The organism is Longicatena caecimuris, assembly GCF_004341945.1.
Classification (GTDB): domain Bacteria; phylum Bacillota_I; class Bacilli_A; order Erysipelotrichales; family Erysipelotrichaceae; genus Longicatena; species Longicatena caecimuris.
Genome location: NZ_SMBP01000004.1, coordinates 1 through 57,671, shown reverse-complemented (window position 1 = coordinate 57,671; position 57,671 = coordinate 1). Strand labels below are relative to the sequence as shown.

At 36.1% G+C, this 57,671-nt stretch carries 48 protein-coding genes, 1 other RNA gene, 1 riboswitch and 1 other annotated feature (1 of these 51 running past the window's edge); of the genes, 37 read left to right on the top strand and 12 right to left on the bottom strand.

Annotation, left to right across the window (positions count from 1 at the left end; all coding sequences use genetic code 11):
• On the top strand, positions 1-684 hold the end of the coding sequence (locus EDD61_RS03530) for an ATP-binding cassette domain-containing protein (protein WP_132224031.1). 1,014 nt of this gene lie to the left of the window's left edge; only the last 684 of its 1,698 coding nucleotides appear in the window; its start codon lies beyond the left edge, outside the window; its stop codon occupies positions 682-684.
• Positions 685-733: 49 nt separating this feature from the next.
• On the opposite strand, the gene EDD61_RS03525 is transcribed toward EDD61_RS03530, so the two are convergent.
• A complete protein-coding gene (locus tag EDD61_RS03525; RefSeq protein ID WP_132224029.1) occupies positions 734-991 on the bottom strand; it encodes a zinc ribbon domain-containing protein in 258 nt (85 codons plus the stop codon).
• Positions 992-1,206: 215 nt separating this feature from the next.
• On the opposite strand from EDD61_RS03525, the gene yaaA reads away from it, so the two are divergent.
• From yaaA to EDD61_RS03470, 11 genes are all read left to right on the top strand, one after another.
• On the top strand, positions 1,207-1,410 hold the full coding sequence (gene yaaA, locus EDD61_RS03520; RefSeq protein ID WP_008690234.1) for a S4 domain-containing protein YaaA: 204 nt from the start codon (positions 1,207-1,209) through the stop codon (positions 1,408-1,410).
• Positions 1,407-2,507, top strand: coding sequence for a DNA replication/repair protein RecF (gene recF / locus EDD61_RS03515; RefSeq protein WP_008690232.1), 1,101 nt, complete (start codon positions 1,407-1,409; stop codon positions 2,505-2,507). The genes yaaA and recF overlap by 4 nt, the downstream gene beginning before the upstream one ends.
• A gap of 10 nt (positions 2,508-2,517) precedes the next feature.
• Positions 2,518-4,464 (top strand): DNA topoisomerase (ATP-hydrolyzing) subunit B, encoded by a 1,947-nt coding sequence (gene gyrB / locus EDD61_RS03510; protein WP_008690230.1) that lies wholly within the window; start codon positions 2,518-2,520, stop codon positions 4,462-4,464.
• An 18-nt stretch (positions 4,465-4,482) separates the two neighbouring features.
• Positions 4,483-7,017: a DNA gyrase subunit A gene (gyrA, locus tag EDD61_RS03505; protein WP_008690229.1), complete on the top strand. Its 2,535-nt coding sequence runs from the start codon at positions 4,483-4,485 to the stop codon at positions 7,015-7,017.
• 10 nt (positions 7,018-7,027) lie between these two features.
• Positions 7,028-7,238 (top strand) — a binding site (T-box leader).
• Between the two features lie 39 nt (positions 7,239-7,277).
• Positions 7,278-8,564 carry a serine--tRNA ligase gene (gene serS, locus EDD61_RS03500; protein WP_008690228.1) on the top strand — a complete coding sequence of 429 codons (1,287 nt, stop codon included), beginning with the start codon at positions 7,278-7,280 and terminating at the stop codon, positions 8,562-8,564.
• A 699-nt stretch (positions 8,565-9,263) separates the two neighbouring features.
• Positions 9,264-9,359: signal recognition particle sRNA small type (gene ffs, locus EDD61_RS03495), an RNA gene on the top strand.
• Positions 9,360-9,379: 20 nt separating this feature from the next.
• The gene (tadA, locus tag EDD61_RS03490; protein WP_132224027.1) at positions 9,380-9,853 is read left to right on the top strand and encodes a tRNA adenosine(34) deaminase TadA; all 474 of its coding nucleotides are present in this window, start codon (positions 9,380-9,382) and stop codon (positions 9,851-9,853) included.
• A 77-nt stretch (positions 9,854-9,930) separates the two neighbouring features.
• Positions 9,931-11,736, top strand: a complete 1,806-nt coding sequence (gene dnaX / locus EDD61_RS03485; RefSeq protein WP_008690226.1) for a DNA polymerase III subunit gamma/tau — start codon at positions 9,931-9,933, stop codon at positions 11,734-11,736.
• A 5-nt stretch (positions 11,737-11,741) separates the two neighbouring features.
• Positions 11,742-12,050: a YbaB/EbfC family nucleoid-associated protein gene (locus EDD61_RS03480; RefSeq protein ID WP_008690225.1), complete on the top strand. Its 309-nt coding sequence runs from the start codon at positions 11,742-11,744 to the stop codon at positions 12,048-12,050.
• Entirely contained in the window at positions 12,050-12,640 is a 591-nt protein-coding gene (gene recR / locus EDD61_RS03475; RefSeq protein ID WP_008690224.1) for a recombination mediator RecR, read from the top strand. Before EDD61_RS03480 ends, recR begins: the two co-directional genes overlap by 1 nt.
• An 85-nt stretch (positions 12,641-12,725) precedes the next feature.
• Positions 12,726-13,667: a hypothetical protein gene (locus EDD61_RS03470; protein WP_008977945.1), complete on the top strand. Its 942-nt coding sequence runs from the start codon at positions 12,726-12,728 to the stop codon at positions 13,665-13,667.
• Between the two features lie 201 nt (positions 13,668-13,868).
• Here EDD61_RS03470 and EDD61_RS03465 read toward each other — a convergent pair whose 3' ends face one another.
• Positions 13,869-14,414 (bottom strand): CYTH domain-containing protein, encoded by a 546-nt coding sequence (locus tag EDD61_RS03465; RefSeq protein ID WP_132224025.1) that lies wholly within the window; start codon positions 14,412-14,414, stop codon positions 13,869-13,871.
• 58 nt (positions 14,415-14,472) lie between these two features.
• On the opposite strand from EDD61_RS03465, the gene EDD61_RS03460 reads away from it, so the two are divergent.
• Positions 14,473-15,246, top strand: a complete 774-nt coding sequence (locus tag EDD61_RS03460; protein WP_008690220.1) for an NAD kinase — start codon at positions 14,473-14,475, stop codon at positions 15,244-15,246.
• A 50-nt stretch (positions 15,247-15,296) separates the two neighbouring features.
• Positions 15,297-16,193 carry a YwqG family protein gene (locus tag EDD61_RS03455; protein WP_132224023.1) on the top strand — a complete coding sequence of 299 codons (897 nt, stop codon included), beginning with the start codon at positions 15,297-15,299 and terminating at the stop codon, positions 16,191-16,193.
• 64 nt (positions 16,194-16,257) lie between these two features.
• On the opposite strand, the gene EDD61_RS03450 is transcribed toward EDD61_RS03455, so the two are convergent.
• Positions 16,258-17,466: an FtsW/RodA/SpoVE family cell cycle protein gene (locus EDD61_RS03450; protein ID WP_008690215.1), complete on the bottom strand. Its 1,209-nt coding sequence runs from the start codon at positions 17,464-17,466 to the stop codon at positions 16,258-16,260.
• A 216-nt stretch (positions 17,467-17,682) separates the two neighbouring features.
• Here EDD61_RS03450 and mutS point away from each other — a divergent pair, with 216 nt between their 5' ends.
• From mutS to EDD61_RS03425, 5 genes are all read left to right on the top strand, one after another.
• The gene (gene mutS, locus EDD61_RS03445; RefSeq protein ID WP_119957547.1) at positions 17,683-20,214 is read left to right on the top strand and encodes a DNA mismatch repair protein MutS; all 2,532 of its coding nucleotides are present in this window, start codon (positions 17,683-17,685) and stop codon (positions 20,212-20,214) included.
• A 38-nt stretch (positions 20,215-20,252) separates the two neighbouring features.
• Entirely contained in the window at positions 20,253-22,319 is a 2,067-nt protein-coding gene (mutL, locus tag EDD61_RS03440) for a DNA mismatch repair endonuclease MutL (RefSeq protein WP_132224021.1), read from the top strand.
• A gap of 2 nt (positions 22,320-22,321) precedes the next feature.
• Entirely contained in the window at positions 22,322-23,233 is a 912-nt protein-coding gene (gene miaA, locus EDD61_RS03435) for a tRNA (adenosine(37)-N6)-dimethylallyltransferase MiaA (protein WP_008690207.1), read from the top strand.
• Entirely contained in the window at positions 23,218-23,952 is a 735-nt protein-coding gene (locus EDD61_RS03430) for a tRNA threonylcarbamoyladenosine dehydratase (RefSeq protein WP_132224019.1), read from the top strand. Before miaA ends, EDD61_RS03430 begins: the two co-directional genes overlap by 16 nt.
• A 111-nt stretch (positions 23,953-24,063) precedes the next feature.
• Positions 24,064-24,771 carry a DUF5131 family protein gene (locus EDD61_RS03425; RefSeq protein ID WP_132224017.1) on the top strand — a complete coding sequence of 236 codons (708 nt, stop codon included), beginning with the start codon at positions 24,064-24,066 and terminating at the stop codon, positions 24,769-24,771.
• Positions 24,772-25,007: 236 nt separating this feature from the next.
• On the opposite strand, the gene EDD61_RS03420 is transcribed toward EDD61_RS03425, so the two are convergent.
• A complete protein-coding gene (locus EDD61_RS03420; RefSeq protein ID WP_008690201.1) occupies positions 25,008-25,658 on the bottom strand; it encodes a YggS family pyridoxal phosphate-dependent enzyme in 651 nt (216 codons plus the stop codon).
• Between the two features lie 386 nt (positions 25,659-26,044).
• Here EDD61_RS03420 and tmk point away from each other — a divergent pair, with 386 nt between their 5' ends.
• From tmk to EDD61_RS03375, 9 genes are all read left to right on the top strand, one after another.
• The gene (gene tmk / locus EDD61_RS03415) at positions 26,045-26,680 is read left to right on the top strand and encodes a dTMP kinase (protein WP_008977892.1); all 636 of its coding nucleotides are present in this window, start codon (positions 26,045-26,047) and stop codon (positions 26,678-26,680) included.
• A complete protein-coding gene (locus EDD61_RS03410) occupies positions 26,673-27,650 on the top strand; it encodes a DNA polymerase III subunit delta (RefSeq protein WP_008690879.1) in 978 nt (325 codons plus the stop codon). The genes tmk and EDD61_RS03410 overlap by 8 nt, the downstream gene beginning before the upstream one ends.
• Positions 27,647-28,633, top strand: coding sequence for a regulatory iron-sulfur-containing complex subunit RicT (gene ricT, locus EDD61_RS03405; RefSeq protein ID WP_008690880.1), 987 nt, complete (start codon positions 27,647-27,649; stop codon positions 28,631-28,633). The genes EDD61_RS03410 and ricT overlap by 4 nt, the downstream gene beginning before the upstream one ends.
• A 9-nt stretch (positions 28,634-28,642) precedes the next feature.
• Positions 28,643-29,500 carry a 16S rRNA (cytidine(1402)-2'-O)-methyltransferase gene (rsmI, locus tag EDD61_RS03400; RefSeq protein WP_008690881.1) on the top strand — a complete coding sequence of 286 codons (858 nt, stop codon included), beginning with the start codon at positions 28,643-28,645 and terminating at the stop codon, positions 29,498-29,500.
• A 278-nt stretch (positions 29,501-29,778) separates the two neighbouring features.
• A complete protein-coding gene (locus EDD61_RS03395; RefSeq protein ID WP_132224015.1) occupies positions 29,779-30,477 on the top strand; it encodes a GNAT family N-acetyltransferase in 699 nt (232 codons plus the stop codon).
• A 107-nt stretch (positions 30,478-30,584) separates the two neighbouring features.
• Complete coding sequence (locus tag EDD61_RS03390; protein ID WP_008690884.1) at positions 30,585-31,265, top strand: response regulator transcription factor; 681 nt, start codon at positions 30,585-30,587, stop codon at positions 31,263-31,265.
• The gene (locus EDD61_RS03385) at positions 31,249-32,808 is read left to right on the top strand and encodes a HAMP domain-containing sensor histidine kinase (RefSeq protein WP_132224013.1); all 1,560 of its coding nucleotides are present in this window, start codon (positions 31,249-31,251) and stop codon (positions 32,806-32,808) included. Before EDD61_RS03390 ends, EDD61_RS03385 begins: the two co-directional genes overlap by 17 nt.
• 232 nt (positions 32,809-33,040) lie before the next feature.
• Positions 33,041-33,484, top strand: a complete 444-nt coding sequence (locus tag EDD61_RS03380; RefSeq protein ID WP_008690886.1) for a MarR family winged helix-turn-helix transcriptional regulator — start codon at positions 33,041-33,043, stop codon at positions 33,482-33,484.
• Positions 33,478-34,248, top strand: a complete 771-nt coding sequence (locus EDD61_RS03375; protein ID WP_132224011.1) for a sulfite exporter TauE/SafE family protein — start codon at positions 33,478-33,480, stop codon at positions 34,246-34,248. The genes EDD61_RS03380 and EDD61_RS03375 overlap by 7 nt, the downstream gene beginning before the upstream one ends.
• Positions 34,249-34,379: 131 nt before the next feature.
• Here the strand turns inward: EDD61_RS03375 and EDD61_RS03370 are convergent, their stop codons facing one another.
• On the bottom strand, positions 34,380-36,152 hold the full coding sequence (locus EDD61_RS03370; RefSeq protein WP_008690914.1) for an ABC transporter ATP-binding protein: 1,773 nt from the start codon (positions 36,150-36,152) through the stop codon (positions 34,380-34,382).
• A gap of 163 nt (positions 36,153-36,315) precedes the next feature.
• On the opposite strand from EDD61_RS03370, the gene EDD61_RS03365 reads away from it, so the two are divergent.
• Positions 36,316-36,987, top strand: coding sequence for a hypothetical protein (locus tag EDD61_RS03365; RefSeq protein ID WP_132224009.1), 672 nt, complete (start codon positions 36,316-36,318; stop codon positions 36,985-36,987).
• Positions 36,988-37,037: 50 nt separating this feature from the next.
• Positions 37,038-37,601, top strand: a complete 564-nt coding sequence (locus EDD61_RS03360) for a hypothetical protein (RefSeq protein ID WP_132224007.1) — start codon at positions 37,038-37,040, stop codon at positions 37,599-37,601.
• A 158-nt stretch (positions 37,602-37,759) separates the two neighbouring features.
• On the opposite strand, the gene EDD61_RS03355 is transcribed toward EDD61_RS03360, so the two are convergent.
• The 6 genes from EDD61_RS03355 to aroB all read right to left on the bottom strand — a co-directional run bounded on the left by EDD61_RS03355 (position 37,760) and on the right by aroB (position 43,904).
• Positions 37,760-38,515, bottom strand: a complete 756-nt coding sequence (locus tag EDD61_RS03355; protein WP_132224005.1) for a TMEM164 family acyltransferase — start codon at positions 38,513-38,515, stop codon at positions 37,760-37,762.
• A 97-nt stretch (positions 38,516-38,612) separates the two neighbouring features.
• A complete protein-coding gene (locus EDD61_RS03350; RefSeq protein WP_132224003.1) occupies positions 38,613-39,461 on the bottom strand; it encodes a prephenate dehydrogenase in 849 nt (282 codons plus the stop codon).
• Complete coding sequence (gene aroA / locus EDD61_RS03345) at positions 39,458-40,723, bottom strand: 3-phosphoshikimate 1-carboxyvinyltransferase (RefSeq protein WP_132224001.1); 1,266 nt, start codon at positions 40,721-40,723, stop codon at positions 39,458-39,460. The genes EDD61_RS03350 and aroA overlap by 4 nt, the downstream gene beginning before the upstream one ends.
• The gene (aroF, locus tag EDD61_RS03340) at positions 40,723-41,739 is read right to left on the bottom strand and encodes a 3-deoxy-7-phosphoheptulonate synthase (protein ID WP_132223999.1); all 1,017 of its coding nucleotides are present in this window, start codon (positions 41,737-41,739) and stop codon (positions 40,723-40,725) included. The genes aroA and aroF overlap by 1 nt, the downstream gene beginning before the upstream one ends.
• Positions 41,740-41,797: 58 nt before the next feature.
• Entirely contained in the window at positions 41,798-42,898 is a 1,101-nt protein-coding gene (gene aroC / locus EDD61_RS03335; RefSeq protein WP_132223997.1) for a chorismate synthase, read from the bottom strand.
• Between the two features lie 4 nt (positions 42,899-42,902).
• Positions 42,903-43,904: a 3-dehydroquinate synthase gene (gene aroB / locus EDD61_RS03330; protein ID WP_008977877.1), complete on the bottom strand. Its 1,002-nt coding sequence runs from the start codon at positions 43,902-43,904 to the stop codon at positions 42,903-42,905.
• Between the two features lie 488 nt (positions 43,905-44,392).
• Between aroB and EDD61_RS03325 the strand changes: the two genes are divergently transcribed.
• The 5 genes from EDD61_RS03325 (at position 44,393) to EDD61_RS03305 (ending at position 51,282) form a co-directional block, all read left to right on the top strand.
• Positions 44,393-45,478, top strand: coding sequence for a chorismate mutase (locus EDD61_RS03325; protein WP_132223995.1), 1,086 nt, complete (start codon positions 44,393-44,395; stop codon positions 45,476-45,478).
• On the top strand, positions 45,475-46,710 hold the full coding sequence (locus EDD61_RS03320) for a pyridoxal phosphate-dependent aminotransferase (protein WP_132223993.1): 1,236 nt from the start codon (positions 45,475-45,477) through the stop codon (positions 46,708-46,710). Before EDD61_RS03325 ends, EDD61_RS03320 begins: the two co-directional genes overlap by 4 nt.
• Before the next feature lie 239 nt (positions 46,711-46,949).
• A complete protein-coding gene (gene licT / locus EDD61_RS03315) occupies positions 46,950-47,789 on the top strand; it encodes a BglG family transcription antiterminator LicT (RefSeq protein WP_132223991.1) in 840 nt (279 codons plus the stop codon).
• A gap of 115 nt (positions 47,790-47,904) precedes the next feature.
• Positions 47,905-49,800 (top strand): beta-glucoside-specific PTS transporter subunit IIABC, encoded by a 1,896-nt coding sequence (locus EDD61_RS03310; protein WP_132223989.1) that lies wholly within the window; start codon positions 47,905-47,907, stop codon positions 49,798-49,800.
• A 54-nt stretch (positions 49,801-49,854) separates the two neighbouring features.
• Positions 49,855-51,282 (top strand): 6-phospho-beta-glucosidase, encoded by a 1,428-nt coding sequence (locus tag EDD61_RS03305; RefSeq protein WP_132223986.1) that lies wholly within the window; start codon positions 49,855-49,857, stop codon positions 51,280-51,282.
• 111 nt (positions 51,283-51,393) lie between these two features.
• Here EDD61_RS03305 and EDD61_RS03300 read toward each other — a convergent pair whose 3' ends face one another.
• Complete coding sequence (locus EDD61_RS03300; RefSeq protein ID WP_132223983.1) at positions 51,394-52,722, bottom strand: MATE family efflux transporter; 1,329 nt, start codon at positions 52,720-52,722, stop codon at positions 51,394-51,396.
• A gap of 276 nt (positions 52,723-52,998) precedes the next feature.
• Positions 52,999-53,096, top strand: a riboswitch (SAM riboswitch).
• 65 nt (positions 53,097-53,161) lie between these two features.
• Here EDD61_RS03300 and metK point away from each other — a divergent pair.
• Both metK and EDD61_RS03290 read left to right on the top strand, forming a co-directional pair.
• Entirely contained in the window at positions 53,162-54,256 is a 1,095-nt protein-coding gene (gene metK, locus EDD61_RS03295) for a methionine adenosyltransferase (protein ID WP_008690929.1), read from the top strand.
• Positions 54,257-54,448: 192 nt separating this feature from the next.
• Positions 54,449-57,671: InlB B-repeat-containing protein (locus EDD61_RS03290; protein ID WP_165877191.1), on the top strand; the 3,223-nt coding region annotated here is incomplete at its 3' end.

The following is a 57,671-nucleotide window of genomic DNA, read 5'->3' as shown; positions in this document are numbered from 1 at the left end:
GTTTTTTATAGCAGTCGGCATCATAAAATCTTACAAGACATTAATTTAACATTTAAAACAGGTAAAAAATATTTATTGATTGGGGAGAGCGGAAGTGGGAAAAGCAGTATTTTAAAAATGCTGTTGCGCTATGATGCACCTGATAAAGGTAGTATAAAAATAAATGGAGAATATGAGGTATCACAAATAGCAAATGTATATGAAAATATGCATATTATTACGCAAGATCATTTTCTTTTTGAAGCCACGCTTTTACAAAATTTGACGCTTTATCAAACCGATATTCGTGAAGATGAAGTAATTACAATAATGAAAAAAGTAGGCTTATCACATCTCATCAAACGGCTTCATGATCAAATAATCGAAGATAAAGTTCATTTCAGTGGCGGGGAAAAACAAAGAATTGCGATTGCCAGAGCTTTGTTACATCCATCCAAGGTATTACTTGTAGATGAGGCTTGTTCCTCATTGGATGGCATCATGGGACACCAAATAGAAAGCTTATTGCTTACACTTGATGTTGCTATCTTGATTGAAGTGGCTCATCATGTGTATCCTGATTTGTTACCTTGTTATGATGAAATAATTTGGATGAAAAAAGGACAAATTTATAAGTTAGGCTCTTATGAATCTTTGTATAAAGATAAAGAATTTTGTCACTTTCTGAATTTAACAGAAGTATGAAAAAAAGCTGATCATCAACTTTTTTAAGTTTAAGAAAACAGCAATGCTTTTACTTTTTCCAACGTTTTAAAAGAGGCATATAGGAAGCAATCATATTTCTTATTTCAGTTTCACTTTTTTCAGGCATCTCTTCCATCATTGGTTTTACACAGAAATCAATCATTTCTTCCATCGTACAATCTGCTGTAAAGTTTCCTTCTTTCATACAATACATGCAGTATTTCTCGTTCTTTGAACCATCGGCATTACTTCCTAAAACATCTTCAGATAACGGCATGCCACAGCTCTGACAAATGGCTTGTTCCATCTTCATCATCCTTTCTTTGTACCCTCATTATAAACAAGGTATCTTGACATCATTCTGTCATATTTAAAATGTATTTTCGCTATTATTTTTACTAAATTTGCATATATAAAAATACTTATGGAACTTTCTGAAAAAAGATAGCAAACCTTATAAAAAACCAACAAAAAAGCCTTAAAATATGATATAATATATAAGAATGTGAGAGTGGTTTTAGAATGAATATCAAGTTAAGCAGCGAGTATGTTACTCTGGGCCAGTTGTTAAAGATGGCAGACTTTATTCAAAGCGGCGGAGAAGCTAAATTTGCCGTAAAAGAGCTTTCAATTTATGTAAATAAAGAGAAAGAAAATCGTCGTGGCAGAAAGCTTTATCCCGGTGATGTCATTAACATTGAAGGAACAATCATAACATTGTCATGAGAGTTTCTGAAATCAGACTGCATGATTTTCGCAATTATGAGGATTTACAAGCTGTTTTTTCTGATGGCATTCATGTGCTGGCAGGAAAGAATGCACAAGGCAAAACAAATTTGTTGGAAGCATTATTGTATCTTTCTACGACCAGATCACATCGGACAAATACAGATAAAGATTTGATCAGAGAAAAAAGCGAGGCTTTTTTTATTCGGGCTAAAATTGAAAAAGAGCATAAAAAAGAAGATATTCAAATTACGGTGAATGAAAAAGGTAAAAATCTCTTTATTTATCAAAATCCGGTAAATCGCGTAAGTGATTTTATCGGTGAATTTAATGCCGTAATGTTTTGTCCGGATGATATGTCATTATTTAATGCCTCTCCTCGCGTCAGAAGACGCTTTGTGGACATGGAATTAAGTAAGATAAGTAAAAAGTATGTGAGTACGCTTTATGTGGCTTTAAAGCTCTTAAAAGAGCGTAATGCATATTTGAAACAAGAACATGTAGATAAGGCTTATTTAGAAGTCTTGACCTCACAGTTGATTGAAGAAGAAGTTGTGATCATACAACAGCGACATTATTTTTTAAAGGAACTATTAGAAAAATGTCAAAAATTTTATAAAGAACTCTCACAGGATGATACGCTACTTAATATTTCCTATGACAGCTGTATTCCTTTTGATGAAGATAAAAATGTCATGAAAGAAGCTCTGCAAAAAAAATATGCAAAACATCTTGCTCGTGATATCTATCTAAAACAAACAATCATTGGTATTCATAAAGAAGATTTTACTTTTATGATCAATGACAAGGATTTAGCAACCTATGCATCACAAGGTCAAAAAAGAAGTGTCTTATTGGCTTTGAAAATAGGGATGGTTTATATGATACGTGATATCATACAAGAATTTCCAGTATTATTGCTGGATGATGTATTCAGCGAACTGGATGTGTATCGAAGAGAAAAACTGTTAACGTCGTTACCTGCCGAAGTGCAAATCTTCATTTCTACCACAGATACGACGGAAGCAGAAAAAATACGAAAACTGCGTAAGGTTACCTTATGGAAAGTAGCCAATGGAACATTACAGAGATGTTAGGAGGATGTCTATGGATGAAAATCAGATGAAAGAAATCGAAGAAATGGAAAACATCAAGGTTGATCATTCCTATACTGCGGATGATATACAGGTGTTAGAAGGTCTTGAGGCAGTACGAAAAAGACCTGGTATGTATATTGGTTCCACCAGTGAAAAGGGTCTTCACCATCTTGTATGGGAAATTGTGGATAACTCCATTGATGAGGCCTTAGCAGGCTTTGCGACAGATATTGATATTGCGATTGAAAAAGATAATATCATACGTGTTGAAGATAATGGTCGAGGTATGCCTACAGGCATCGTTGAAAAATCAGGAATTTCCGGTGTGGAAACGATATTTACCATTTTACATGCCGGCGGTAAATTCGGCGGTGGTGCGTATAAGGTATCCGGTGGTTTGCATGGTGTTGGTGCCAGCGTTGTTAATGCTTTGAGTGAATGGCTAGAAGTTACGGTATATCAAAATGGCAATATTTACTTCATGCGTTTTGAAAATGGCGGTAAAGCAGTTGAATCATTAAAGATTATCGGTAAGACAGATAAGCATGGTTCTATGGTACGCTTTAAAGCAGATCCAACGATTTTTACCGAAACGCAGGTTTATGATTTTGAAACATTGAATACCAGAATCCGTCAATTGGCCTTCTTAAATAAAAGTATTAAGTTGATCTTAACGGATGAACGTGAAGAAGAAAGAAAAGAAATCGTTTATAAATATGATGGCGGTATTCGTCAGTATGTAGAATATCTGAATCAGAATAAGAGTCCACTGCATGAAGAAGTTGTTTATGTAGAAGGTATTGAAGATGGTATCTTAGCAGAAATCGCTTTACAGTATAACGATGGCTATGTACCAAATATTTATTCTTTCTGTAACAACATTAATACAGCAGAAGGTGGAACACATGAGGATGGTTTCCGCTTAGCTTTAACCAGAATCGTCAATGCTTATGCCAGAGAAAATGGGATGATCAAAAAGGATGAAACCTTAGCCGGCGATGATGTGCGTGAAGGTTTAACGGCTATTATTTCCGTTAAACATCCAGATCCACAATATGAAGGACAGACGAAGACAAAGCTAGGTAATTCAGAAGTTCGTAAAATTGTTTCCAGTATTCTTGGTGAACAGCTGGAAAAATTCTTCTTAGAAAATCCGGATACAGCAAAAATCATCATTGATAAATGTATCTTAGCCAGTAAAGCACGTATGGCTGCGAAAAAAGCCAGAGAGCTGACAAGACGTAAGAGTGCATTGGAAATATCTTCACTTCCTGGTAAATTGGCGGATTGTTCCAGCCGTGATGCATCGGAATGTGAAATTTATATTGTCGAGGGTGATTCTGCCGGCGGTAGTGCAAAACAAGGACGAAATTCTAAATTTCAGGCCATCTTGCCACTGCGTGGTAAAATCTTAAACGTTGAAAAAGCGCGTTTACATAGAATCTTTGAAAATAATGAAATTCGCTCTATGATTACTGCCTTTGGCTGCGGTATCGGAGAAGAGATGGATATATCGAAATTGCGTTATCATAAGATTATTATCATGACCGATGCCGATGTCGATGGTGCACATATTTGTACACTGATGCTAACCTTCTTCTATCGTTTCTTACGTCCTATTATTGAAGGTGGATATGTATATATCGCCATGCCTCCATTATTTAAGATTCAAAAAGGACAGCGTATTGAATACGTATATGATGAATCTAGCCGTGATCGTGTCATTGCGGAAATGGGTGAAAATGTAAGTATTCAGCGATATAAAGGTTTAGGAGAAATGAATCCGGAACAGTTGTGGGAAACAACGATGGATCCAGCCTTCCGTACATTGAAGAAAGTCAATATCAATGATGCGATGGAAGCAGATAAAGTCTTTGAAATGCTGATGGGTGAAGAAGTTGGACCTAGACGTGAATTTATACAGGAAAATGCTGTATATGCAGAATTGGATGTTTAACAGGAGGTGTATTTTTGAATGGATTTGAATAAAGATAAACTAAAAGAAGTTGATATATCAAAAGAGATGCGAAAATCCTTCCTGGATTACTCCATGTCTGTTATTGTAGACCGAGCTTTACCAGATGTTCGCGATGGCTTAAAGCCGGTACATCGCCGTATTCTGCATGCGATGAATGAGTTGGGTATTGTTGCCAGCAAGCCTTTTAAGAAGTCTGCACGTATCGTAGGTGAAGTTATTGGTAAGTATCATCCACATGGAGATACTGCTGTTTATGATGCTATGGTACGTATGGCACAGGATTTCAGTTACCGTTATATGCTTGTACAAGGTCATGGTAACTTTGGTTCTATGGATGGTGATGGTGCTGCAGCTATGCGATATACCGAGGCGAGAATGAGCAAGATTGCCATGGAATTGCTGCGTGACATTAATAAAAATACTGTAGATTTTGGACCTAACTATGATGGTGAGGAAACAGAACCTAAAGTTATGCCGGCACGTTTTCCTAATTTGATCGTCAATGGTGCTGTTGGTATTGCGGTAGGTATGGCAACCAATATTCCTCCGCATAATCTTACGGAAACAATAGACGCAACCTTTGCGGTTATGGATGATCCGGATATTACAGTCATGGAATTAATGGATAATTATATCAAAGGTCCAGACTTTCCAACTGGCGGTATTATTTTAGGTAGAAGTGGTATTCGTCAGGCATATGAAACCGGACGAGGTTCCATTATCACAAGAAGTAAATATCATGTGGAAGAAATGGGCAATGGCAAGAATCGTATCGTTGTCACAGAAATTCCATATCAGGTAAATAAAGCAAATCTAATTAGTAAGATTGCTGATTTAGTTCGTGAAAAACAGGTGGATGGTATTACCTATCTGAATGATGAATCGAATCGTGACGGTATTCGTATTGTCATAGAATTAAGAAAAGATGTACAGGTAGAAGTAGTGATGAATCAATTGTTCCGTCTGACATCTTTACAGACATCCTTTGGTGTCAATATGCTGGCATTGGTCAATGGTGCTCCAAAACAAATGGGCATTAAAGAAATGCTGCAGCATTATGTAGATCATCAGATTGATGTTGTTGTCAGAAGAACACAGTTTGATTTAAAGAAAGCTGAAGATCGTGCGCATATCTTAGAGGGTCTGCGTATTGCATTGGATCATATTGATGAAATCATTCGTTTGATTCGCGAAAGTCAAAATGATGCAGAAGCAAGAAGCGGTTTGATGGAACGTTTTAAATTAACCGAAATTCAGGCAAATGCAATCTTAGAAATGCGTCTTCGTCGATTAACCGGTTTGGAACGTGATAAGATTGAAAATGAATATCAGGAATTGTTAAAGACAATTGCTGATTTAAAAGATATCTTAGCAAATCATTCCCGTGTTATTCAGATTATTAAAGATGAATTAACAGAAGTAAAAAATCGTTTTGGTGATCCACGACGTACAGAAATCAGTGAAGCAGATTATTCCATGGAAGATGAAGATTTAATTCCGGTGGAAGATGTTGTTATCACAATGACAACAAATGGTTATATTAAACGTATGCCAATTGATACCTATCGTACACAGAATCGTGGTGGCCGTGGTGTCAAGGGAATGTCTGTGAATGAGGATGATATCGTTGAATTATTAACAACCATGTCAACACATGATTATCTGATGTTGTTCACAAACCTTGGTAAGGTTTATCGTATGAAGGGATATAAAATACCTTCTGCAGGTAGAACGGCGAAGGGTCTTCCAGTCGTTAATCTATTGAATCTGGATAAAGAAGAAAAGGTACGTGCTTTAGTACCGGTAAATCCGGAAAGTGAATCAGAATATCTGTTGTTTGTGACACAGAATGGTCTTGTAAAACGTACACCAATGAGTGAATTTGATTCGATTCGTCAAAATGGTAAGATTGCGATTACTTTACGTGATGATGATGAATTGATGGGTGTGAAGGAAACAACAGGCGATGATGAAATTATTATTGCCGGTTCTAATGGAAAGGCAGTTCGTTTCCATGAAGATGGTATACGTGCTATGGGACGTACGGCAAGTGGTGTCAAAGGCTTTAATGTCGATGGTTCCGTTGTTGTAGGTGTTGCGACTTCTAGAGATGGTACGCATTTATTAGCCGTTAGTGAAAATGGCTATGGAAAACGTACAGCTATTGAAGAATATCGTTTAACAACTCGTGGGGCAAAAGGTGTTAAGACAATTAACATTACCCAGAAAACAGGTGATTTAGTATCTGTAAGAGCAGTGAATGGTGATGAAGATGTCATGATCATTACAAATACAGGTATCATAATCCGTATTGCTGTTGAAAATATTGGTATTTATAGCCGAAATACACAGGGTGTAAAATTAATCAATGTTGGAGAAGATGAATCTGTAGCGAAGATTGCTATCGTTGATAAAGAAGAGGAAGCGGAAGATACGGCTGAAGTTTCGACAGAAACAGTTGAAAAAGCAGTAGAAACTGAAGAATCTGCGAAAGATGCCGTGGAACCAATTGACAACGAGAATAAAGAATGATATAAAAAATAAGAAAACGTCGATAAGGATAAGTAATAGAGTCTTTGAGCAAAGAGAGATAACGGCTGGTGTGAGTTATTGTCAAAGCTTTATGAAATCAACCTTGGAGTGAAGTAGTGAATAAAGTAGTTACTTCCGGTAGTACCGTTATCACTTGAGAGGATTCATAGTGTGATGCTATGAATTAAAAAAGGGTGGCAACACGAGGTATCGTCCCTTTCGGACAATACCTCTTTTTTATTTGTAAGGAGGATATAGCGATGTTAGATATGAAATTTTTACGTGAAAACGTAGATTCTGTAAAAGAGAACATGAAAAAGAAGTTTCAGGAACATAAGCTTGAATTAGTTGATAAAGTTGTCGAAATGGATAAAGTGAATCGCCAGTTAAAACAGCGTGGTGATGATCTGCGCGCAAAGCGTAATGCCATGAGCAAGGAAATCGGTGGATTGATGGCAAAAGGCTTAAAAGATGAAGCAAATGCAGTAAAAGCAAAAGTGCAGGCCATGGCAGATGAAATGAAAGAAATTGAAGAAAAAGAAGCGAAAATGGCTGCAGAAATAAAGGAAATCATGATGAAGATTCCTAACATGATTGATCCTAGTGTTCCTATTGGAAAAGATGATTCAGAAAATGTGGAATTACAAAAATATGGGGAACCAATCGTACCAGCTTTTGAAATTCCATATCATACCGAAATCATGGAACGTTTTAATGGAATTGATTTAGATAGTGCCAGAAAAGTTGCAGGTAATGGCTTCTATTATTTGATGGGAGATATTGCAAGATTACATTCTGCTGTTATTTCTTATGCAAGAGATTTTATGATTGAACGTGGCTTTACCTATGTGGTTCCACCTTTTATGATTCGCAGTAATGTTGTAACTGGAGTTATGAGCTTTGCGGAGATGGAAGGTATGATGTATAAAATTGAAGGCGAAGATTTGTATCTGATTGGAACAAGTGAGCATTCTATGATTGGTAAGTTCATTGATACGATTTTAGATGAAAAGGATTTGCCTTATACGTATACAAGTTATTCTCCATGCTTTAGAAAAGAAAAGGGAGCACATGGTATTGAAGAACGTGGTGTTTATCGTATTCACCAATTTGAGAAACAAGAGATGATCGTTGTTTGTAAACCAGAGGAAAGTGCAGATTGGTTTGTGAAACTTTATACGAATACTGTTGATTTATTTAGAAGCTTAGATATTCCTGTTAGAACTTTGGAATGTTGTTCAGGTGACTTGGCGGATTTGAAATGCAAGTCTGTCGATGTTGAGGCTTGGAGTCCAAGACAGAAAAAATACTTTGAAGTTGGAAGTTGTTCTAATCTAACAGATGCACAAGCAAGAAGACTTGGAATTCGTGTAAAAGGCAAAGATGGAAAATATTTTGCTCATACGTTAAACAACACAGTTGTTGCTCCTCCTCGTATGTTGATTGCTTTCTTAGAAAACAATCTGAATGAGGATGGAAGCGTAAATATTCCTAAGGTGTTACAGCCTTATATGGGTGGTACAGAAAAGTTAGTACCGAAGAAATAAAACATTGAGGAAATCACTTAATTTCCTCTTTTTTTGCGTTTTCAAGGCATTATTTTAAAAATCTTAAAAAGTAAGAAAAAGCTTTATTTAAAGGATTATTTTGAATAAAATGGAATGCTTTTACTGCTTGTGATTTGCATTGAAATACTAAGAGATTGGCAGTTGTATATCTCACTGCACATCATTTTTACATTTTAACCACTTTTTTTGTTTCACGTGAAACATTATTTAAAAATTGTTTTACATGAATTTAAATATTGTGGTAGTTTTTTACTAAATTTTAAAAATGAGAAAAATGATTTTTAATATTAAATTTAAATATCTAAATACCAAAGAAAAGTGTTAATGTTTTTCTTGTGTTACAATCTTGCAAAGAGTACTACGAATAAATTAAATGAAGTATAAAAAATTATTGATACATAGAAGCTATGTAGAAAAAAAGATAGATACGGTTCAGATAAAGAACGTTGCAGATAATTATATTAAATATGGTGTATTATTAAAAATCATATTTACTTTAAATAGTATTTAAACTGAAAATTGAAACAACTTTTTTTTAAAAAAAAATCATGTTCTATGAATTGTTTTTTAGTATGAAAAGCTATCATATTGATGTCCTCTATTTTATGTTTCCTTTTCATCTTTGTTACTACAATAAATTGAAAACAGATATTGCATTCAAATGAATATATGTTATAATATATAAGCTACTACAATGGTATCTACTGAATCAGGTCAGATTGGGAACAAAGCAGCCTTAAGGGAGCTCTATCATGTGTAGTAGCTTTTATTATACCGAAATGAAGGTGATAATCATGCATGAAAACTTTATGCTTGAAGCAATTAAAGAAGCTGAGAAAGCATTTGCTATCGATGAAGTGCCCATTGGCTGTGTTATTGTCTATCATAATAAAATAATAGCAAGAGCACATAATTTAAGAGAAAGTAAACAGTCAGCAATTGCACATGCTGAAATATTAGCAATTGAAAAAGCATGCAATATAATCGGAAGTTGGCGTTTGGAGGATTGTACTCTTTATGTTACTTTAGAGCCATGTCCTATGTGTAGTGGCGCAATTATCCAATCACGTATGAAAACTGTCGTGTTTGGTGCATATGATCCAAAAGGTGGATGCATAGAAAGCTGCATGAAAATGTATGAGACACCCGGTTTTAATCACTATCCCGAAACTATTGGCGGCATTTTGGAAGAAGAATGTGGAGCATTATTGAAACAATTCTTTAGGCAAAAAAGGAAACAAAAAAAAGCAAATACAAGCCCTAAATAGGTGAAAAGTATTTGCTTTTTTACTATATGAGAACATTGCTTTATGATATAATAAATAAGACAGAGAGCAGGTGAATTATGGCTTATAAGGCTTTATATCGTACCTATCGACCTAATAGTTTTGATGAAGTTTACGGTCAAAAACATATTGTCCAAACATTAAAACATGCTGTTGAACAAAATAAAATAGCACATGCTTATTTATTTTGTGGCCCACGTGGTACTGGTAAAACTTCTATTGCAAAAATATTTGCCAAGACAATAAACTGTACAGATGAACATACGAAGGCTTGTGGAAAGTGTGAAAATTGTATTGCTGTACAAGAAGGAAATCATCCAGATATTATTGAAATAGATGCTGCCAGTAATAATGGTGTTGAAGAAGTACGTACCTTAATTGAAAAAGTGAAATATGCACCTTTAAAAGGAAAATATAAAGTGTATATCATAGATGAGGTTCACATGATGTCCACTGGTGCTTTTAATGCACTGTTAAAAACGATTGAGGAGCCACCAGAACATGTTATTTTTATTCTGGCTACTACTGAGCCTCATAAAGTTTTACCTACAATTATCTCACGATGTCAACGTTTCGATTTTACTAAGATTCCAAGAAATGATATAGAAAATCGTTTACGAGATGTCTTACAGGGTGAACAATTAACATGTGAAGATGAAGTAATAAGAATTATTGCACAACTAGCAGATGGTGGTTTGCGTGATGCTTTATCAATTCTGGATCAATGTATTGCATATGCACAAAATGATATTAAGGTGCATCATATTAACGAAATATATGGAATTACCACAATAACAGAAAAACTTGAAATTATTGATGCCATCATCGATAAAGAAGCAGTGAATCTTTTAAATATTGTAGACACTTTGATTGAAAAAGGTATAGATATTAAACGATTGACAGTAGATCTGATTGAAATTCTAAAAGAATCAATTATTTTCGAATATACTAAAGATATAGGGTTATTACGTATATTAAACGGTGAAGAAGTCAATCATATGATTGAAAGATTGAGTCGCAAGAAACGTTTCGATATGATTCATCTCTTAATGGAAACATATGATAAATATCGCGGTGCAGCGAATGTAGGATCTTATTTCGAGGTTTGCTTATTGCAAATGTTGGATGATGATGTAATACAAAAAAATGAATCAGTACAGGTGTTGCCAGTAAAATCAGAAAGTAAACAAGCTATTATTAAACAAGATTTGAATAAGAATGTTTCACGTGAAACATTTGAACCTAAAAAGGAAAAGAAAATACTTGAAATACCTGAAGATGATGAACCATATGATTTGGATGTATCCATAACAGAAGACAACCAAGAACTTGAATTACATACTCAGGTGATTTCATCAGTAGATGTTCCTAATACATCTAAAACAATTAAACCTTTAGATGATGATTTTATTTTAGGACTATTGGCAGGGGCAAATAAACCAGAAAAGGCGCAAGACATAAAAGATTTCTATCGAATTGCTGAATATATGTTAGATTTAACATGGGCAAAGTCAGCAAATCTATTAAAAAATAGCATGATTGTCGGTAGTGGTAGTAACTACATCGTTATTAGTGTGGACAATCAGGCAGAAGCAAATGAAATCAATGAGGCAGATAGTAAAAATGAATTCAATGCATTTATACAAGAACTGCTGCATAAAAATAAAAAAATATTTGCTATTTCCAAAGAACATCAAACAAGAATTATTCGTGAATTTAAAGAACGAATGATAAACGGAACATTGCCTGAACCAATACAGATAGAAACTGTAAAGATAGAAAGAAAAGAGATTGTTGAGAAAACACAAGAAGAAACAATACTGGATTTATTCGGTGAAGAAAATATTATTATAACGGAGGAATAGATATTATGAATATGCAAAGCTTATTAAAACAGGCACAAAAGATGCAGAAAGAACTTGCAAAAGCAGAAGAACTTTTAAATGAACAGACATACGATTCTACCATGGGTGGTGGGGTTGTTAAAGTTACCGTAAAAGGAAGCATGGAAATTGAAACAATTTGTATTGATGAAGCATTATTAGAAAAAGATGGAAAAGAAGATTTAGAAGAAATGTTGAAATCAGCTATTAATGATGCATTAAGTAAAGCCGTAAAAGATAAAGAACAGAAAATGAATGCTTTAACAGGCGGAGTGAAAATGCCTGGAGGATTTTAATGTATCCAAAAAAGTTTGAGGCTCTTGTAGAAAGTTTTCGGAAACTTCCCGGTGTAGGAATGAAAACCGCAGAACGATATGCTTTTCAAACACTAGAGTGGGATGAAGAAACCTTAGATGGCTTTATACAAAGTTTAGCTGATATGAAAGACGGTCTGAAAAAATGTGAGGTATGCGGAAATCTGGCTGAAGGAGACTTGTGTGATATATGCAAGGATACAACAAGACAGCGTGATATTATCTGTGTTGTTCAAAGTCCTAAGGATGTAATTGCCATGGAAAAGACGAAAGAGTATGCAGGTGTTTATCATGTTTTAAATGGTGTAATATCCACAGCGAAAGGTATTTTACCTGAAGATATTAACATTGAAAGCCTATTGACACGTATTCAAGAAGATACAAAAGAAATTATTATCGCAACCAATCCGACGGTAGAAGGAGAAACGACTGCTTTATATCTCTCAAAGCTTTTAGAAAGCTATGATGTTACAGTCACACGTATTGCACATGGACTTCCTATGGGCGGTCATTTAGATTATGCAGATGAACTCACTTTAATCAAAGCAATTGAAGGTCGTAAAAAAATGTAAAAGAAATCGTGAGAAATCACGATTTTTCTATGTTTCAATTTCGATTACATGATAAAATAGATAAGAGAGAAAGAGGTGTTGTACGATGGCTTCCATTGCCTATATTACAGATAAAAAGATGATAGAATATCATAGACTGAATGGCAATCATTCCATCAATTTTTGGAAACCTAGCAATACCAAAAAAATCAGTGATTTTCATAATGGTGATTTATTATTTTTTCTGGCGAAGGGTACTGAAAAAGGAAAAAATAAAGAAAAAGGTCTAATCGGATATGGCAGACTACAAAAAAGCTATACACTGACATTTTCACAAATGTGGAATCGTTATGATACAAAAAACGGTTATCCAGATAAAGATTCATTAGAGGAAGCAATTCGTAAAGTAACAAAAAATCATAAACTTCCAGATTATTTAAATTGCCTTATATTAGAAAACTTAGTCTTTTTTCAAGCTCCCATTTATTTAAGTGAAATAGGCGTAGCTATTTCAAATAAAGTAGAGAGTTATATCTATCTTGATAAAGATGATATGTTTCTTACTTCAAAAATATTAAAATTAGCGAATGAAATAGGCTCAGATATGTGGTCATCCTTGTTTCACGAACAGACACATGATTTTATGATTGATGCACAAATAAATCTTGTGAATAATATACATGATAAAATTGCATGTGATATGTATAGTACGCATGATGTTCGTATGCTCTATAAATATGCAATTGCCATCATGAAGAATCATAACCAATATCAGTTTGTCAGCAATAGTAAAACAGAGTTTATAGAATATACGAAAGCGGGACTCATCTTGTATCTTCCTTGTATTGTGAATACTTTGGAATTTACGAAAAAGTTTCAATACATGTTAGGACACTATATGTTTTATTCTACATATATTGAGAAAAGTGAATTCAATACAACAATACAATTATGTCTGTTATTTAATCAAAAACTAAGTGACGAATACAGAGAGATATTATGTCAGTTACATATAAATTACGAAGAAAGGCTAGTCGATGATGACTAGCCTTATGAAATGAATTTGAATGTACATAACATAAAAAGAAATGGTAAAGATGGATGCTAACGATTTTATAATATGCTCATTCCTATAAGCTAACTTAAAGGCACAAACAGAAATGGAGAAAACGTGGTTATTCTAAATGAATCTTTGTTTCTATTGCATTTCTCATAGCAACATAGTAGTTACATTTTGAACAATCAAAAATTATAAACTGTTCATTGCTCTTTGAATTTTTGAAATACAATTTTTCTCATATACGACATTTATTTGTTTCATGATGTCTTGGAATATGGAAAGACCATCATGTTCCTTTTTATATTCATATTCAATTTCATAATCTGTTTTTCCATGATAGGTGCTGATATCGAAACATAGCTCAGCAAACTCACTTTCATAAACCGCTCGCTGCGTATGAAGTTCGGCTATCTTAAAAAAAGGACCTTGTAATTGATAACGATGTAATAGTTCCTGAATTTCTTCATCTTCTAAACTAGTAATAGCATTTTTCGGTACTGGCTTCTCAAATTCTAATAAACCTTCTTCACTTTGCATCTTCAATGTGAAAATATGCATACCATTGACATCACGAATACGCATTGCTCCTTTATGTTTACGAATCATTAAATCTTGAGTGTCATAATAAATATTTACTTGTTCATGAAATGGTGGTGTAGCAAAATTTTGATATAAATTATAAAATTGTTCCTTTGTGACGAGAACTTTATACTCTTTTTCAATATTGTTATTCATCTTATATCACCCAAATGTTATAATACAATAGTATGAATAAGAAAGGAAGTGATTTCTTATGAATTATGCAACTGTCGCAAAGAAAGATGAAAAATCATTTCAAACAGAACAATATTTGTGTAGTCAATTAAATAAACATGGATGGATATATGATAAAAAAAATCCTGAATTGGTAATTTGTATAGGTGGAGATGGCACTTTATTATATGGGGTGCATAAATATCTTCCCATTATTAATACAATAAAATTCCTCGGTATCCATACAGGTACATTGGGTTTCTTTACGGATTATACAGGAGAGGAAATTGATGAATGCATTCAGGATCTTTTACACAAAAAGCCATCCATCTTCACTTCCAATTTGTTAAAAATACAGATGGATAATGATCCTGTACCTCGCTATGCTTTAAATGAAATGCGTGTTGAAAATATCGTGAAATCACAAATTTTGGATATCTATATAGATGGAGAATTTTTTGAAACATGCCGTGGTTCAGGGATATGTTTAAGTACACAGGCAGGCTCTACTGCATATAATCGAAGCTTAAAAGGTGCTGTCATTGATAGTGGTATATCGTTAATGCAATTGACTGAAATTACACCAATTCAACATTCCAAACATCGTTCACTAGGGGTACCTTACATTATGATGGAAAATCGCATCATCACTATGCGCAGTGAGACATTTGATACTGCTGTATTATGTTATGATCATTTGAATTTATCATTAGCGGATACACACGAAATTATTTGCAGTATGTCAGATCTTAAAGTACAATTTGTTCGTTATCGTGCATACAGTTATTTAAAACGATTAAAAAACTTATATTAATTCGCAAGCAGTAGGAAGCATCGGAATGAAAGTAACTGGAGGAAAAGACTATGGGTTTTCTTAAAAAAATATTTGCCAAACAAGAGGTAAAGACACAAAATGAAACAAAACCAAAAAATGAAGAAAGAGTAGAAAACCAAGAGAAAATACAAGCAACCGTTGAAATGTTTTATGAACGTTTAAAAAACACATCACAAAAACCGATTACTTACTTTACTCTTGAAAAAGATAAACCAGCTTTATTTGATTGTAAAATCGGAGGTGCATATTATATTCCTGAACATGAGACACTTCCAATTGATCAAATAGAAAAGAGTCCATTGTATTTGTTGGCGCAGATTAATTTTTCGCAGTTTAAAGCACCGGAAGGATTTCCAACATCAGGGCTTTTACAGATTTTTATAAGTGGTGATGATGATCTTTATGGCTGTGATTTTGATGATCCAAGATTTCAAAAGAGATGGGCAATTCGCTATTATGAATCCATACCAAACCAGCCTGTAAGCAATCGTATCTTTCAACCGAAAGCACATAAAGAAACAATGTTACCCTTTCCATTGGATTGTGAATACCGTCTGCAACCGCATGAACATTTTCAGACAATTACCATAAATGATTATCGCTTTAAAGATTATTTTACTCAGTCATGTCAAGATTTATTAAAAGAGGATCAACACACTATTTTCGATTTAGATGATGTCATATATGATAACTTATGTGATAGATTAGAAACATTTGCTTCACAAATAGGCGGATATCCTTGTTTTACACAATATGATCCCAGAGAGTATATGAAAGACAATCCTTGCGATATCCTATTATTTCAATTAGATACAGTAGAAGATATTATGTGGGGAGATTCTGGTGTCGCAAATTTCTTTGTTTCTGAACAAGATCTTAAAAATAAAGATTTTACAAACGTTGTTTATAATTGGGACTGTATGTAAGAAAAGAGGTTGTAGTGTATAGAAGATTTCATTTCGTAAATCTATCTAATATCATTACAACCTCTTATTCATATACATAGTCTGATAATTTTTTAGCTTTCGCACTGGCATTCATAATGATTCCAAAGGCTACTAAATAAGATAGCATGCTAGATCCGCCATACGATATCAAAGGAAGAGTAATACCGGTAATTGGCAATAATCCAATGATCATACCGATATTTTGGACTTGCTGATATAGCAACATTCCTAAAACACCTAAAATCAGATATTTTTCAAACATATTCTTCGATATGCTGGCAATCTTACATAAATGAAGATCAAGTCCTAAACACAGTATTAAGATGAATACTGCACCAATCAATCCCCAGCTTTGACCAATAACAGCAAAGATGAAATCCGTCTGTGCTTCGGGTATCGGTACTAGAAACTGTTGCATACCATGTCCGCTTACACCGGCACTGCCTAACGCTAACAAGGCCATATATTGTTGATAACTATCCGTATTGATGCTAGATTCAGGATCAAGCCAAGAAGTGATCCTTCGCATTTTATAGCTTCCTCCCATCATACTAGTTAGTAAATCAAATTGAAATATGTAGAGATAAGCAAAGACGGCAATAAAGATGATGATAAGTCCGGCTAATAGCCATATCCATTCTTTGCGTATTCCCGAACATAATAGCATAGCCAATAGACTGATACCAATAATCAAAACAACTCCGGTATCCGGCTGTAATAGAATTAGTACCATAGGTGGCAGAGCCCATTTTGCAACTTCTATAAATAGTTTAACATCCATCTCAAAGGAATCAATTACTTTTTCTTTGTTATGTTCATCAATAATACCTGCGGTAATGATGATCAATACAATTTTCATAAACTCACTGGGCTGAAAGGAAGTTCCAGGAAGGAAAAACCATGAAATAGCACCATTGGTTGGCTGCATGATAGAAATCACTCTGCCGGTCAGTGAGTATAATATCCTGGCAAAAAATAAGATGATCAAACAGACCATTAATATCCAATAGGCAATCTTAGCGAATTGAAACATACTGTCATTGCCTAAATACATGATTACACCTAAGGCGATAAAACCTGCCATAAACCACATGATCTGTTTTGTAAGATACCCCATTCCAGCTTGGGCTCCAACAATTCCGAAAGAAGAATAGATAGAAACGAAGCTGGTGATTGCCATGACAATTAAATAAGCCATTAAAACAAAATCAAACTTATCCGGACTCTTCGCCCTGGATAATCCTACTTTCATTGGCATCACTCCATTATTACTATGCCTAATTAAAGGCTTGTATCTATTATAGCACGGTTTTTCTTCCTTATGTTGCGCACGGCATACAAATTTGAATAAATTAAGGAAAATGTAATGCTTCTCATATAAGAAAGATATGTAAAAGATTTCTGCATACTTATACCAAGCAACCTTCATTTTTGATATAATATAGAAACGAGAGCAGGAGTTGATTTTATGACAAAAAAGAATACCTATACACCGATGATGACACAATATTTAGAGTTAAAAGAGAAACATAAGGATGAAATTATTTTTTACCGTTTAGGTGATTTTTATGAAATGTTTTTTGACGATGCAAAAATAGCAAGTCAGGAATTAGATCTTGTGTTAACAGGCAAAAATGCCGGTGTGGAAGAAAGAGTGCCAATGTGTGGTATTCCGCATCATGCAGCGAATGGCTACATTCAGCGCTTGATCCAAAAAGGGTATAAAGTTGCTATCGTGGAACAGATGGAAAATCCCGCTACAGCAAAAGGCTTAGTAAAACGTGATATTCTTAAAATTGTTACTCCTGGGACGATCATGGATGAAGTGAATGATGAAAAAGCAACTGTTTATATTGCGTCATTGCATGATTATCAATTTGGCTTAGCGGTCGTTCTATGTGAGATGACGACAGGAGAAATGCGCGCACAGTTGATTGATAAGCAGGTGATGGCAATTCAGAAAGTACTGCTTGGTAATAATGTGGCAGAAATTGTCATTGAAGAAAAGTTCGATAAGAAAATTGTAAAAATGATCGAAGATATGGATCGGATAACAATTTCTTATTATCAAGATGCAGCCATCAAGGAAGCATATGAACATCTTATCAGTGATATTGAAGATGATCGAATACGCCATGCATTTGGTATACTTACGAATTATTTAGATGAAACACAACGCCGTAATATGGCTCATCTGAATCATGTTGAACAGGTTTATGAAAATGAATTTTTACAAATGGATTACAATACTAAGCAAAACTTAGAATTAACGGCAAGTATTCGCAACAATTCTAAATCATTGACTTTATGGAGCTTCTTAGATAAATGTCGCAGTTCTATGGGGTCCCGCTTGTTAAAAAAATGGATTGAGTATCCACTTGTTGATACGAAAATGATCAATAAACGTTTAGATGCTATTGAATATTTAAATGATAATTTTATTACGAAAGATGAGCTGAAAGAACATTTAAGCTTTGTATATGATATGGAGCGATTAAGCGCAAGAGTAGCTTATGGAAGTGCCAATCCTCGTGATATTTTACGTTTGATTAAAACACTGGAACATGCTCCGATGATTTTTGATCTATTCAAAGATTGTAATGCTTATAGCGAATTTCAAACAATTGATGTCTGTCAGGAATTATATGAGGTAATAGATGGTGCTATCGTGGAAAATCCACCGGTTACATTAAAAGATGGAGGTGTCTTCGTAGAGGGCTATCATGAAGAACTTGATCAGGTAAGAGAAATCGGTAAGAATGGAAAGAATTGGATTTTAGCATTAGAAAATAAGGAGCGGGAGCGCACCGGAGTTAAATCATTGAAAATCGGCTATAATCGAGTGTTTGGCTATTATATCGAAGTGACGAAAACGAATCTTTCACAAATAAAAGAAGAATTTGGTTATGTGCGAAAACAGACACTGGCAAATGCGGAACGTTTTATCACACAAGAATTGAAGGAACAAGAAGATGCAATCGTTCATGCACAGGAAAGAAGTATTCGCCTGGAAAATGAATTGTTTGAAAATTTATTAGACAAAATACGTGTATATCTTCCTAAATTACATGATTTAGCAATTGCGTTAAGTACCATTGATGCGTTGTATGCCTTAGCAGAAATTTCAAGTGAAAATGGTTATACCCGACCTCATTTTCATAAAGAGCATACGGTTTATATGGAAGAGGCACGACATCCCATCTTGGATAAGATCATGAAAACAACACGTTATGTTTCTAATGATCTTAAGATGCAAGAGGATCAGGATATCATGATCATTACAGGACCGAACATGGGCGGTAAATCTACCTACATGCGGCAAACGGCTTTACTTGTGATTATGGCACAAATAGGTTGTTACGTGCCTGCGCGCAAAGCGGAATTGCCAATCTTTGATCAGATTTTCACACGTATTGGGGCAAGTGATGATATCATGTCAGGACAATCAACCTTTATGGTAGAAATGATGGAAGCCAATAATGCCTTAAAGCATGCAAGTGCGAATTCATTAATTCTATTTGATGAGATAGGGCGCGGTACTTCTACTTATGATGGTATGGCATTGGCACAGGCGATGATTGAATATATTTTACGCAATATCAAAGCGAAGACTTTATTCTCAACACATTATCATGAATTGACACAGATGGAAGAACGTAATCCGGGTATTTTGAACGTTCATGTCGATGTTCATGAAGAGGATGAAAAGGTGACGTTCTTGTATCGCGTCATAGAAGGTAAAGCTGATAAATCGTATGGTATCAATGTTGCCAGATTGGCACATCTGCCAGGTAGTGTGTTGGATCGTGCACAACAGATTCTTGATAATTTGGAATTGAATGATAATCCTATACAAAACATCGTCGGACCGCATGTGATTGAAAAAGAAAATCCGAAACATGTAGAAATTATCGAACAATTGGATAAAATAGATTTAAATAAGATGACACCGATAGAAGCTATGCAGCTGTTATATGAATTAAAACAAAAGATGAAATAAAGAACAATACGTTTATCAAAAACAGGAGGTGAGGATATATGGGAAAGATTAATCGCTTGGATGAACATTTATCAAATATGATTGCGGCTGGTGAAGTTGTAGAACGTCCTATGGGAATTGTAAAAGAATTGGTAGAAAACTGTATTGATGCATCCGCAAGTCATGTGGAAATACAAATTTTACAAGGTGGTATAGATACGATTACCATCATTGATGACGGTATCGGAATGGATGCGGAAGATGCCACATTAGCTTTTGAACGCCATGCGACTAGTAAACTGAAAGAAGTAAATGATTTATGGAATATACATACGATGGGATTTCGTGGCGAGGCGCTGCCTTCTATCGCTTCTGTATCTCATGTGATCTTGCGAACGAACAATGGGACAGACGCTACGGAAGTGGAAATCAATTATGGTACGTTAGTAAGTGCAAAGCCATGTGGTACACCAAAAGGAACGATGATTGAGGTAAAAAACCTATTTCAAAAGACACCGGCACGTTTTAAGCATTTAAAAAGTCCGCAATATGAATTTTCTTTGATCTCGGATGTCGTTCAGAAGTTTGCTTTATCACATCCGGAAATTGGTTTTGTTTTATCACATGATGGAAGAACGGTATTTAAAACAAGAGGGAATGGCAGCTTACTTGAGGTGTTGATGCAGATTTATGGCAGAGATAGCGCAAAGACAGCGATTGCTTTAGATGGCAATGATATGGATTATCATATTGGCGGTTTTATCATGCAGCCTAATTTCAATCGAGCAACCAAATATTATATGTTATTGTATATCAATGGGCGAATGATCCGTAATTATCATTTACAAAAAGCAGTGATGGATGCGTATGCGCCTTATCTTCCTAAGGAACGTTATCCTATTGCCATTATCAATATGGAAATGGATGCTCAATTAGTCGATGTGAATGTGCATCCAAGTAAATGGGAGATTCGCTTATCAAAAGAAAAACAATTGGAAAAACTAGTGTATGAAACGATAAGTAATGCATTAAAGGAACATCTGCAAGTACCGAAGGTCAATGTAAATCGGGAAAAGAAAATTAAAGTAGAAATGCCTGAAATGCAATTAACATATGAACGTGATGATAAGGTGAAAAAGCTTCATGATGAAGTGAATGAAAGCTTTGCGAATCCTAAGGATGTACCACCATTAAATATGGAACAGTTAAAGGTGGATATAGAAAAGTCAAAAGAAGAAGCGCATATCAAATATCCACAACCGATAAAAAGAGAATGTATCACAGAGACAAAAGAAACAGAAACAATTTATAAAATAAGAGATGCCGTCGATACGAAACAAAAGCAAACACATAACGTAGGTATCAAACAACAGCCAGGGAATGAAGAAAAAGAACAAGTAAAGGAACAAGAAATGCTTACACCATCTACAGCAAACGTAGAGCAGGCATTTCATCCCCATATGGAAACAAGCAAATTGGAAGTACCTAAAAAGCAAGTACAAACAATGGAACAATCCGATTTGATTCATAAAAAACCACGGAATCCAAGCCTTCCCCAACTGCGTGTCATCGGTCAATTCCATAACTGCTATATCATTGCCGAAGGAGAAAAAGGGTTATACATTATTGATCAACATGCGGCACAGGAACGTTACCACTATGAAGTAATTCGAGAGTCCATCTTAGCCGGACAAAATGATGCACAACCTTTGTTGTTGCCGATAACAATTGAGGCAAGTGTATCTGCAATCATGCAGTTAGAAGATCTGAATAAGGTCATGGAACAACTTGGTATTCATCTGGAATCCTTTGGAGAGAAGACACTTGTCTGTCGTGAATTGCCTGTTTGGATGAAGGATGTTGAGGAAGCAGCTTTTTTACAAGATATGATTGATATTTGGGAAAGAGATAAAGCGTTAAGTTTGGAAAAACTAAGGAAGCACGCTATCGCAACGATGGCATGTCATAGCTCCATTCGATTTAATCGCAGTCTGACAATGGAAGAAATGAACCGTGTCATAGAAGATTTGGGCAAATGTGAACAACCATTCCATTGTCCACATGGAAGACCGACATTGATATGTATGGAAGAAAAAGATTTGATTCATGACTTTGAAAGAGGTTGATTATGGAAAAGGTATTAGTAATCGTCGGACCGACCGGTGTAGGGAAGACAAACTTAAGCATTCAGCTGGCTAAGCAATATGATGGAGAAATCATCAGTGGCGATTCTATGCAGATTTATCAGGAAATGAGCATAGGAACAGCGAAAATCAAAGAGGATGAAAAACAGGGAATCCCACATTATCTTGTAGATGAATATCATTTTGATGAAGAATATAATGTGAAGATTTTTCAACAAAAGGCGAGAGACTATATACATGCAATCAATGCGAAAAAGAAACTTGCGATGATTGTAGGAGGTACCGGTTTGTATGTGAAATCTGTTATCTACGATTATCAGTTTTTAGATCAGAAAGAGGATACGGAATTTTTAACCTATCTAAAAAAACGCAGTAATGACGAATTATGGAGCTTGCTGAAAATCGTTGATACTAAGGCATGTGAAAACATTCATCATAATAATCGCCAACGTATAATCAGGGCATTAAGTATGGCACATGATGGTATAAAAAAGAGTGAGGTCATTGCCTGTCAAGATCATAAACCGGTCTATGATGCCTTCATCATTGGTTTGACAATGGAAAGAGATGCATTATATGAACGTATCAATCAACGTGTCGATCAGATGATGGAAGAAGGATTGTTTGAAGAAATTAACGAATTAGTAACGACACATGAGAATGTTTGGCAATTACAAAGTTTTCAGGGAATCGGCTATAAAGAATGGAAAGCTTATTTTGAAAAGCAGTGTCCAAAAGAAGCTTGCATAGAACAAATCAAGAAAAACTCACGTAACTTTGCGAAACGTCAATACACTTGGTTTCGCAATCAGATGAAGGTGCATTGGTATGATATAGCAGATGCTTCTTATCAAGAACAATTAAGGAAGGATGTTGAGTCATGGCTTCACCAGTAGAGACACCATTACAACGTATGGAACTGTTGATTGGTGAAGATAATATTATAAAATTGAAACAGGCCAGTGTATTGATCGTTGGTGTTGGCGGTGTCGGTTCCTATGCTGCAGAAGCGCTCGCTCGAAGTGGAATAGGCAAATTGATACTAGTAGATGGAGATACGGTTGCGCCAAGTAATCTGAATCGTCAAATACATGCAACTTTTGCGACCATCGGTCAATCTAAAACGAAGGTGATGAAAAAGCGTATTGAAAGCTATCGCAACGATTGTGAGGTTATCACACAGGATCTTTTCTATGATGCAACAAAAAATGAGGAAGTGTTTATAGAACCTGTCGATTTTGTGGTTGATGCAATTGATACCATGTCTTCAAAACTGGCTTTGATACAATATTGTCTGCAACATAACATTCCTTTTATCTCTAGCATGGGAATGGCCAATCGCATGGATCCTACGTGTGTGACCATTTGTGATCTGATGAAGACAAGTTATGATCCGGTTGCAAAGATTATGCGCAGTTTGGTAAGGAAACATCATATCAGAGGAAAGATTCCGGTGGTATGGTCAAGTGAGCAGCCTACCGTGCAGACAAAGGTAATTTATGAAGATGGAATTACGCGTAAACAAAAGATGCCACCGGCCAGTTCGCCTTTTGTACCATCCGCTGCTGGTTTAGCAATTGCTTCTTATGCCATAAAACAACTATTAAAAAAGTAACCAGGCTATTTTGATATGTACCTAGCATTCTGAATCATTCAGTATGAAGGGTACAAATCACTTAGGTCTGGTTTTCTTTATGTTATAATGATGAAGAAAAGAGGTGGTCATATGACAATATGGGATCCATGGCGTGGCTGTCATCGCTATAGTGAAGGGTGTAAGCATTGTTATATACATAAAGGAGATGCAAAACGTGGTATCGATACGAATGAGATTGTAAAGACAAAACGTTTTTACGCACCGATTGAAAAGAAAAAGAATGGTGAATATAAGATGAAATCCAATCAATTGGTATATGTTTGTTTTCGTTCTGATTTTCTTTTAGAAGATTGTGACGAATGGCGATGGGAATGTTGGAATATGATGAAAGAACGTCAAGATTTGACTTTCCTTTTTTTAACAAAACGCATCGAACGTTTAGCTAATTGTCTTCCTAAGGATTGGCAGGAAGGTTATCCCAATGTTATTATCGGCTGCACCATTGAAAATCAGAAACAGGCAGATATTCGCCTGCCCATATTTACTGCCTTGCCGATTGTGCATCGCAATATCATCTGTCAGCCATTATTATCGCCGATAAAAATAAAACCTTATTTGCAAAATGTAGAACTGCTAGTTGTTGGTGGTGAATCGGATGTTCAAGGACGTGTTATGGATTATGACTGGGTCTTAGATATCCGAAAACAGTGCTTGGAAACACAGACACATTTTGAATTTCGGCAATGTTCTACCAATTTCAGAAAGGATGGGAAATACTATCATCTGAGTGTTCGTGAGCTTATGCGCCAGGCAAAGAAAGCAGATATAAATATATAGCGACCAATATAAAAAAAGGGAACGTAATGGTTCCCTTCCCCCCCTATGTCAAGGTTAATGGTCTTTGTCTATGACATATAGGATAGTGCTGGTATACCAGCAATACTATTGTAAAAATAATTCACCAGAAATGCAATATATTTATGAAACTATTTATTATAAATAGCTAACTGGCGTAATATATTCGACGGTTTTTTAGTTGTTTCGCGGTGTTTTGCGTTTTTTCGACACATGCTTTATTTGTTATAATTACGCTGTCCGAAGATGATCGTACCTAAACGTATCATATTAGAACCATGTTTTAATGCCAAGGCATAGTCTTGACTCATTCCCATTGATAAATAACGGATGCGCTCTGCACCATATTCATTTTGCAATGTATGATATAAAACTTGCATTTTTTCAAAACAAGCTTCTATATCGGCAGTAGTACCATTCATAGGACCAACACACATCAAACCTTGCACATCCAAATGAGGAAAGCTCATGCATTGTTTTACGAAGGATAAGCATTCTTCTAATAATATACCAGTCTTATTTGCTTCTCTTGCTATATTGACTTCGACTAAGACAGGCATCACCTTTTCAATCTTCGCACACTGTTTTTCAATTTCTTCAGCTAAACGCAGACTATCCAGGCTTTGAATCATATCTACCAAAGGCACAACATCTTTTACTTTATTGCGCTGTAAATGGCCAATCATATGCCAATGGTAGTTAGGATCATATTTTTCCTTAATTTCCTGAACTTTATTCTCACCAAATATCCGACATCCACTCGCATAAGCTTCATCAATCTCTTCTTTTGTATGTGTCTTGCTGACAGCAATTAAGACCACATCTTTTGGCAAATCTCTTTGAATTGCTGATAATTTCTTTTTATCCATGAATCTCACCTCTGATTACGTAGTAATTATAGCATTTAACAAACGAAAAGGATAGCGGTTGCTATCCTCAACGTGGTATGTGACATACCTGTATATGAAAGGGAAAAGATTTTCCCTATACATAGCGTATGCAGAGTTATACAGATTATGCAGTTTTTCTCTTGTTTAAAAAAGAAATACGGCACTTTTTTTACTGCTGAATAAACCATTTATGCGATACATAAGGTTCCTTCCTTAATTAAAACTTTTATATGGGATCTATATGTAAGGTATATTATGTTTTTTTAATTAGCAAGTTTCTTCTTTGGTGTTGCGAATCCATGAAATTTCATGCATAGATATAGCGAATATGCTATAATAAAGAAGATTGGTTAAGGAGTGTTTTAATGATGAAAAAAGGATTATTTATTACATTTGAAGGAAATGATGGCAGTGGAAAGACTACAATATCAAAGATGGCTTATGAAAAGTTATTGGATATGGGGTATCCGGTCGTTTATACAAGAGAACCGGGAGGGATTGATATTGCTGAACAAATCCGTCATGTGATACTTGATCCTAAAAATACAGCCATGGATGCGCGTTGTGAGGCATTATTATATGCCGCTAGCCGCAGACAACATCTGGTAGAAAAAGTTCTGCCAGCCTTGGCAAAACATCAAATTGTACTCTGCGACCGATTTGTGGACAGTTCATTGGTATATCAAGGAATTGCCCGTGGAATAGGTATCGAAGAAGTGTATAAAATTAATGAATTTGCGATAGAAGGACATTTGCCAGATGCCACTATATTTCTTCATGTTGATTTGCATACAGGACTTTCCCGTATTGAAACAAGAGGAGAAAAGGATCGTCTGGACAATGAAAGTATGAAATTTCATCAGATGGTTTCAGAAGGCTATGATACCATACGGGAAATGTTTCATGAACGCATGCACGTGATAGATGCGACCAAATCCATTGAGGATGTGTTAAAGGCAACGATAGAGTGTCTGTTGGAGATTATAAACGCTCATGATTAAGGAACTATTAAAAGAACAACAGCCGGTTGTTTATACAACCTTAAAGCATGCACTCGAACTTGATAAGCTTGCGCATGCCTATATGTTTTCCGGGCCTGCTGGGACAATGAAGAAAGAGGCAGCTTATCTGCTTGCACAAAGTTTGGTATGTTCTACGCATGGTTTTGCATGTGAGTGCTGTGATACCTGTAAACGTATAGCGGCAAATGAATTTGCGGATTTAAAATATATTGATGGGACAACGACTTCGATTAAAAAAGAAGATATCGTAAAACTGCAGAAGGAATTTAATAAAACCGGTTTAGAAACAACCGGTAAGAAAATTTATATTCTTGATCATGCAGAAAATGCCACTCCAGATGCGTTAAACTCTCTATTGAAATTCTTGGAAGAGCCAACGAATGATATGACAGCAATCTTGATTGTTGAACAAATGGATCGAGTGCTGCCAACCATCATTTCACGCTGTCAGAATATACCTTTTACAGCACCGGGATTTTTTAGTTGCTATCAAGAGGTCAGAGCAGAAATAGCAGAATTAGATGCCTATTTGTTATCTCATATCTTGCATCAGAAACAAAGTATTCTTGAGGCGGTAGAAAGTGAAGATTACCAACATGCTGTATATGTATTTAAAGGAATGTTGGAACGGTATCAGAAATCTTGCTATCAAGCCTTATTGTTCTTGCAGTTGGAGGGTTTCCCGGCAAAACAAAAAAAATATGGGAAACAGGCTTTGCAATATGTATTAGATATGTTGCTGCTGTTTTTTAAGGAATGCATGAAAAAAGAAAGTGCATGTCAAGATATGTGGTATAAAAAACAGCTGGAAACCATGCAGCAGAAAGATATGGATATCATAAAAATCATGCAGATATTGATGCGTGGAAAGGATATGCTTTTACGCTCTGTAAATCTGCAGATGCTGATAGATCAATTGTTATATGAAATGAAAGAGGTGACACGATGAATCAGAATACACAAAATAAAACGAATAACGCAAAAAATGAGCATAAACAAAACGGGCGAAACACGTATCATGACAATCATAAGAACAATGATGCACGACAGGATAAAAAAGAAGCACACAATCAAAATCATTATGATAATCATCGCAAAGAACATGGAGAACACGTAAATCGTACATATAAATATTTGGCCTTTGTATCTTTTTCAGAATCAAAGAAGGTCTATTCTTTTGGATGTAACGATAATAACTACCATGTTGGTGATGATGTTGTCGTTGAAACGATTCGCGGACAGGAATTAGGAAAGATTGTAAAGGAAACAGAGACGTTCATACCAAACGGTATGGAAATTAAACCAATTTTGCGTAAAGCTACGGAGAAAGACTTAAAACAAGTAGAAATCAATGCAGAAAAGGCAAAAAAAGCGATGGAAATCTGCAATGAATGTATTGCTAAGTTAGGCTTGGATATGAATTTAATTGAAGCTGAATATACGTTAGATTGCAGTAAGATCATTTTTGTTTATGTAGCCGATGAACGCGTAGATTTCCGTGAATTATTAAAGGATCTAGCTAGTATTTTCAAATGCCGTATTGAATTGCGACAGATCGGACCTCGTAATAAATCAAAAATTATCGGTGGTTTGGGTATGTGCGGTATGGAAACTTGTTGCTCACGGTTTCTTAATGATTTTGATGTTGTATCTATCAATATGGCAAAAAATCAGTTATTGGCATTGAATATTCAGAAATTAAGCGGCCAATGTGGAAAATTGATGTGCTGTTTAAAATATGAAGATGGACAATATAAAAAATTAAGAGAAGGGCTGCCTAAAATGAACAGCCAGATAGAATATAAAGGCAGTCGTTATCGTATTACCAGTATGAATGTTTTACTACAACAGGTAAAAATTGAAAATAAGGAAGATGTACAATTTTTATCCTTCCAAGAACTTTGGCCGGACATTGATTTTTCTGATCGGTAGGTGACAAACATGAACAGACAAAAAAGCTTTGAACAAAAGAAACCGGCATTATATTTGGTGGCTACGCCTATCGGAAATCTTGAAGAAATGACACCAAGAGCCATTTCTATCTTAGCAAGCGTTGATGTCATAGCAGCTGAGGATACCCGCAATACGATGAAACTATTGACACATTTTGGTATTAAGACCAGACTGCTTTCTCATCATCAGCATAATGAACTGCAAAGTGCTAAGGGGTTAGTGGATTTGCTAGATCAGGGGAATTCCATTGCAATTGTTTCAGATGCAGGTTATCCTTTGATCTCTGATCCTGGCAGTATCGTATGTAAGATGGTGATTGAAGCAGGTTATAGTGTTATTCCTGTTTCCGGCAGCAATGCTATGTTAAATGCTTTGGTATGCAGTGGCTTAGATACACAGCATTTCTTGTTTTACGGCTTTTTGAAGGCATCCGAAAAAGAACGTATTCGGGAACTGCATGATTTGAAGTATTATCCTTTCACCCTTGTCTTTTATGAAGCTCCCCACCGTATTCGTAAAATGCTGGAAAGCTGTAAAGAGGTGTTGGGGAATCGTCAAATGTGTCTGGCAAGAGAATTAACGAAGAAGCATGAAGAGTTCTTACGTGGCACGATTGAGGAATTGCTGGAGGTTGTCGAGGAATTAAAAGGGGAAATGGTTGTCATTATCGAAGGCAGCAAAGAAGAAAAAGACCCCGGTGAAGATCAGGCAATGCCTTTGGTCCACGATCAGATCAAAACATATATTGATGGTGGTTTAACGACCAATGAAGCAATAAAAAGAGTCGCGAAAGAAAGAGGTCTTTCTAAGAACGATTTATATAAAGAGTTCCATGGCTTAAGCTAAAGGAATGCGTGTCTTATCACGAAGCGAAGTCCATACTCACCTTAGGTAAAAAAGGGTTACCATTATTTCAAAAACGATATGATGATTTACTTCTAATTTATCTATTCTTGAGTAGGAAGCTTAAGTGAGAAGACACTTTTTTATTCGTTATGGTGTGCCAACGGATAAAGGAAAGCACTATTCAGAAAACAGGTAAATAAATGATGTCATATCCTATATCAAAAGATAGTATAAAAGAACTATGGTTTTAATTTCATAGGAAAAAGGAGGTTAGATGCATGAAGCTTGAAGATCGTATCTTATATGCCGATATGTTAGAATGTCGACGAAAGAAAGGTAAGATTTATTATGAAGATAGCCATGGATTATTAGTAGAGAGTCCGAAATCACATATGTTATATTGTGCTGCCGAGAATGAAGCAAGTGCAAAAGCTGTTGTAGCACATCTTCCTTCCTCTTTTGCTATTTTGGTGGCACATGATATGTATACCGATCGTTTTATTCAACAACAATACCATATCACCTGTGAACTACGTTGTTATCACAGTGCTTATATCGAAAAAACATTACCGCAAGTTAAGCTTCCTCATGGTTTTACCATGCAAACGCTGACAGAAGCATATATACCAGAAATTATTGCTTTATATAAGCACTCCATGCCTTCTTTGGCAACAGTGGAATATATAAAAGAATGTCTAAATGATGACATGTTTGCTGTCTTTGATAAAGAAATCCTTTGTGGCTTTATTGGTGTGCATGAAGAAGAAAGTATTGGTCTATTAGAAGTAAAGCAAGAATATCAAAGAAAAGGTATTGCAACCGCATTATTACAACGGGCAGTACAATCACAAATGTTAAAGGGACGTATTCCTTATGGCGAAATTGTTGAAGACAATATCATCAGCTTACAGATGCAAAAGAAAGCCGGTATGAAAACTTCTGAGAAACTGACTTATTGGTATTTTATGGAGGAATAGGATCCATGATCCTTTGCTTTCATTATCACTTGTATAACGTAAGAAATTCATGAAACATTCACACAGCAACGTCAAAAACACGTTATAATGAACATAGAGGTGATAACATGAGCAAGCTGTTGGTCGTTGATGATGAAGCGCAAATACGTAACATCATTCGGAAATATGGGGAATTTGAAGGATATGAAATCGCTGAGGCAGTGGATGGCATGGACGCGATTGAGAAATGTCGAAAAGATCAGTTTGATTTGATTATCATGGATATCATGATGCCTAATCTCGATGGATTTTCAGCAGTGAAAAAGATACGTGAAGAGGCTTCTACTCCGGTTATTATGCTTTCCGCGCGTGGAGAAGAGTATGATCGTATTCATGGTTTTGAAACAGGGATTGATGATTATGTCGTTAAACCTTTTTCACCGAAAGAGCTGATGATGCGCGTCAATGCGATTTTAAAAAGAGTTCATGGAGAAGAGGATAAAAAACATAAGGACGTGTATGAATATGAAGGCTTACGTATCGATTTTACAGCCAGAAAGGTATTCATAAATGAGAAAGAAAGCGAAATGTCGCCTAAGGAATATGTTCTGCTGTTTTACATGGTGCGTAATGAAGGCATTGCCTTAACAAGAGAACAGCTGATTCATGATGTATGGGGATATGATTTTTACGGTGACGATCGCACGTTAGATACACATATTAAATTATTAAGAAAAAGCCTGGGAATTTATAGTTCTACAATCGTTACCTTACGTGGGGTAGGTTATCGTTTTGAAGGCAAACAATAGAAAAGATACCAGTATCAAATGGAAAATTTTCGGCAGTTTACTAGTCTTTATTGCCATCATCATTTTGGTACTGTGGCTTTTTCAGGTTTTTTTCTTAGAAAAATTTTATGTGTTGATCAAATCACGTTCCGTAAAAGATGCTGCAAGTGATATCAATCAGGTAATAAATAATGAGAATTATAAGGATGAAATTGATGCGATTATCAAAGAAAATGAATTCTGTGTCATTGTTTATGAGAATGAAAATGAAACACCATTATATTCCAGTAGTGGAAAAGGAGATCCTCGCTGTGGCATTACCGAGTTTAGCATGAAAAAGCACATGGATATCATTGCTAAGCTACAAAAAGAGGCGAAGGAACATGATGGTACTGCTTCTACTTTATTAGAAGAATCTGCGAATAAAGAGGATTTTAATTTCAAAGAAGAAGTAGAACTAACGGATCGCTATCATAGTATCTTAAATACACCTTATGATGAGAAAAAGCTTCGAAAGCTATTACCATCTAATAAAAATGCCCAAATGATGACATATATCAGTGTAGTCATGCAGGCAGATAAAAGTATAAAAACCATTGTGGTCAATGCACAGCTGACACCAGTGAATGCCACCATCGAAACGATTCAGACACAGTTTCTTATCATTGCCGTAATTCTCATTCTAATCGCGTCGCTTTTAGCGATGTATTTATCTCGTAAAATAGCTACGCCGATTATTGAAATCAATGATGGCGCCAAGATACTTGCGAAAGGACGATATGATGTAGCTTTTAAGGGGAAAGGCTATCTGGAAATTGAAGAGCTCAGCAACACCTTGAATTATGCGGCGAAAGAGCTGTCAAAGGTTGAAAGCTTGCGCAGGGAATTAATCGCAAATATGAGTCATGATTTGCGAACGCCGCTGACAATGATTAGTGGTTATGGTGAAGTTATGCGAGATATTCCTGGTGAAAATACGGCAGAAAATGTGCAGATTATCATTGACGAAACGAAAAGGCTGACCAATTTAGTAAATGATATGTTGGATTTATCTAAGTTACAAGCCGGTGCTCAAGAAATTAATAGCAGTAGCTTTAATATAACAGAAGAAATTGAACATATTATCGCCCGATATGATAAACTGCTGACAAATAAAGATTTTACAATTCAGTTTCAGTATGATAAACCGGTTTTTGTTAAAGCAGATATCATTAAAATTAATCAGGTGATATATAATCTGATAAACAATGCCATTAATTATTGTGGAGATGATCATAAGATATATGTCCGTCAGCTCATTGAAAAAGATCGAGTACGCATTGAAGTGATGGATCATGGTGAAGGGATTGAAAAAGAACAGCTGCCTTATATCTGGGAACGTTATTATAAAGTGGATAAAACACATGTACGCTCTAAAATAGGAAGCGGATTAGGTCTTAGTATCGTGAAAGCGATTTTAGAATTACATAAGGCTGAATACGGGGTAATTAGTAAACGAGGTCAAGGTACGACGTTCTGGTTCACATTGCCTTTATGTATAGCGGATCATGAAAAGATAGCATAAGTAAGAGATTAGGATAGCGCAAGGTGCACTGTCTTTTTCGCAATGAGAATCTAATAATTGTCCTATTTATGGGTGTTATCCATGAATAGGATTTTTTCTTTGTCAAAAAGAAGAAGCTACGAAAAAGTATATGCAGATGTACATGTATAGTTTATCTGATGAATTTATAGCTTGACAAAAAAGTTAACCATGGTATCATATAGTTCTAAATAGAACAAAGAGGTGAGATCACATGTTGGAATTTTTAGAGATTCTTGATTTATGGAAACGGTTGTATGAGAAGGAATTGCATAATGTTTGCAAACGTTATGACCTACATAAAATGGATGTCGATATTTTATTATTCCTGGCCAATCATCCACAATGTCAAAATGCGACGGATATCGTCCAACGTCGTAAATTAACGAAATCACATGTTTCAACATCCTTAAAATTTTTAGAGGAACAGGGATATATTGAAAAATATTATCAAGAAGGCAATCATAAGACGATATATTTGCATATGTTAGCAAAGGCTGATAAAGTAATTGCCGATGGTCGAAAAGCACAGGAACGGTTTCAAAAGCGTTTGTTAAAGAACTTTAGCGAAGAAGAGTTAAAGAGGATGAAAGACACTTTTCGGCGGATGAATGAAAATGTAAAAGCAGCTTTAAAGGAGGAAGAAGAAACATGCTGATGAAGTTTATCGTTTGTTTTATAGCCGGTATTGGTGCCGGTCTTGGTACGGGATTTGCAGGAATGAGTGCTGCGGCAGTCATCAGTCCCATGCTGATTACATTTTTAGGCATGCCGGCATATGAGGCAGTTGGCATCGCCTTATCCAGTGATGTATTAGCAAGTGCTGTCAGTGCCTACACGTATGGTAAAAATAAGAATTTGGATATTAAAAACGGCTTGGTTATGATGGTGACGGTATTAATCTTCACAATGGTGGGCAGTTGGATATCTTCTTTAGTGCCGAACACAGCTATGGGCGGTTTCTCGGTCTTTATGACGTTTTTATTAGGTATTAAATTTATTGTGCGACCGGTGATGACGACAAAAGAATCAATGGGAGATATAGAACCCAAAAAACGCTTTGGGCAATCGGTACTGTGTGGCATTTTGATTGGCTTTATCTGTGGTTTCATCGGTGCCGGTGGCGGTATGATGATGCTGTTAATTCTAACAAGTGTTTTAGGATATGAATTAAAGACAGCTGTTGGAACCAGTGTCTTCATCATGACCTTCACTGCCTTTACCGGGGCTGTTTCACATTTTACTATTGGAGGAGCACCAGACTGGTGGGCAATGTTGTTTTGTATCTTATCTACCTTGTTATGGGCAAGAGTAGCTGCTAAATTTGCCAATAAGGCAAAACCGATTACCTTAAATCGTGCTACTGGTGTTGTTTTGACAGTTCTCGGTATTGCCATTATGACTGTAAATTTCTTACAATAATAAAAAAACGTATTTCTTTAGCAAGTGTCGCAATTTTCTTCACTTCTAAATATGAAATACGTTTTTTAATATGTAAAGATCTGGCTGACATCAAAAAACAGCAGCCTAGGATATGGAGAATATATCCCATTTTATTTCATGTGAATTTGTTTCGTCATATCCTCATCAAAATCTAAACCTTCAAATTGTAAACGATAATAATTCGCGTAAATGCCATTTAACGCGATTAACTCATTATGCGTTCCTCGTTCTTCCTGTCCATTTTCAGAAATGACGATGATTTCATCAGCATTACGGATGGTTGATAGACGATGAGCAATCGTAATGGTTGTACGATTCTTTGCCAGCTCTTCCAGACTTTTTTGAATATGACGCTCACTTTCATTATCCAAAGCACTGGTTGCTTCATCTAATATTAAGATCTTAGGGTCTTTTAGAAAGACTCTGGCAATGGAGATACGTTGTTTCTGACCACCGGATAACCGCGTGCCACGCTCTCCTACAAAGGTATCATATCCATCTGGAAGAGAAACGATAAATTCATGGATATTTGCTTTTTTAGCAGCGGCAATGATTTCCTCATCACTTGCTCCGGGTTTTCCATAAGCGATGTTTTCTTTAATAGAGCCGGTAAACAGATAAACATCCTGTTGCACGATACCAATCGCTTTGCGCAGACTTTCCAAGGTCAGTGAACGAATATCTTTCCCATCTACCTTAATAGAGCCATGTGTAACATCATAAAAGCGAGGCAACAAGGAACAAATGGTTGTCTTTCCACCGCCGCTTGGTCCAACAAGGGCAATGGATTTACCGGCATCAATATGAATGTGAATGTGATCCAATACTTTCTCTTCATCATTGTAAGAGAAGCAAACATCTTCATAATCAATGACACCATGAACTTCTTTCAACTCTTTTGCATCTGGTGCATCTACGATGTCTGGTTTTGTTTCTACTACTTCAAGGAAACGTTTAAAACCAGAGAATCCTTTTTGGAACATTTCCGTGAACTCTACCAACACTTCAATCGGTGCAACAAAGATATTTACATACAGTGCATACGTAGCTAAGGCAACTGGTTCTAAATTTCCCATGGCAATGAAATAACCACCAGCGACTAAAATCGTCAAATACAACAAACCCTGAAAGAAATTATTACCGGCATGGAATAAGCCCATACGATAATAATTGTTTTCCTTTGACTGTAAGAACATCTGATTGCTGTGGGCAAATTTATCACGTTCAATGTCTTCATTCGCAAAGGACTTCACGACACGAATACCTGCTAAGCTATCCTGCAAACTGGCATTTACACCAGCAATCTTACGGCGGTTATCCATGAAGGTTGCCTGCATCTTGCGATTTTGAAATAAACTGAATATCAACATTAATATGGTTACACCGATCAGAATTAAGGTCAAACCGACATGAATATACATCAATAGAATAAAAGAACCAAAGATTTTTAATAAAGAAATGAAGACATTTTCCGGGCCATGATGGGCTAATTCGCTGATATCAAATAAATCCGAAACCAGTTTGCTCATCATTTCTCCGGTATTGTTTTTATCATAATAGGAAAAAGATAAACGTTCAAACTGATCAAACAGATCCTGACGCATATCACTTTCCATGCGGGCGCCCATAATATGACCTTGTGCTGTTACATAGTAGCGACATAAGGCACGAAGGATATACATGATCAATAATCCAACACCTAACCAAACCAGACTATCTAAAATAGCTTCCTTTGTCTGTAAATAAAATGTGTTATTTAAGTAATTTAAAATCTGGGGGAATGCCAGATCAATAACACTAATGACTAAGGCACATATCATATCTAATAAGAATACGGTACGATATGGTTTATAATAATTCATAAATTTCTTCATAATATGCATATGTATCACTCCCTCTTTGACATACCGCTTTATTATAAAGCAATTTTTAAGTTTCCTCCACTCTTTCAACCGAAAAAATATTGAAAAAATAAAGGAAGGCTACCTATTTTTCGTGAATTACGTTATAATATGAACGGTGTAATGAAAAGAAGAGGTAAGAAATATGAGTATAATATCTTATGTAGTAATTATCTTATTGTTTGCGGCTGCTATAGCCTTTATGATTTATAAACAAAACTCTGTCGGTCGTTTAAATAAAGCTATTCAGGGGAAGGATTATGCAAAGGTTATTGAGCTTTGTGAAAAAGGTGCTTATCAGAAAGCGGTTGGCAAATTTAATTGTGAATTGTATCGCTTAAAAGCTATTTATCGTAGCCGTCCTGAAGCAGAACGTCAAAAAGCATTGGAAGAGGCCTTGGCGAAGGATTATACAATGGAAAATAAAGAAGAAATTTTAGATTTATATTTCCATATTTATTTACAGAATCAGAATCGTGCATATTGTGATAAATTGATGGAGATTATTGACACAATTGATGATGAAACTTTTAAAATGTATCAGCATTGGTCTTATGAAGTTGTCTTTAATAAACGAACAGATTTAATTAAAGAAATGGATGATGCCATTGAAGATAAACGTATGAAGGGCTTTGGCTTGGGCGTCAGTGCTTATATGATTGGCTTATCTTATTACTATTTAGAAAACTGGGAAAGTTCTCGTTCCTATTTCTATTCCAGCATCAGCTGTTTTCATCCAGGCAACATGTATGTAGAGCTAGCGAAAAAATATGTAAATGAGCTAAATGAAAAATTAGGTTCTGACATCACGATTTAGTAAAAAAACCTTGTGAAATTCTCAAGGTTTTTTAAAAAAGAGGGAAAACTATGGAATATGTATATGAATATCAGTTTGAAAAGGACAGAGTTCATGATTATAGTGATGAATTTTTTGAAATCCTGCAAAAACGTAATCACATATTAAAAACGAAAAAAGCAGTGGTACATAAATTTCATTATTTTTATTATGCACTTGCAGCTGTTTTTTTATCCATGTTAAGTATTCTATTTGGGGCAGAAACAGATTCTGATTTTTATAAGGTGATTTTCACCCTGTCTATATATTTGGCTTTATTTTGGAGCATCATCGGTTGTTACTTATTTATATACAAACTGCGATTTCGTAAACGTTATTGCGGGCTTCGTGAACAAAATGGAGTGGTAACACTAAGCGAGGATACGATCAGTGATGAATGCCAAGATGTAATGATGAGCTATAAACAAGAAGTGATCAAAAAAGTTGTCATCGGACGTGAAATTATGGTCTTTTTTGTGGATAAGCATAAGCCTTTTATCATGGTACCAAGAGTTGATTTTAAAGAGGAAACCTATTTAAAATTAGTAAAGGAAATATTTCATGATCGCATCGTATATTGGAAACGTATATCTTAAATTCGTGCGATAAACAAGCTATGTGATGCTGTAGTAATGACTGTGACAAACCGCAGTCTTTTTTTATTGTGCAGCAAAAATCATTTATGTACATGACAGCTTGTTCTTTTTGTATCCTTGTCAAAGGGCAGAGTTCAACAAATGGTTTTATTTCAGAATTATAAAAGCTTTTGTAGTGTGCGCCAGATAAGATGAATAAGCCAAGCACCTAAGAGGATGCAGAAAAGATAAATAAGATTACGCATAGAAATACCAAAAATTGGTGTTAACAAGTCAAAGAAAGGTTGCGTGCTTTCATAATAAGGGCTGATATAAAACATATTAAGCTCTCCCAGTGTATGAAAAGCAATATTTAAAAAGGTTGCTATGCCGGCAAACATAAAGAATAAAGGCAAAGTTTGTAAGAAACCTTTTGTGGTTGTATCGCCTTGTTTATGAAAGCCAATCCATAAACTCAAGAATAGTAATAAGAAATGCCATAAAAAGGCATGTGCCGTTAGCATCACGTAACGATGCATCAAATCATCCGGAAAAAGAAGGGCCATGATAGCTCCTAGTAAACTAAAGTCCATGAGAAAGGTTTCTAATGGTATCCGCCACTTATCTTTTAAGAAAGGAAATAAGATTCCGATATACATAGGTAAGGAGCATAACTGAAAAGGAAAGATCCACCAATCATATTGTTGGGCATCAAGCAGATAAAAGTGAAACAGTTGTTTATAAAGTTCTAGTATGAGCAATACAAGACTGATTCCAAAGATGCCATAAACATACTGCTTTTTAGTAACATGACGTAAACGATAAGCAAACCCTATGCACACACTAATTCCCACGAGTAGCATCAACACATGAAAAAGACCGAAAGGTTTAGGCTTTTCCATTTCCCAGGCAGTATAGCGTAAGAATTGTTGCATATGCTCACCTCATTTCAAAAGGCTTCTTTATCTTTATTATACAGCGTATTCAACTTACCAAACAAAAACTTCTCCGACAAGCAGAGAAGTTATGCGATTATCGATCAAAGCGTTTACGACGAATGGTGGATTGAATGAATAATTCTTTTAATCCTTCAACATCATCCTGTTCCAACTTTGTCTTTAAATGATTGATTTCCTTCACGAAGTCATCGATTTCGCGAATTAAATTATCTTTATTTAAGAAAAACAATTCACTCCAAAGATTTTCATTGATCTTGGCAATTCTTGTTAAATCACGGAAACTATCTCCGGTATATTCCACCAAATGTGTATTATCGTTGGTATTCATTAGCGATACGGCAATCACATGCGTCAATTGTGAGACAAAGCCGACCATTTCATCATGTTCTTCCGGTGTTAATATGGAAATATTCGTAAAGCCTAAAATACTGGCAAATTCTTTTAAGGTAGCTATGGCTGTCTGGGTGTTTTTGGCAGTTGGGGTGATAATGAAATTAGCAATATGGAAAATAGCATCATCCGCATATTTCACACCGCTGACTTCTTTCCCTGCCATTGGATGAGAGGCGCAAAATTCTAGATCCTCACGCAAAATACTTTGGATACGTTCTACAATATTGCGTTTTACACCACTTACATCTGTCAGAAAAGCATGGGGCTTCATATATTTTTGATACGTTGCATACCACTCCACCGTCATGTTGGGATACAATCCGGAAATGATGAAATCAGCGTTTTGAATCAGTTCAATAGCAAAAGTACTTCCTTCATCAATGATGTCATGTTCCTTGGCATAATCAATGCTTAACTGGTTAATGTCAATGGCATCCACATGAAATCCATTGCGTTTTAATCCCATGGCATAGCTGCCACCAATCAAACCAAGTCCAACAATTAAAAAGCGGGTATCTTTTTTTATCATAAGCTTTCCACCTTTCCTTGCACCTTCGCAAAATCATCAAAGAAGGTAGGATAGCTCTTGGTAATCGCCTGTGCATCCTCTATGGTTGTACAGGAATTACTGCAAGCTGTGGCAACACTTAAGGCCATCACAATGCGATGATCATTATGTCCATGCAATGTCTGTTTGCATGTATAGTCTTGCCCGCCTTGAATGAAGATTTCATCTTCTGTAGAGGTTATGGTAACGCCAAACTTGCGCAGTTCTTCTTCCATTGCCGCAATGCGATCACTTTCTTTAATGCGCAATCTGCCGGCATTGTAAATATGCGTATTTCCCAGGGAATACATGCCAAGCACACAAAGAATAGGTCCTAGATCCGGACAGTTTGCTAAATCAATGGAGGTGCCCTTTAATTCACTTTTATAAAAGGTATAGCCATGGGGTACTTCTTCTATGCATGCCCCAAAGCTTTTTAAGATTTCCAAAATCGCTTTATCACCCTGTCTTGATGCATGAGAAACACCGGTCACGGTAATCTTTCCATGAATCGCAGCATATACCGCAAAGAAAGCTAATTGTGAATAATCGCCTTCAATCTCATAATTATTTGCTTGATAGGTTTGTCCACCCGGAATAGCAAGTGTCATTTCATCTTTAAAATAAGCATGGACACCGAAATGTTCCAGCATTTGTAAGGTCAGTTCCACATAAGAACGGGATTCAAAGGGAGGAAGAATATGAATTGTAGAGTCCTTTTCTAACAGTGGTAGGGTAAACAATAAACCACTGATGAATTGTGAACTGACATCACCTTTGATCTGATATTCTCCATAAGGCAGTGCCTCCTGAATGTGGATACCATGGGCATCTTGCTGAAAGGCTAATCCATTTTCATGAAAGATGTCTTCATATACTTTTTGCGGTCTTTGTAATAATCGTCCGCTGCCAGTAAAGGTGATTGGTTTTTCACAAAGAGAGAAAATAGGAATAAAGAAACGCAAGGTAGAACCAGATTCATTACAAAAAATTTCCTTGTCTTTTAAACCTTGAAAGTTTGCTATACCATCAATAGTGACAGTATCTTCCGCTATTTCAATATGTGCGCCAAGCTGTTTCATTCCTTCTATCGTTGCACGTATATCTTTGGAATAGGCAACATTGGATATGACACTTCTTCCCTTCGCAAGAGAAGCACAGATAATTGCACGATGTGCCATGGATTTGCTTGGGGGAATATGCACATGACCTTTACCTAAAGAGGGAGCTATGGTAACTTTCATTACATATCCCTCCCAATGACATTCGCAATCGCTTTCCCTTTTTGAATCAACTGCTTAAAGTTTTCCGGTTTTAAGGATTGTGCACCATCGCTCCATGCACATTCCGGATGATCATGGACTTCAATGATTAGACCATCTGCACCTGCCGCAATCGCAGCTAAAGATGCGGCTTCCACCAGTTCCCAATCACCGGTCGCATGACTTGGATCAATGATGATAGGCAAATGGGTCTTCTTCTTGATGATTGGAATGACACTAAGATCTAAGGTATTTCGGGTGTATGGCTCAAAGGTACGAATGCCTCGTTCACAAAGAATGACATTTGGATTTCCTTCAGAAAGAATATATTCTGCACTCATGATCCATTCTTCTATCGTATTGGCCAAACCACGTTTTAGTAAGATTGGTTTTTGTGTCTTTCCTACCGCTTTTAACAAATCAAAGTTTTGCATATTACGGGCCCCAATCTGAATGATATCGACATGTTCCACAAATTCATCAAGTTTATCAGCACTCATCAATTCTGTGACAATCGGTAAGCCACTTTGTTTTCTTGCTTGTGCTAAAGCAAGGATACCTTCTGTTCCCATGCCCTGAAAAGCATATGGAGAGGTTCTCGGTTTATAAGCGCCACCTCTTAGCATACAGCCACCGGCATCCTTTACTTCTTGAGCCAGATGCACGATCATCTCTTTTCCTTCTACGCTGCAAGGACCGCCAATAACAACTAGTTTTTCGTTACCGCCAATGCGGATACCATTGACTTCGACAATCGTATCTTCTGGATGAAACATACGACTTGCTTTTTTATATGGGGATGATACACGCACAACACTTTCCACATGAGGGTTTGCCTCAATGCGCTTAGGATCAATTTGACTGGTATCGCCTACGACTCCAAAGACATTGAAATTCTCACCAATGCTCTCATGTATTTGTAAGCCGCGCTCCTTTAATTGCTTCATAACATGTTCAATATCACTTGTTGTTGCATCTTTCTTCATCGTAATAATCATATGAGAAACCTCCTTTGTTTCTAATCTTATATTGGTGGACGTATCCACATCGTTAATTTTATTTCTGCATTTCCATAGTTGCGCTACGCTCCATGAGCATATCTAAGATACCGATAGCCAAAACCGCATCGACTACGATTCTTGCGCGATGGATGATGGCAGGATCATGTCTACCCTGAATCGTTAGTTTCACGGCTTCATGCGTTTCCTTATCAATCGTATCCTGTTCCTTATAAATAGATGGCGTTGGTTTAATAACTGTTTTGATTAGTACCGGCATACCATTACTGATACCTCCGTTAATACCACCGTTATGATTGGTTCTGGTTTTTACTTTGCCATCATAAATAATGGCATCATTGACTTCACTTCCATAACGATCACAAAAGGCAAAACCCAAACCAAATTCGACACCTTTTACAGCCGGTACACTGAATAATAAATGGCTTAAACGACTTTCCATGGAATCAAAGAAAGGTTCTCCGATACCAGCCGGTAAATGTAAAATAGCACTTTCTAAGATACCGCCTACACTATCTCCTTGCATCGCTGCTTCTTCTATTTGTGTACGCATCGCTTGCGCTGCTGTTTCATCTAATACCGCAAGATCGCTGGTATTCATTTGTCGAAGCTGTTGTTCAAGGAGTTCTTCCTCTTGGGCAAATGGCTGATCTTTGATGGTATGACACTGGGCAATATGAGAACCAATTAAAATGCCTTTTTGTTGTAACACCTGCATGGCAATTGCTCCTGCCGCCACAAGGGGTGCTGTAATGCGCCCGCTGAAATGGCCGCCGCCGCGATAATCCTGATAACCACTATATTTTACATCAGCGGTATAATCGGCATGTGAGGGACGCAAGCGATTCTTGGTTTTGGTATAATCACCACTGCGCATATTGGTGTTTTCAATCAGAATGGTTAACGGTGTCCCGGTAGTATAGCCTTCAAAATAACCACTGACGATATGCAACGCATCACTTTCTTTACGCTGTGTGCTGATACGTCCTTTTGCCTTACGTTTATCCATCATGGCATTGATAAAATCCATGTCCAGATGAATGCCGGCAGCTAAACCGTCAATGACGACACCGATTGCCTCGCCATGACTTTCTCCAAAGATCGTAACACTGAATTGATTTCCAAATGTATTCTTCATAACCTTATCCTTTCAAAATGTGACGAACATCACTTAACTTCCATTCTTCTAATTCTGCTTTACCAATCGTATTGACCTTAACAACGGTGACATGATCGCCGCTTGCTTTCTTATCTTTACATAATATTTCAAACACTTCATCACTATCATAAGGTACATCACTTTGTAAATGCATCCGTTTATAAATAGGTAAGACACGTTTTTGAACATCTTCACTCATAAAATACAACATGCCCATGGCAACACATTCTCCATGCAAATATTGTGAAAGGTGATAATAGCTTTCAATGGCATGCCCGATGGTATGACCAAAGTTTAAGATCTTGCGTAATCCTAGCTCTTTTTCATCAGTTTCCACAACTGCTTTTTTCACACATAACGCACGATAGATGATTTCTTCTAAATGAGCAGGAATATCTTCTTCCTCAAAAAGGGCAAATAGTTTTTCATCATAGATCAATCCGGCTTTCAATGCTTCTACTAAACCATTATAGAAATGCCGTTTTGGCAGTGTTAATAAAGTATCTGTATCAATGAAGACAGCTTTAGGCTGATAGAAGGCCCCAACGATGTTTTTCACATCATCCAGATTGATAGCAACCTTACCACCGATACTACTGTCGATTTGTGAGAGCGTAGTGGTCGGTATCTGAATAAAGTCAATACCACGCATATAGCTAGCTGCCACAAAACCGGATAAATCTCCTACAACCCCGCCACCTAACGCAATGACACAATCCTTACGTGAGAAATTATGTTCCAGCAAATCCTCACACAGTTGTTGAAAGACCTCCATGCTCTTACTGGATTCACCAGCTTCGACAACATGTACATAGCCTTCCTTACATTGTTCCTTAACGGTTTGTGCATAGGAATTTGGTACACCGGTATCGGTAATGATCATAACCTTGCGATTCAGTTGAATATGATCGTTTAAGCGATATAAGATGCCTTTTTCCATATAAATATCGTATCCATTTTCTTTTAGATCTACATGTAGTTTCATAACGATTCCTCCCTGATAAAGAAAAAAAGCATCAGTGAATTGCAGATGCTTTTTTTATCCGTTATAAAGAAGTGAAAAAGAACCATGTTTGGCTTTATAACGAAGATTAAAGATAATAATAAAATCCTTTGTTATGCATGGCTATCACTCCAATTTCCTATATCATAATATAATCAAGAAAGAATTTCAAGCGATTCCATACATAAAATGAAAGAAATTTCAAATTCTTGTAAACGCAATGAAAACAATCGCATCTTACCATGGCTTCACTATGCCATTCCTACGCATTATTGATTTCTTTCATTTGCATAATTGGTAATTAGATGGTTTCTGATGTAGGACCTTAGATGGCTATTCATATAAAAGGATATGATATAGTATCTGAATCGAGGGTCAACGCTTCATTTCCTTTACATTTCTTTTCTGAAACTATATTCATTCATATCAAAGTATTGTATAATAAAAAAGAATGAATAAGAGGTGAGGATATGACGAAGTTGGATGATGCCCGCAAGGACATTAATGAGATAGATGCGCAAATGGCAGAGCTGTTTGAAAAACGCATGCAGGCTGTAGAAAAGGTCATAGCTTATAAACAGGAACAAGGGCTTCCGGTATTAGATCGCAGCCGTGAGAACTTTGTCATTGCACATAATCTGCAATATATCAAAGAAGAAAAATATCAAGACAGCTATAAAGAGTTTTTGCAGGATATCATGGCAATCTCACGTAAATATCAGAAAATGATTCTGAATCAGGATGTTGTCGGTTATCAAGGCGTGGAGGGTGCTTTTTCACATATCGCCTGCACACATGTCTTTCCGGAACATAAAAAACAACGGTATGCATCTTTTGAAGATGTGTTTAAAGCCGTTGTGGATGGAGAAATCCGTTATGGTATCGTACCATTTGAAAACAGCTATACCGGAGAAGTAGGAGAGGTATTAGATTTATTAATCAAGTATCCTGTCTATGTCTGTAAGGATTATGACTTAAAGATCTCACAGAATTTACTAGGAATCCCGGGAGCAAAACTGGAAGATATTCGTCAAGTATATTCAAAAGATCAGGCAATCTATCAATCGAAACAATTTTTAGAAGGCAGAGGATATGAATTGATACCGTATCCGAATACGGCATTAGCGGCAGAATATGTTGCTAAACAAAATGATAAAAAGAAAGCTGCCATAGCCGCAAAAGAAAATGCAGAACGGTATGGCTTAGCCGTGTTGGCAGAGGATATCAATACCAGTGCCCAAAATACGACACGCTTTATCATCATTGGCAGAGATTTGCAACCAAGTGGAAATATCTTTTCCTTAGCTGTCATTGTACCGCATAAAGCAGGAGCATTAGTCAGTGCCATGAATATCATTGCACGTCATGGTTTTAATATGCAAAGCATCATCTCACGCTCCATAAAAGACAGACCATGGGAATATTATTTCTATGTTGAAATTGATGGTAATATCCAAAAGGAACAGGAACAGTTGTTGGTACAGGAGTTAAAAGATGTTTGTGAAGAAGTGCGCATCTTAGGTGCATATACAAAAGAAAGCAGGGATGAAAAATGAGTTTTGTGAAAGAAAAAGTGAATACGACACCAATTGAAGATACCGTTTTTGCGATCGTGAAAAAAGCGAAGGAAGCAAAAGCAGCAGTCGGTGCAGAGAAGGTCGTTGATGCGACCATTGGTTCTTTGTACAATGAAGAGGGAACGATCGTAGCCTTTGAAAGTGTGTTTACACCTTATGATCATATAGCCAAGGAAACAAAGGCAGCCTATGCCGGAAGTTTTGTCGGTAATGACAGCTATCGTCAGCAGGTGTATGATTGGATCGTTAAACCAAGTGGTTCTACCTTGGCACACAGTGTGATTGCCACACCGGGAGGCACCGGTGCTGTAGCGATCACTTTATCAGAAATTTTAGATGAAGGAGAAACTGTTATCTTACCGGAAATTGCCTGGGGTAGCTATAAGCTGATGGCAACGATGGATAATCTAAATGTCGCAACTTATGCATTGTTTGAAGAAGATCATTTCAATTTAACATCTTTAAAACAAGTATGTCGGCAGGTGATGGAAAAACAGCAGAAACTGTTAATTGTCATCAATGACCCTTGCCATAATCCTACCGGTTATTCTTTAAGTAAGGAAGAGTGGCAGGAAGTTGTTGCTTTCTTAAATGCATGTGCCAAAGAAGTACCGATCGTTTTATTAAACGATATTGCGTATATTGACTATGCGTATGATTTACCACACTCTCGTGACTATATTAAAACCTTTGATGAGTTTAGTGATAATGTATTTGGCATCATTGCGTTCAGCTGCAGTAAATCATTAACTTCTTATGGTTTGCGTTGCGGTGCTGCTATTTTGTTAGGTAAGAGTGAAGAAGCTGTCCGTGGCGTTGAAATTGTTTTTGAAAAGGCTGCCAGAGCAACTTGGTCCAATGTACCTAATGCCGCGATGGATAACTTTACGTTTGTAACAACCAAAAACTATGATGCTTATATGAAAGAAAAAGATGGCTATGTGAAGCTATTGAAGCAACGCAGTGATATCTTTACCAGCGAAGCTGATGCCTGTGGCTTGGCATATTATCCTTACAAGGAAGGCTTCTTTGTAACGGTAGCGATTTCAGATAATAAAGTACGTGACAGTTATCATGAAAAGCTTATGGAACAGCATATTTATACCGTAAAGGTAAATAAAGGGATTCGTGTAGCTGTATGTAGTTTAAGTGTTGCGAAATGCAAGGGCTTAGCAAAACGAATGAAAGATATTTTAGATACAATTGAGTAAGGAAAGTGGAATGTCCGAATCATTGGATGTTTCATTATTGTGAACTCATACCAACAAACGGATGTAAAACAGATAGTAAAAATGTAAGAAAACGCTTGCAGAGTGAAATTAACTATGGTAGACTATAAGCGTTATCGGATAGTTATTGTTTAAAGACAAGCTAAACCTGCATAAGAAACGATGAAACGAATTGTTCCATTGATTTTGTGCAGGTTTTTCATTTGAGAAGAGGTGTGTGTATGAAAATTCATAAGCTGATTAACAACAATATCGTTGTGGTATTGGATGAATCAGGCAAAGAAGTTATTCTTATGGGCAGGGGCATTGGTTTTAAGAAACGTCCTAATGATATCGTTGAAGAACATATGGTAGAAAAACGATTCACAATGTCGGGACAGGAAGGCAATACCCATTTAAGTGATTTATTGAATGAGATTCCGATTCAGGAGATTGAAGCAGCTGTGACAATCATGGAAACCGCAATTGATACGCTGCAGAAAAAATTAAACGAAGGTATGATCATCTCCTTAAGCGATCATATCCACACTTCCATAGAGCGCAGCAAGGATGATGTCTTTGTAAAGAATGTGCTGTTGTGGGAAATTAAGAAATTCTATCCTGAAGAGTTTCAAATAGGAAAGCAAGCATTGACGATCATCGAAGAAAAAACCGGTATCCTGTTACCAGAAGATGAAGCGGGTTTTATCGCTTTGCATATCGTAAATGCTCAAATGGAAGACTCTGTTGGTGATATGTATGGTTTAACCAAGGTCATGCAGGAAATTATCAATATCATCAAATATACATGCAAGGTTTCTTTTGATGAAGAGTCGGTATATTATTATCGTTTCATTACCCATTTGAAATTCTTTGCACAACGTCTTTTAACACATACAGAATATCAAAGCGATGAAAATGATTTACTGCTAACCATGGTGAAAAAGCAATACCAAGAAGCCTATCAATGTGTTCGTAAGATCATGGAATTTATCGCGCTGAATTATGCATATACACTCTCTGATGAAGAACAGTTATATTTAACGATTCATATTGAACGCTTAGTTAAAAAATCAAAGTAGAAGAACCCGTATGTGAAGAAAAGGAGGATCGAAAAAAACACATACGTCAATTTTGGGTAGTTACATTCAGTTGGCTAAACCTTCATATAGAACTTAAAAAATGGAGGTAAGAAAAATGAAAGATTACAAACAGCTGGCAATGGAAATTGTCAAACACGTCGGAGGAAAGGAAAACATCAGTTCCTTAACACATTGCGTTACGCGTCTGCGTTTTCAGTTAAAGGATGAAACTTTGGCTGATGATGAAATCTTAAAGAAGATGGATGGTGTCGTAACGATCATGAAATCAGCAGGACAGTATCAGGTTGTCATTGGCAATCATGTAGCTGCGGTTTATGCGGATGTCTGTGAGGTTGCAGGTATAAGTGAAGCAAGCAGTCAGCAAGAAAACAAAGCACATAAGAATGTATTTGATGCTTTAATTGATACGATATCAGGTATCTTCCAGCCTATTTTAGGTATTATGACCGCTGCCGGTATGTTAAAGGGATTAAATGCCTTATTTCTAGCAATGGGCTGGTATAGTGATGCCAGCGGTTCGGCTATTTTTATGAATGCCGTTGGTGATGCATTGTTTATGTATCTGCCAATTATGCTGGGTTATACTTCAGCAAAGAAGTTCCATTTAAAACCATTTGTCGGATTGGTAATTGGTGCTACATTATGTTATCCGGCTATTCAGCAGAGTACCTTAGCAGCCAGTGATCCACTCTATACTTTATTCAGTGGTACTTTATTTGAATCACCGGTCTATATGGAAATCTTTAAGATTCCGGTAATTACGATGGATTATACATCTACCGTTGTTCCAGTGATCTTAATTTGCTACTTTGCGGCCAAATGTCAGAAAGGCTTGGAACGTTTTATTCCGGAAACTTTAAAATTTTTCTTTGTGCCGATGTTTACGTTATTCATTGCAATGTTTTGTGGCTTTGTAGTCATTGGACCAATCGCAACTTTCGCTTCTAACTTAATTGCCGGTGGTATCATGAGTGTTCGTGATTTTTCACCATTGTTAGCAGGGGCCTTGGTTGGCGGCTTTTGGCAAGCGTTGGTTATCTTTGGTTTGCATTGGGGCTTTATCCCTGTTTATATCAATAACATCGCAACACTTGGCTTTGATAATGTCATGATGCCCTTCTTTGGCGCAACTTTTGCCCAAACAGCAGTAGTCATTGCCATGATGATCAAGACAAAAGATAAGAAACTGCGCGCATTATGTGCACCAGCTGCTATTTCCGGTATCTTTGGGGTAACAGAACCAGCTATCTACGGTATTACTTTACCAAGAAAGAAACCATTCATCATTAGTTGTATCGCTTCCGCAATTGCCGGTGCTTACTTTGGTTTTGCGAACTTACGTGAATTTATCATGGGCGGTATGGGCATCTTTGAATTCCCTGCGATGATTGATCCAGCCACAAATAATATGGATAGCTTGATCGTAGGTATTATTGGTGCTGTTGGTGCCATGGCGATTGCCTTTATCTTAACTATGATTTTCTATAAAGAAGAAACAGTGGCAGATAAGGAAGAAGAGCCAACAAAACCAGCAGAGTTGTTAGAAAGAGAAATCATTCAGCTGCCAATCGAAGGAAAAGTAGTATCACTTACGGAAGTAAAAGATCCTGCGTTTGCGCAAGGAATTCTTGGTAAAGGGCTTGCTATTGAACCAACAAAAGGAGAAGTCGTATCACCTGTCAATGGTACGATTACAACACTTTTCCCAACTTATCACGCTATCGGCATCACATCAGATACAGGTGTCGAAGTATTGATCCATGTAGGAATGGATACGGTGCAGCTAGAAGGTAAATTCTTTACGCCGCTTATTAAGCAGGGAGAGCATGTAACAGCCGGACAAAAATTATTAAACTTTGATATGGAGGCAATCCAACAAGCAGGCTATTCCTTAATTACGCCTATCATTATTACCAACAGTTCGCAATACTTGGATGTTGTAGAAACCGGTTTAGAAAATGAAAAAGAGTTATTAACAATACTGCGTTAATGCTACATGATTATTAATATGAAAATGAGATAAGACGATAAGGAGGTAAGCAGAATGCGTGCATTTCCAAAAGGTTTTTTATGGGGCGGAGCTACTGCCGCAAATCAATGTGAAGGTGGATATCAGGAAGGTGGCAGAGGCTTAGCCAATGTCGATTTCATTCCTTCCGGTGAACAACGTTTTGCTGTAGCCAGTGGACAGCTAGATGTCAAACAATTGTCGAATCAAGAACATTTCCCGGGGCGATATGCCATTGATATGTACCATCACTATAAAGAAGATATTGCTCTGTTTGCCGAAATGGGCTTTCAGGTATATCGTTTTTCCATCAGTTGGTCCCGCATTTATCCGCAAGGGGATGAAGATAAACCAAACGAAGCAGGTCTGCGTTTTTATGAAGAAGTTATTGATACTTGTTTATCCTATGGGATAGAACCATTGGTGACAATCAATCATTTTGATGTTCCACTACATCTAATTGAAGCCTATGGTGCATGGCGTAACCGTAAGATGGTTACCTTCTATTTGCGATTATGCGAAACACTGTTTACTCGTTTTAAAGGCAAGGTTCACTATTGGCTTACTTTTAATGAAATCAACATGATCCTTCATTTGCCATATATGGCAGCCGGCTTAACATTTAAAGCAGATGAAAACAAAACGCAAGTATGTTATCAAGCTGCTCATCATGAACTATTGGCAAGCGCCAAGGCCGTATCTTTAGCACATCACATTGATCCTAATAACCAGATCGGCTGTATGTTGGCTGCCGGTAATATATATCCTTATTCTTGCAGACCGGAAGATGTGATGGAAGGTTTACAAAAAGATCGTGAGAATTATTATTTCACGGATGTACAGGCTAGAGGATATTATCCATCCTATGCGAAAAAGTTTTTTGAAAGAGAACATATTCAGCTACAAATGGAAGAAGACGATGAGGCTATCTTAAAAGCAGGCTGTATTGATTTTGTTTCCTTCTCTTATTACAACAGTGGGGTTGCCAGTGCTGATCCAAAGCTAAAAGCAGCTGCCAAAGGCAATGTGTTTCCATCTATTGAGAACCCTTATTTGCCAAGCAGTGAATGGGGATGGCAAATTGATCCACTAGGTTTGCGTATCACGTTAAATACATTATATGATCGTTATCAAAAACCATTGTTTATTGTAGAAAACGGCTTAGGCGCAAAGGACAATTTCGTAAATGGATATGTAGAAGATGATGCCAGAATTGCCTATTTGCGTGAACATATCAAAGCAATGAAAGATGCGATTTTACTAGATGGTGTTGATTTGCTTGGTTATACAACATGGGGTTGTATTGATTTGATTAGTGCCAGTACAGGTGAAATGCGTAAACGTTATGGCTTCATTTATGTTGATGCAGATGAAGATGGTAAGGGTACCTTAAACCGTTATAAAAAGAAGAGCTTTTACTGGTACCAGAAAGTAATTAAAAGTAATGGAGAAGATTTAGATTAAAATAAAAAATCTGTATGGATGTAAAAACCATGCAGATTTTTTGTATAAGAAGCTTTGTGATGAATGGATTTTCTTTGTGTAGATGAAGAATGATTCAATCATAATGTCAAACTATTTTTTATCAGCCAATGCCTTTGTATATTGAAACATTTTACTACCAGCATAGATAACAACAATGAACTCAGTAAGGGGCATCGTATACCAAAGAGCTTCAGGACTTAACAAAGGTAATAGATAAATAAGAATACCACTAATGATAAGTCCGCGCGCTACGGAAACAATGAAAGCGGCTTTTGGTTTTAATAAAGCTTGGAAGTAATAAGTTGAGAAGATATTGAATGGTAGTAATAAAAAGGACAATCCATAGGTACGAATAATTAAGGGAGCAATTTGTAAGATTTCTTTAGTGGGTGCCATAAACAATTTAACAAATAGATTAGGGGCTAATGCAGACAGTGCAGTCCAAAAGATACTAAAGAATAAAACAGTAGCTAAGGCATAGTTTAGAACTTTCTTAATACGGAATCCGAGTTTTGCGCCATAATTGACGGAGATGATTGGTTGTGCTGCTTGTCCGATGCTATATGCACAACATTGCACAAAGGTGCTGATGTTTACGATGATACCATAAATGGATAAGGCATCTGTCCCAAGATAGTTCATAATCTGACGGTTGAATAAAATAGTCAAGATTCCCATGGCAATATCAATAAAGAAAGTTGAAAACCCTGTAATGGTAATTCTTTTGAGTTTATGCAGTATATGTTGTGGCATTTGAAACTTTAAGGTATTTGTCTTAGAAAAGAAATGTTTTAGCATAACGATACAGGAGATGATAGAACCAATCGCCGTTGCTAAACCGGCACCAAAGATACCCATATCAAACACAAAGACGAAGACATAATCACCAATCATATTAAAAATACCGCCGGCTAATACTCCTATTGTCGCAAGTGTAGGATCAGCATCATTACGTAAGAAAGCAGCTAATACTTGCGTAAACAGGAAACAAGGTAAGACAAATTTGATTGGTAATAAATAGGTTCTTGCTAGAGCTAACAAGGAACTTTTTGCGCCAAAAAACATAAGCAGTTGACGATCAAACAAGATGATAAGGATCCATGTGATTACCGCTAAGAAGACGGCTCCTATTACGGCTGCTGAAAAATAAGCATTCGCTTCTTGTGTTCTGCTTTTTCCATTCCCTTTGATAGTACTGAAAATAACCGAACCTCCAATTCCCATTAACAATCCTAAACTAAAAATAATGTTCCAAATCGGCGCAACTACAGCTAATGCTGCTGTACCTTCTGGTCCTTGATATTGTCCAACCATTGCCATATCGACAATCGAGTAAACAGATGTAATCAAAGCACTCCCAAAGGCAGCGGCTAAATATTTAAAATAAAGTGTCTTTATATTTCCCTTTAAAAAATCCATAAAAATTCCTCCTAATCAAAAAAAGAGCTGAACAAGGTTACGGGTATCTCAATCCGTCGCCTTATCCAGCTCATCATTTCTCTTTGAATGACCCGCCCTCCGAGCAACCCTATTTTAACAGAGCTATACATAAAGTCAAGCCAGAAAATAACTTTTATACGTTTGCGGTAATAAGATGAAATGTTTATGATATAAGCGGTGGTAAATACTTCCTCATATTTTTTCGATAAGATTTACTTGCAAAAGTACTACATGCATGTTTTAATATAGATGCCTTTTTTATCAAGAGTTGGGGTAGAGAGTTAGCTCGATAATCCCACACCAACCTGTATGGGGTAAATCATATAAGGTGGTACAGCTAACAGCGATAAGAGAAGAAAGAATCGATACGTATGCCTTCTCTGACGCTTGAGAAGGCTTTTTATATGGAGGAATTGATATGAAAGATTATGTATTTACATCAGAAAGCATTACAGAAGGCCATCCGGATAAAATCTGTGATACGATTGCGGATGCTATCTTAGATGAAGCGTTACGTCAGGATAAGAATAGCAAGATGGCAGTGGAGGCAACAATTAAAGATGAGTTTGTGTTGATTTATGGAGAAGCTGACACAAAAGCTAAGATTGATTTTGAAGGTATTGCGAAAAAGGTCATCAAAAACATTGGATATGAAGAAGAATATCAGGTAATGGTGAAAGTAAATAAGCAATCCAGTGAAATACACCAGGCAGTTGTCCAAGATGGTAGTATTGGTGCAGGGGATCAGGGAATCATGTTTGGCTATGCATGTGATGATACAGAAGAATATATGCCAGCGCCAATTGCTTATGCACATAAACTTGCAAAACAGTTAAGTGAAGTACGCCGTACACATCCGATTTTAAGACCTGATGGCAAGACACAAGTAAGTGTTGAATATGAAAATGATCAAATTAAACGTATTGATACTATCGTTGTATCGACCCAACATACACCGGATGTGAGTCAGCAGGAAATTGCCAATTTGATTATGAAAGAAGTCATCACGCCGGTAATTCCAGATGAATTATTAGATGAGGACACGCGCTATCTTATCAATCCAAGTGGCAGCTTTATTGTAGGCGGTTCTTTTGGTGATAGTGGTACGACAGGACGCAAGATTGTTGTCGATACTTATGGAGGTATGGGTAGAATCGGTGGCGGCTGTTTTTCCAGTAAAGATCCATCAAAGGTAGATCGCAGTGCTGCATATTATTGCCGCTATGTTGCTAAAAATATTGTGGCTCATCAGTTGGCAAGAAAATGTGAGATTCAGGTGGCATATGCTATCGGCAAGGTAAAACCAATATCTATTTTATTAGATACATTTGGTACAGGAACTATGAGTGATGAAGATTTATTAGATATTGTAAAGAAAAACTTTAATTTCGAAGTGAAAAACATTATTGAGGAATTAGACTTGTTAAAACCTATTTATCAAGCAACAGCCTGCTATGGACATTTTGGTAGAAATGAATTTCGTTGGGAAAAGGTTATAGATTTAAAATATTAATCACACTACTTTACCATAAAGCTCTTATGAAATCCTATAAGAGCTTTTTTATAACCAAAATAGTATGATAACGAAGGAACTACATTGCTATTCATAAATAAATCGGTTATAATTTTTATGTAAACGGTTACAGAAAAATGCTTATTGCACAAATAAGTGAAACTGAAAGGTGAGGAAAAAATGAAGGAGTGGATGAAACAATTAGGAGTATTGTTTTTGGTGTTTATGATGGCATTGACAATACTGCCATCACAAGGAACAATCAAAGCAGAAGAAACAAAAGAAAGCTTCACCGTGCATTATCATAAGAATGATGGAACAGATGAGATTATAGACAAAGAATATGCAAGCAAAGAAGAGGCCATCGAAGAAGGAAGTCTTTTTACATGGGAAGGAAGAACCTTTGTAGCATGGAACTTGCAAGCGGATGGCAAAGGTAAACGCATAGCGGAAAAGACGAAATTGAATGAAGTGATGAAAGACGAAACAACACTAGATGTTTATGCAATCTGGAAAGAGAAAGTCTTTAAGGTAAATTTCATGGATATAAATGGAGATAAGGAAACTATATACCATGAAGAAGAAACAAAAGCTGGGAAGATAACATTACCGGTATATCGCAACAGCGAACATGAGAATGAAGTCTTTGCAGGCTGGAAGAATGAAAAAGATAGCAAGGTCTATGAGCCTGGGAAAGAGATAGAAATAAAAGAAGATAGCACTTTTGTTGCACAATTTATGAAAAAAGAAATTAAAGCAAAAGGAACAAAAGATTTAGAAATCATAAAAATTATATACTATAGTGCAAATAATGAAAGGTTGGAAAAAATTATAAAGGGAACAGATATAATTAATTATCCTGAAGAATTTAGAGAATCTGGACTGGAAACAAGAGAATTTCTTTACTGGGCAGCAAGTATTACGGCATATATAGATGAAAGCGTACCTAGAATAAAACCAGAAGAAGATATAACAAAGGTTGATTTTTCAGAGTATGTGTATATTCATAACGGAGAATATTCCATAGAATTATATGCGATATATAAAACAGATCAAGTAACGTTGTCTTTTGACTATATAACAAAAGACGATAAGTTAATTACATCAAAAGAAATAACAAAACCATTTAGTTATCATTATGTAACAGAGGAAGATGGATGTAAAATATATAAATTTACAACAGGCGAAGTAACAATGCCAGAAGTAAAAATCAATGATATCAAATCTGTCTATACATGGATACCAGGATTTTGTAGAAATTCTCCTCCTATTCGTAGTAAAGCACAAAACGATTTATATAGAACAGAATATGAGCCAACAAAAACATATGAGTTCACAAATGAGATACCAGATTATATAATATTAGAAACATTAATATATGGTTATATTCATTTGTATGGGGAATATACAGGAATAAAAGTTATATACGAAAAAGGTGATTTGCAAGGAGAGCCACCAGTTGATAACAATATTTATGGTTATGCTCCAGGGCAAAAGGATCTTATAAAAATAGCTAATCAAGGCACTTTACAGTATGAAGCAGGTGAGTTATTAGGATGGTTTTTTTCAAACATTACCCTCAAAAAAGGTGCATCTTATTCGTATTCTTATATAGAGAAAAAATTACAAGCTTCATATGAAAAAGATAGTGACATATTATATTTATATCCTATATATTTGCCTTCTAATATCAATGATTTTTTTGATCTTAGTGATTTACCAAAAGAAATTAATTTAAATGAACTAGCAGTTATCTTCTGTGAAGATGATAACTCTATGTTAAGATTACCAGATATTTCTGATGCTTTTGATAATACTAATTATGTTTTTGTTGGTTGGAAATATACAAACAGTTCTGATAAAGTATTAGGTCCAGGTGAACCATTTTATTTAGAAAATTCAGAAGATATAAAGTTTAAACCTGTTTTTGTAAAAAAAGATAAATTCAATATTATATATGATTGCCCAGATGATATACAATGTCCTATTGATTCTAAAACTTATACAATTGGTGAGAATATAGAAATCAAAGACATGAATTCTGAAGGTCTTATGTATCAAGGACAAGGATTTAGCAATTGGGTAGCGCGTAATGGCGTTGATTTAGAATATAATTATATGGATGAATTTGGAAGAATCAAGAGAAGGTTGGTCCATGAATATTTTGACTTTATCGAAGATGGGGTATTAAGATTAACTCCTAAATATAATTCTATTAGTCTTGATGATTATGTGATATGTGATCCGAATATTGAAAATGCAAATTTGTATGTAGAAGGATTTCAACATTATATACCTGTTTTTTCTAATCCATTTTATGTTCCATGTAAAATGCCTTATCACGATGATAAATATTTTATAGGTTGGTCTACTACATCAGATAACAAAGGAAAGGAGTTCTTATCTTATTGGGCTACTATAGAGGAATACAAGTCTTTTGAAAAATTAATTAAGAATAAAGAACGACCAGTCAGGTTATATGCGCAATGGATCGATAAAGATACGTTAAGTGAGATGCCAGGTTATGTAAAAGTAACTATTCAGAAGGATCAAGGCAATGGACGTAATTTATCTTATACAACATATATGCGCGCAGGTGTTAATGTAAAATTAGCGGACATCTTGGAGAGATTACCCGGGGGCATTGAATCTGAATTATGTAAAGACATTACTTATGACTATTCTTTGGAGATGCACTATCTTAATGACCTTATGATAATTGATAAAGATGGGATGATGGCAACAAACGTAACAATACCTGATAATGTGACTGAAATCACGTATGAAATAAAAATAAGAGATATTCCAATACGTTTTTATGCTTCGTCATATGGTAATCTAATTGACAAAAATGGTTATTTACGTAAAACAATAAAAAATGATGGAATAAATACATATCTTCAAACGTTAGAGTTACCGATACCAAAAGCTGATGAAGGATATAGATTTGTTGGATGGAAAGTAGATCCTTACTTTGTTCCTTTGTTCAAAGGTGGCGGTAGAACGATTGACGACTTAAAAAAGAATTTCAATGTCGTAAACTGGTATACATTAAAAAAAGAGATATGGTCTACAGAAGAATTATCAAAAACACCAATTTATGAGGGTAATCTTGTTGATTCTTTACTTCCACCATATGCGAGAAGTTATTTGTTATCAGAACTAAATGTAATTGCCGTCTTTGAACCAACCGGTAAAGTAGAATACTACTATGATGGAGTTAAAGATGATGAGGCGACAGAAATCTTAACTGATCTTCATACTGGGGATACAGTAACTGCTTATCCAGATAAATCAAAAGATGGTATGTATGAAGTAGCTAAAACAGATGGACTTCCTATGATCGTAGATGATGACTACACCAAGAATGTCATCAAGGTTTATTATAAGAAAAAGAAAACGGCTGTAACTGTCC

What these genes read in the sequence shown, in the direction of transcription:
- EDD61_RS03525 (WP_132224029.1), bottom strand. Translation starts at nt 991, where the DNA reads ATGGAACAAGCCATTTGTCAGAGCTGTGGCATGCCGTTATCTGAAGAT.
- yaaA (WP_008690234.1), top strand. Translation starts at nt 1,207, where the DNA reads ATGAATATCAAGTTAAGCAGCGAGTATGTTACTCTGGGCCAGTTGTTA.
- recF (WP_008690232.1), top strand. Translation starts at nt 1,407, where the DNA reads ATGAGAGTTTCTGAAATCAGACTGCATGATTTTCGCAATTATGAGGAT.
- gyrB (WP_008690230.1), top strand. Translation starts at nt 2,518, where the DNA reads ATGGATGAAAATCAGATGAAAGAAATCGAAGAAATGGAAAACATCAAG.
- gyrA (WP_008690229.1), top strand. Translation starts at nt 4,483, where the DNA reads ATGGATTTGAATAAAGATAAACTAAAAGAAGTTGATATATCAAAAGAG.
- serS (WP_008690228.1), top strand. Translation starts at nt 7,278, where the DNA reads ATGTTAGATATGAAATTTTTACGTGAAAACGTAGATTCTGTAAAAGAG.
- tadA (WP_132224027.1), top strand. Translation starts at nt 9,380, where the DNA reads ATGCATGAAAACTTTATGCTTGAAGCAATTAAAGAAGCTGAGAAAGCA.
- dnaX (WP_008690226.1), top strand. Translation starts at nt 9,931, where the DNA reads ATGGCTTATAAGGCTTTATATCGTACCTATCGACCTAATAGTTTTGAT.
- EDD61_RS03480 (WP_008690225.1), top strand. Translation starts at nt 11,742, where the DNA reads ATGAATATGCAAAGCTTATTAAAACAGGCACAAAAGATGCAGAAAGAA.
- recR (WP_008690224.1), top strand. Translation starts at nt 12,050, where the DNA reads ATGTATCCAAAAAAGTTTGAGGCTCTTGTAGAAAGTTTTCGGAAACTT.
- EDD61_RS03470 (WP_008977945.1), top strand. Translation starts at nt 12,726, where the DNA reads ATGGCTTCCATTGCCTATATTACAGATAAAAAGATGATAGAATATCAT.
- EDD61_RS03465 (WP_132224025.1), bottom strand. Translation starts at nt 14,414, where the DNA reads ATGAATAACAATATTGAAAAAGAGTATAAAGTTCTCGTCACAAAGGAA.
- EDD61_RS03460 (WP_008690220.1), top strand. Translation starts at nt 14,473, where the DNA reads ATGAATTATGCAACTGTCGCAAAGAAAGATGAAAAATCATTTCAAACA.
- EDD61_RS03455 (WP_132224023.1), top strand. Translation starts at nt 15,297, where the DNA reads ATGGGTTTTCTTAAAAAAATATTTGCCAAACAAGAGGTAAAGACACAA.
- EDD61_RS03450 (WP_008690215.1), bottom strand. Translation starts at nt 17,466, where the DNA reads ATGAAAGTAGGATTATCCAGGGCGAAGAGTCCGGATAAGTTTGATTTT.
- mutS (WP_119957547.1), top strand. Translation starts at nt 17,683, where the DNA reads ATGACAAAAAAGAATACCTATACACCGATGATGACACAATATTTAGAG.
- mutL (WP_132224021.1), top strand. Translation starts at nt 20,253, where the DNA reads ATGGGAAAGATTAATCGCTTGGATGAACATTTATCAAATATGATTGCG.
- miaA (WP_008690207.1), top strand. Translation starts at nt 22,322, where the DNA reads ATGGAAAAGGTATTAGTAATCGTCGGACCGACCGGTGTAGGGAAGACA.
- EDD61_RS03430 (WP_132224019.1), top strand. Translation starts at nt 23,218, where the DNA reads ATGGCTTCACCAGTAGAGACACCATTACAACGTATGGAACTGTTGATT.
- EDD61_RS03425 (WP_132224017.1), top strand. Translation starts at nt 24,064, where the DNA reads ATGACAATATGGGATCCATGGCGTGGCTGTCATCGCTATAGTGAAGGG.
- EDD61_RS03420 (WP_008690201.1), bottom strand. Translation starts at nt 25,658, where the DNA reads ATGGATAAAAAGAAATTATCAGCAATTCAAAGAGATTTGCCAAAAGAT.
- tmk (WP_008977892.1), top strand. Translation starts at nt 26,045, where the DNA reads ATGATGAAAAAAGGATTATTTATTACATTTGAAGGAAATGATGGCAGT.
- EDD61_RS03410 (WP_008690879.1), top strand. Translation starts at nt 26,673, where the DNA reads ATGATTAAGGAACTATTAAAAGAACAACAGCCGGTTGTTTATACAACC.
- ricT (WP_008690880.1), top strand. Translation starts at nt 27,647, where the DNA reads ATGAATCAGAATACACAAAATAAAACGAATAACGCAAAAAATGAGCAT.
- rsmI (WP_008690881.1), top strand. Translation starts at nt 28,643, where the DNA reads ATGAACAGACAAAAAAGCTTTGAACAAAAGAAACCGGCATTATATTTG.
- EDD61_RS03395 (WP_132224015.1), top strand. Translation starts at nt 29,779, where the DNA reads ATGAAGCTTGAAGATCGTATCTTATATGCCGATATGTTAGAATGTCGA.
- EDD61_RS03390 (WP_008690884.1), top strand. Translation starts at nt 30,585, where the DNA reads ATGAGCAAGCTGTTGGTCGTTGATGATGAAGCGCAAATACGTAACATC.
- EDD61_RS03380 (WP_008690886.1), top strand. Translation starts at nt 33,041, where the DNA reads ATGTTGGAATTTTTAGAGATTCTTGATTTATGGAAACGGTTGTATGAG.
- EDD61_RS03375 (WP_132224011.1), top strand. Translation starts at nt 33,478, where the DNA reads ATGCTGATGAAGTTTATCGTTTGTTTTATAGCCGGTATTGGTGCCGGT.
- EDD61_RS03370 (WP_008690914.1), bottom strand. Translation starts at nt 36,152, where the DNA reads ATGCATATTATGAAGAAATTTATGAATTATTATAAACCATATCGTACC.
- EDD61_RS03365 (WP_132224009.1), top strand. Translation starts at nt 36,316, where the DNA reads ATGAGTATAATATCTTATGTAGTAATTATCTTATTGTTTGCGGCTGCT.
- EDD61_RS03360 (WP_132224007.1), top strand. Translation starts at nt 37,038, where the DNA reads ATGGAATATGTATATGAATATCAGTTTGAAAAGGACAGAGTTCATGAT.
- EDD61_RS03355 (WP_132224005.1), bottom strand. Translation starts at nt 38,515, where the DNA reads ATGCAACAATTCTTACGCTATACTGCCTGGGAAATGGAAAAGCCTAAA.
- EDD61_RS03350 (WP_132224003.1), bottom strand. Translation starts at nt 39,461, where the DNA reads ATGATAAAAAAAGATACCCGCTTTTTAATTGTTGGACTTGGTTTGATT.
- aroA (WP_132224001.1), bottom strand. Translation starts at nt 40,723, where the DNA reads ATGAAAGTTACCATAGCTCCCTCTTTAGGTAAAGGTCATGTGCATATT.
- aroF (WP_132223999.1), bottom strand. Translation starts at nt 41,739, where the DNA reads ATGATTATTACGATGAAGAAAGATGCAACAACAAGTGATATTGAACAT.
- aroC (WP_132223997.1), bottom strand. Translation starts at nt 42,898, where the DNA reads ATGAAGAATACATTTGGAAATCAATTCAGTGTTACGATCTTTGGAGAA.
- aroB (WP_008977877.1), bottom strand. Translation starts at nt 43,904, where the DNA reads ATGAAACTACATGTAGATCTAAAAGAAAATGGATACGATATTTATATG.
- EDD61_RS03325 (WP_132223995.1), top strand. Translation starts at nt 44,393, where the DNA reads ATGACGAAGTTGGATGATGCCCGCAAGGACATTAATGAGATAGATGCG.
- EDD61_RS03320 (WP_132223993.1), top strand. Translation starts at nt 45,475, where the DNA reads ATGAGTTTTGTGAAAGAAAAAGTGAATACGACACCAATTGAAGATACC.
- licT (WP_132223991.1), top strand. Translation starts at nt 46,950, where the DNA reads ATGAAAATTCATAAGCTGATTAACAACAATATCGTTGTGGTATTGGAT.
- EDD61_RS03310 (WP_132223989.1), top strand. Translation starts at nt 47,905, where the DNA reads ATGAAAGATTACAAACAGCTGGCAATGGAAATTGTCAAACACGTCGGA.
- EDD61_RS03305 (WP_132223986.1), top strand. Translation starts at nt 49,855, where the DNA reads ATGCGTGCATTTCCAAAAGGTTTTTTATGGGGCGGAGCTACTGCCGCA.
- EDD61_RS03300 (WP_132223983.1), bottom strand. Translation starts at nt 52,722, where the DNA reads ATGGATTTTTTAAAGGGAAATATAAAGACACTTTATTTTAAATATTTA.
- metK (WP_008690929.1), top strand. Translation starts at nt 53,162, where the DNA reads ATGAAAGATTATGTATTTACATCAGAAAGCATTACAGAAGGCCATCCG.